Annotated in this window: 52 protein-coding genes and 2 pseudogenes; 28 read left to right on the forward strand and 26 right to left on the reverse strand. The window is 75.2% G+C overall.

The window, feature by feature from the left end:
- Window positions 1-5 precede the first annotated feature (5 nt).
- Window positions 6-1,187, forward strand: coding sequence for a pyridoxal phosphate-dependent aminotransferase (locus tag WJX68_RS23790; protein WP_479692292.1), 1,182 nt, complete (start codon window positions 6-8; stop codon window positions 1,185-1,187).
- Window positions 1,188-1,197: 10 nt separating this feature from the next.
- Here the strand turns inward: WJX68_RS23790 and WJX68_RS23795 are convergent, their stop codons facing one another.
- The 3 genes from WJX68_RS23795 to WJX68_RS23805 form a co-directional block, all read right to left on the reverse strand.
- Window positions 1,198-3,348, reverse strand: a complete 2,151-nt coding sequence (locus WJX68_RS23795; RefSeq protein WP_340294940.1) for a YhgE/Pip family protein — start codon at window positions 3,346-3,348, stop codon at window positions 1,198-1,200.
- Window positions 3,345-4,355 carry a hypothetical protein gene (locus WJX68_RS23800; RefSeq protein ID WP_340294942.1) on the reverse strand — a complete coding sequence of 337 codons (1,011 nt, stop codon included), beginning with the start codon at window positions 4,353-4,355 and terminating at the stop codon, window positions 3,345-3,347. Before WJX68_RS23800 ends, WJX68_RS23795 begins: the two co-directional genes overlap by 4 nt.
- Before the next feature lie 274 nt (window positions 4,356-4,629).
- Window positions 4,630-5,640: a threonine aldolase family protein gene (locus WJX68_RS23805; protein ID WP_422785767.1), complete on the reverse strand. Its 1,011-nt coding sequence runs from the start codon at window positions 5,638-5,640 to the stop codon at window positions 4,630-4,632.
- A 257-nt stretch (window positions 5,641-5,897) separates the two neighbouring features.
- On the opposite strand from WJX68_RS23805, the gene WJX68_RS23810 reads away from it, so the two are divergent.
- From WJX68_RS23810 to WJX68_RS23820, 3 genes are read left to right on the forward strand one after another with little or no spacing between them, the layout of a single operon-like run.
- Entirely contained in the window at window positions 5,898-6,482 is a 585-nt protein-coding gene (locus WJX68_RS23810) for a TetR/AcrR family transcriptional regulator (protein ID WP_340294944.1), read from the forward strand.
- A gap of 53 nt (window positions 6,483-6,535) precedes the next feature.
- The gene (gene purB / locus WJX68_RS23815; protein WP_340294946.1) at window positions 6,536-7,954 is read left to right on the forward strand and encodes an adenylosuccinate lyase; all 1,419 of its coding nucleotides are present in this window, start codon (window positions 6,536-6,538) and stop codon (window positions 7,952-7,954) included.
- Window positions 7,951-8,808, forward strand: a complete 858-nt coding sequence (locus WJX68_RS23820) for a phosphoribosylaminoimidazolesuccinocarboxamide synthase (RefSeq protein WP_340294948.1) — start codon at window positions 7,951-7,953, stop codon at window positions 8,806-8,808. Before purB ends, WJX68_RS23820 begins: the two co-directional genes overlap by 4 nt.
- 15 nt (window positions 8,809-8,823) lie before the next feature.
- Here WJX68_RS23820 and WJX68_RS23825 read toward each other — a convergent pair whose 3' ends face one another.
- On the reverse strand, window positions 8,824-9,774 hold the full coding sequence (locus WJX68_RS23825) for a sugar-binding transcriptional regulator (protein WP_340294950.1): 951 nt from the start codon (window positions 9,772-9,774) through the stop codon (window positions 8,824-8,826).
- 147 nt (window positions 9,775-9,921) lie between these two features.
- Here WJX68_RS23825 and WJX68_RS23830 point away from each other — a divergent pair, with 147 nt between their 5' ends.
- The 6 genes from WJX68_RS23830 (at window position 9,922) to WJX68_RS23855 (ending at window position 16,139) form a co-directional block, all read left to right on the forward strand.
- Complete coding sequence (locus WJX68_RS23830) at window positions 9,922-11,013, forward strand: alcohol dehydrogenase catalytic domain-containing protein (RefSeq protein WP_340294952.1); 1,092 nt, start codon at window positions 9,922-9,924, stop codon at window positions 11,011-11,013.
- An 11-nt stretch (window positions 11,014-11,024) separates the two neighbouring features.
- The gene (locus tag WJX68_RS23835; RefSeq protein ID WP_340294954.1) at window positions 11,025-12,347 is read left to right on the forward strand and encodes an RbtT/DalT/CsbX family MFS transporter; all 1,323 of its coding nucleotides are present in this window, start codon (window positions 11,025-11,027) and stop codon (window positions 12,345-12,347) included.
- A complete protein-coding gene (locus tag WJX68_RS23840; protein ID WP_340294956.1) occupies window positions 12,344-14,071 on the forward strand; it encodes a dihydroxyacetone kinase family protein in 1,728 nt (575 codons plus the stop codon). Before WJX68_RS23835 ends, WJX68_RS23840 begins: the two co-directional genes overlap by 4 nt.
- Entirely contained in the window at window positions 14,068-14,574 is a 507-nt protein-coding gene (locus tag WJX68_RS23845) for a ribose-5-phosphate isomerase (RefSeq protein WP_340294958.1), read from the forward strand. Before WJX68_RS23840 ends, WJX68_RS23845 begins: the two co-directional genes overlap by 4 nt.
- Entirely contained in the window at window positions 14,574-15,290 is a 717-nt protein-coding gene (locus tag WJX68_RS23850) for a GolD/DthD family dehydrogenase (protein WP_340294959.1), read from the forward strand. Before WJX68_RS23845 ends, WJX68_RS23850 begins: the two co-directional genes overlap by 1 nt.
- 63 nt (window positions 15,291-15,353) lie before the next feature.
- Window positions 15,354-16,139: a DUF2334 domain-containing protein gene (locus WJX68_RS23855; RefSeq protein WP_340294961.1), complete on the forward strand. Its 786-nt coding sequence runs from the start codon at window positions 15,354-15,356 to the stop codon at window positions 16,137-16,139.
- 83 nt (window positions 16,140-16,222) lie between these two features.
- On the opposite strand, the gene WJX68_RS23860 is transcribed toward WJX68_RS23855, so the two are convergent.
- Entirely contained in the window at window positions 16,223-16,591 is a 369-nt protein-coding gene (locus tag WJX68_RS23860; RefSeq protein WP_340294963.1) for a VOC family protein, read from the reverse strand.
- Window positions 16,591-17,223, reverse strand: coding sequence for an MBL fold metallo-hydrolase (locus tag WJX68_RS23865; RefSeq protein WP_340294965.1), 633 nt, complete (start codon window positions 17,221-17,223; stop codon window positions 16,591-16,593). Before WJX68_RS23865 ends, WJX68_RS23860 begins: the two co-directional genes overlap by 1 nt.
- A 70-nt stretch (window positions 17,224-17,293) precedes the next feature.
- Here WJX68_RS23865 and WJX68_RS23870 point away from each other — a divergent pair, with 70 nt between their 5' ends.
- From WJX68_RS23870 to purM, 7 genes are all read left to right on the forward strand, one after another.
- Window positions 17,294-18,172 carry an alpha/beta fold hydrolase gene (locus tag WJX68_RS23870; protein WP_340294967.1) on the forward strand — a complete coding sequence of 293 codons (879 nt, stop codon included), beginning with the start codon at window positions 17,294-17,296 and terminating at the stop codon, window positions 18,170-18,172.
- A gap of 68 nt (window positions 18,173-18,240) precedes the next feature.
- Complete coding sequence (gene purS / locus WJX68_RS23875; protein ID WP_340294969.1) at window positions 18,241-18,474, forward strand: phosphoribosylformylglycinamidine synthase subunit PurS; 234 nt, start codon at window positions 18,241-18,243, stop codon at window positions 18,472-18,474.
- Window positions 18,471-19,145: a phosphoribosylformylglycinamidine synthase subunit PurQ gene (purQ, locus tag WJX68_RS23880; RefSeq protein ID WP_340294971.1), complete on the forward strand. Its 675-nt coding sequence runs from the start codon at window positions 18,471-18,473 to the stop codon at window positions 19,143-19,145. The genes purS and purQ overlap by 4 nt, the downstream gene beginning before the upstream one ends.
- Window positions 19,146-19,206: 61 nt before the next feature.
- Window positions 19,207-21,513: a phosphoribosylformylglycinamidine synthase subunit PurL gene (purL, locus tag WJX68_RS23885; protein ID WP_340294973.1), complete on the forward strand. Its 2,307-nt coding sequence runs from the start codon at window positions 19,207-19,209 to the stop codon at window positions 21,511-21,513.
- Entirely contained in the window at window positions 21,513-21,851 is a 339-nt protein-coding gene (locus WJX68_RS23890; protein WP_340294975.1) for a sterol carrier family protein, read from the forward strand. Before purL ends, WJX68_RS23890 begins: the two co-directional genes overlap by 1 nt.
- Before the next feature lie 118 nt (window positions 21,852-21,969).
- Entirely contained in the window at window positions 21,970-23,556 is a 1,587-nt protein-coding gene (gene purF, locus WJX68_RS23895; RefSeq protein WP_340294977.1) for an amidophosphoribosyltransferase, read from the forward strand.
- Between the two features lie 39 nt (window positions 23,557-23,595).
- Window positions 23,596-24,693, forward strand: coding sequence for a phosphoribosylformylglycinamidine cyclo-ligase (gene purM / locus WJX68_RS23900; RefSeq protein WP_340294979.1), 1,098 nt, complete (start codon window positions 23,596-23,598; stop codon window positions 24,691-24,693).
- A 408-nt stretch (window positions 24,694-25,101) separates the two neighbouring features.
- Here the strand turns inward: purM and WJX68_RS23905 are convergent.
- The 6 genes and pseudogenes from WJX68_RS23905 to WJX68_RS23930 all read right to left on the reverse strand — a co-directional run.
- Window positions 25,102-26,697, reverse strand: a pseudogene (locus WJX68_RS23905) (solute symporter family protein); the annotation flags it as partial.
- Window positions 26,694-27,071: a DUF485 domain-containing protein gene (locus tag WJX68_RS23910; protein ID WP_340294981.1), complete on the reverse strand. Its 378-nt coding sequence runs from the start codon at window positions 27,069-27,071 to the stop codon at window positions 26,694-26,696. The gene WJX68_RS23910 and the pseudogene WJX68_RS23905, both read right to left, overlap by 4 nt.
- A 66-nt stretch (window positions 27,072-27,137) precedes the next feature.
- A complete protein-coding gene (locus tag WJX68_RS23915) occupies window positions 27,138-27,854 on the reverse strand; it encodes an NUDIX hydrolase (RefSeq protein WP_340294983.1) in 717 nt (238 codons plus the stop codon).
- 194 nt (window positions 27,855-28,048) lie between these two features.
- Window positions 28,049-28,252, reverse strand: coding sequence for a DUF3073 domain-containing protein (locus WJX68_RS23920; protein ID WP_224388670.1), 204 nt, complete (start codon window positions 28,250-28,252; stop codon window positions 28,049-28,051).
- Window positions 28,253-28,470: 218 nt separating this feature from the next.
- Window positions 28,471-29,577 (reverse strand): CAF17-like 4Fe-4S cluster assembly/insertion protein YgfZ, encoded by a 1,107-nt coding sequence (gene ygfZ / locus WJX68_RS23925; RefSeq protein WP_340294986.1) that lies wholly within the window; start codon window positions 29,575-29,577, stop codon window positions 28,471-28,473.
- Complete coding sequence (locus WJX68_RS23930) at window positions 29,574-30,068, reverse strand: Fur family transcriptional regulator (RefSeq protein ID WP_479692291.1); 495 nt, start codon at window positions 30,066-30,068, stop codon at window positions 29,574-29,576. The genes ygfZ and WJX68_RS23930 overlap by 4 nt, the downstream gene beginning before the upstream one ends.
- A gap of 245 nt (window positions 30,069-30,313) precedes the next feature.
- Between WJX68_RS23930 and WJX68_RS23935 the strand changes: the two genes are divergently transcribed.
- Complete coding sequence (locus WJX68_RS23935; protein WP_340294988.1) at window positions 30,314-32,212, forward strand: hypothetical protein; 1,899 nt, start codon at window positions 30,314-30,316, stop codon at window positions 32,210-32,212.
- Window positions 32,213-32,255: 43 nt separating this feature from the next.
- On the forward strand, window positions 32,256-33,641 hold the full coding sequence (locus WJX68_RS23940; RefSeq protein WP_340294989.1) for a hypothetical protein: 1,386 nt from the start codon (window positions 32,256-32,258) through the stop codon (window positions 33,639-33,641).
- Window positions 33,642-33,654: 13 nt separating this feature from the next.
- Here WJX68_RS23940 and WJX68_RS23945 read toward each other — a convergent pair whose 3' ends face one another.
- The 4 genes from WJX68_RS23945 to WJX68_RS23960 are packed head-to-tail and all read right to left on the reverse strand — an operon-like array spanning window position 33,655 to window position 35,938.
- Window positions 33,655-34,518: a 5-oxoprolinase subunit C family protein gene (locus WJX68_RS23945; RefSeq protein ID WP_340294991.1), complete on the reverse strand. Its 864-nt coding sequence runs from the start codon at window positions 34,516-34,518 to the stop codon at window positions 33,655-33,657.
- On the reverse strand, window positions 34,515-35,120 hold the full coding sequence (locus WJX68_RS23950; protein WP_340295035.1) for a 5-oxoprolinase subunit B family protein: 606 nt from the start codon (window positions 35,118-35,120) through the stop codon (window positions 34,515-34,517). The genes WJX68_RS23945 and WJX68_RS23950 overlap by 4 nt, the downstream gene beginning before the upstream one ends.
- A gap of 9 nt (window positions 35,121-35,129) precedes the next feature.
- Window positions 35,130-35,771: a heme-binding beta-barrel domain-containing protein gene (locus tag WJX68_RS23955; RefSeq protein ID WP_422785766.1), complete on the reverse strand. Its 642-nt coding sequence runs from the start codon at window positions 35,769-35,771 to the stop codon at window positions 35,130-35,132.
- Window positions 35,768-35,938: a hypothetical protein gene (locus WJX68_RS23960; RefSeq protein WP_340294993.1), complete on the reverse strand. Its 171-nt coding sequence runs from the start codon at window positions 35,936-35,938 to the stop codon at window positions 35,768-35,770. The genes WJX68_RS23955 and WJX68_RS23960 overlap by 4 nt, the downstream gene beginning before the upstream one ends.
- 181 nt (window positions 35,939-36,119) lie before the next feature.
- Here WJX68_RS23960 and WJX68_RS23965 point away from each other — a divergent pair, with 181 nt between their 5' ends.
- Genes WJX68_RS23965 through WJX68_RS23975 form a run of 3 tightly spaced genes read left to right on the forward strand, consistent with a single transcriptional unit; the run spans window position 36,120 to window position 39,376 of the window.
- Window positions 36,120-37,058 (forward strand): alpha/beta hydrolase, encoded by a 939-nt coding sequence (locus tag WJX68_RS23965; RefSeq protein ID WP_340294995.1) that lies wholly within the window; start codon window positions 36,120-36,122, stop codon window positions 37,056-37,058.
- A 13-nt stretch (window positions 37,059-37,071) separates the two neighbouring features.
- Window positions 37,072-38,694 (forward strand): flavin-containing monooxygenase, encoded by a 1,623-nt coding sequence (locus WJX68_RS23970; RefSeq protein ID WP_340294997.1) that lies wholly within the window; start codon window positions 37,072-37,074, stop codon window positions 38,692-38,694.
- A gap of 31 nt (window positions 38,695-38,725) precedes the next feature.
- Window positions 38,726-39,376: a GntR family transcriptional regulator gene (locus tag WJX68_RS23975; protein WP_340294999.1), complete on the forward strand. Its 651-nt coding sequence runs from the start codon at window positions 38,726-38,728 to the stop codon at window positions 39,374-39,376.
- Window positions 39,377-39,379: 3 nt separating this feature from the next.
- Here the strand turns inward: WJX68_RS23975 and WJX68_RS23980 are convergent.
- The 6 genes and pseudogenes from WJX68_RS23980 to WJX68_RS24000 all read right to left on the reverse strand — a co-directional run.
- Window positions 39,380-39,673, reverse strand: a pseudogene (locus tag WJX68_RS23980) (DUF1416 domain-containing protein); the annotation flags it as partial.
- A gap of 1 nt (window position 39,674) precedes the next feature.
- Window positions 39,675-40,511 carry a sulfurtransferase gene (locus WJX68_RS23985; RefSeq protein WP_340295001.1) on the reverse strand — a complete coding sequence of 279 codons (837 nt, stop codon included), beginning with the start codon at window positions 40,509-40,511 and terminating at the stop codon, window positions 39,675-39,677.
- A gap of 35 nt (window positions 40,512-40,546) precedes the next feature.
- Window positions 40,547-41,005 (reverse strand): DUF4395 domain-containing protein, encoded by a 459-nt coding sequence (locus tag WJX68_RS23990; RefSeq protein WP_340295003.1) that lies wholly within the window; start codon window positions 41,003-41,005, stop codon window positions 40,547-40,549.
- A 61-nt stretch (window positions 41,006-41,066) separates the two neighbouring features.
- Window positions 41,067-41,141 (reverse strand): putative leader peptide, encoded by a 75-nt coding sequence (locus tag WJX68_RS25275; RefSeq protein ID WP_350662235.1) that lies wholly within the window; start codon window positions 41,139-41,141, stop codon window positions 41,067-41,069.
- A gap of 58 nt (window positions 41,142-41,199) precedes the next feature.
- Entirely contained in the window at window positions 41,200-41,619 is a 420-nt protein-coding gene (locus WJX68_RS23995) for a thioredoxin family protein (protein ID WP_340295005.1), read from the reverse strand.
- Window positions 41,620-41,630: 11 nt separating this feature from the next.
- Entirely contained in the window at window positions 41,631-42,461 is an 831-nt protein-coding gene (locus tag WJX68_RS24000) for an LmeA family phospholipid-binding protein (RefSeq protein WP_340295007.1), read from the reverse strand.
- A gap of 191 nt (window positions 42,462-42,652) precedes the next feature.
- Between WJX68_RS24000 and WJX68_RS24005 the strand changes: the two genes are divergently transcribed.
- From WJX68_RS24005 to pstB, 6 genes are all read left to right on the forward strand, one after another.
- Window positions 42,653-43,438 carry a winged helix-turn-helix transcriptional regulator gene (locus WJX68_RS24005; RefSeq protein WP_340295009.1) on the forward strand — a complete coding sequence of 262 codons (786 nt, stop codon included), beginning with the start codon at window positions 42,653-42,655 and terminating at the stop codon, window positions 43,436-43,438.
- A gap of 16 nt (window positions 43,439-43,454) precedes the next feature.
- Window positions 43,455-44,342 carry a mycothiol synthase gene (mshD, locus tag WJX68_RS24010; RefSeq protein WP_340295011.1) on the forward strand — a complete coding sequence of 296 codons (888 nt, stop codon included), beginning with the start codon at window positions 43,455-43,457 and terminating at the stop codon, window positions 44,340-44,342.
- Window positions 44,343-44,541: 199 nt separating this feature from the next.
- Window positions 44,542-45,645: a phosphate ABC transporter substrate-binding protein PstS gene (gene pstS, locus WJX68_RS24015; RefSeq protein WP_340295013.1), complete on the forward strand. Its 1,104-nt coding sequence runs from the start codon at window positions 44,542-44,544 to the stop codon at window positions 45,643-45,645.
- A gap of 115 nt (window positions 45,646-45,760) precedes the next feature.
- Window positions 45,761-46,705, forward strand: a complete 945-nt coding sequence (pstC, locus tag WJX68_RS24020; RefSeq protein ID WP_340295015.1) for a phosphate ABC transporter permease subunit PstC — start codon at window positions 45,761-45,763, stop codon at window positions 46,703-46,705.
- 1 nt (window position 46,706) lies between these two features.
- Window positions 46,707-47,825, forward strand: a complete 1,119-nt coding sequence (gene pstA, locus WJX68_RS24025; RefSeq protein ID WP_340295017.1) for a phosphate ABC transporter permease PstA — start codon at window positions 46,707-46,709, stop codon at window positions 47,823-47,825.
- A gap of 12 nt (window positions 47,826-47,837) precedes the next feature.
- On the forward strand, window positions 47,838-48,617 hold the full coding sequence (gene pstB, locus WJX68_RS24030; RefSeq protein WP_340295019.1) for a phosphate ABC transporter ATP-binding protein PstB: 780 nt from the start codon (window positions 47,838-47,840) through the stop codon (window positions 48,615-48,617).
- A 59-nt stretch (window positions 48,618-48,676) separates the two neighbouring features.
- On the opposite strand, the gene WJX68_RS24035 is transcribed toward pstB, so the two are convergent.
- From WJX68_RS24035 to WJX68_RS24050, 4 genes are all read right to left on the reverse strand, one after another.
- Complete coding sequence (locus WJX68_RS24035) at window positions 48,677-49,333, reverse strand: phosphate signaling complex PhoU family protein (RefSeq protein ID WP_340295021.1); 657 nt, start codon at window positions 49,331-49,333, stop codon at window positions 48,677-48,679.
- Window positions 49,334-49,402: 69 nt separating this feature from the next.
- Complete coding sequence (locus tag WJX68_RS24040; RefSeq protein ID WP_340295023.1) at window positions 49,403-49,603, reverse strand: dodecin domain-containing protein; 201 nt, start codon at window positions 49,601-49,603, stop codon at window positions 49,403-49,405.
- Window positions 49,604-49,701: 98 nt separating this feature from the next.
- Window positions 49,702-50,358, reverse strand: a complete 657-nt coding sequence (gene phoU, locus WJX68_RS24045; protein WP_340295025.1) for a phosphate signaling complex protein PhoU — start codon at window positions 50,356-50,358, stop codon at window positions 49,702-49,704.
- Window positions 50,359-50,468: 110 nt separating this feature from the next.
- Window positions 50,469-51,802: LCP family protein (locus WJX68_RS24050; protein WP_340295027.1), on the reverse strand; the 1,334-nt coding region annotated here is incomplete at its 5' end.

Raw genomic sequence — 51,802 nt, forward strand, 5'->3', positions numbered from 1 at the left:
TCGGCGTGACCGGACCGACCACCCGCCTGACCGTCGCCGCCCGCGCCGCGGTCGCCCCGTTCCACGTGATGGACGTCTGGGCCGCCGCCGCGCAGCGCGCCCGCACCCACGGCGACCTGATCAACCTCTCGGCCGGGCAGCCGTCCACCCCCGCGCCGGAGCCGGTCCGGGCCGCCGCCGTGGCGGCCCTGCAGTCCGAGGTGCTCGGCTACACCGTGGCGCCGGGCATCGCCGAGCTGCGCGAGGCCGTGGCCGGGCACTACCGCCGCACCCGCGACCTGGACGTCGACCCGGGTGACGTCGTGCTCACCACCGGGTCCTCCGGCGGGTTCCTGCTCGCGTTCCTCGCCGCCTTCGACGCCGGTGACCGCGTCGCGATGGCCCGCCCCGGCTACCCCTGCTACCGCAACATCCTCGCCGCGCTCGGCTGCGAGGTCGTCGAGCTGCCCTGCGGGCCGCAGAGCCGGTTCCAGCCGACCGTGGAGATGCTCGAGGCGCTCGACGAGCCGGTGAAGGGCCTGATCGTGGCCAGCCCGGCCAACCCCACCGGCACGGTGCTCGACCCGGCGGAGCTCGCGGCGCTGGCGTCCTACTGCGAGCAGCGCGGCATCCAGCTCGTCAGCGACGAGATCTACCACGGCATCACCTTCCCGGGCAGCCCCGCGACGAGCTGCGCGTGGGAGACCTCCCGCGAGGCGCTGCTGGTGAACTCGTTCTCCAAGTACTTCTCGATGACCGGGTGGCGGCTGGGCTGGCTGGTGTGCCCGCCGCGGCTGCGCCGCACCGTCGAGGGGCTGGCCGGGAACTTCACCGTCTGCCCGCCCGCGCTGCCCCAGCACGCCGCGCTGGCCGCGTTCGAGGAGGCGAGCTACGCCGAGGCGGACTCGCACGTCGTGCGCTACGGCCACAACCGCGACCTGCTGCTGTCCGGGCTGCCCGCGCTGGGCATCACGCGGCTGGCGCCCGCCGACGGCGCGTTCTACGTCTACGCCGACGTCGGGCACCTGCTGCGCGACGGCGAGGACTCGATGGGGCTGACCTACCGGCTGCTCGACGAGACCGGCATCGCCGTCGCACCGGGCCAGGACTTCGACCCGGTCGACGGCGGCGGCTACGTGCGGTTCTCCTGCGCCGGCGCCACCGACGACGTCGCCGCGGCGCTGGAGCGGCTGCGCGCCTGGGTGTGAGCGGGGCGGGTCAGAGCACCAGCTCCGGCTTGACCGCCGACGGCGTCCAGACCCGCTTGCGGTACGCGGCAAGCGTCGCCAGCCCCAGCGCCGCGGCGAACCAGGCCAGCAGGACCGGCACCGCCGTCCCGACGACGCCGGCGAGCTCGCCGCCGTACATCAGGTGCCGCAGCGCGTCGACGGCGTAGCCCATCGGCATGACGTGGTGCACCGGCCACAGCGGACCGGGGATCGTCTGCCACGGAAAGGTGCCGCCCGCCGACACCAGCTGCAGCACCATCAGCACCAGGCCGAGGAACTGCCCGACGGCGCCGAGCAGCGCGTTGAGGGCGTGCACGATCGCGGTGAACGTCATCGAGGTCAGCCACAGCATCGCGAGCGTCGCGAACGGGTGCACCGGGGTGATCCCCAGCAGCAGCGACACGACCGCGTACATCCCGGTCACCTGCAGCACGCCGAGCAGCCCGGCCGGGATCCAGCCGCCGAGCGCGATCCGCAGCGGGCTCTGCCCGGCCGCGATCGCCCGCCGTGACAGCGGCTGGACCAGCAGGAACAGCACGTAGCCGCCGATCCAGGTGGCCAGCGCCATGAAGAACGGGGCGAGCCCGGCGCCGTAGGTGTCGGCCTGGGAGTAGGCGACGTCGCGGGTCGCGACGGGGTCGCCGATGGTCCGCGCGGTGGCCTCGCGGACGTCCGGGGCGGGGTCGGGGATGTCGTCGACCCCGGCGGACAGGCCGTCGCGCAGCTGCCCCGCGCCGGTCGCCAGCTCCGCGGTACCGGAGTCCAGCCGGCGCGCGCCGTCGGCGAGGCGGTCGGTGCCCTCGACGGCGGTGCGCTCCCCGGCGACGAGCCGGTCCGCGCCGTCGGACAGGGCGGTGGCGCCGCTGGACAGCTGCGTCGCGCCGTCGGAGAGCTTCCGGACACCGCCGGACAGCTCGGTCGCGCCGTCGCGCAGCCGCTCCGCGCCGTCGGCGGCGCTCGCGATCCCGTTCGTGAGCTGCGGCGCGGACGCCGCGAGCTGCTCCGCGCCGTCGGCGACCTGCTCCGCGCCCGACCCGAGCCGGTCGAGCTGCCCGGAGACCTCCTGGACGCGGGCGTTGCCGTCGACCAGCGGCTGCTTGGCCGTGGCCAGGGCGGCGAGGGCCTGCCGGACCTGCTCGTCGGTGAACCCCTGCCGGCGCAGCGACGCGGCGATCGTGCCGTCGGCGGCGTCGAGCCGGTCCGCGAGGCGGGCGCTCTCCTGGGCCACGCGGCTCCCGGCCGCGGCGAGCCGGGCGTCGCCGTCGGCCACCTGGCGGGCGCCGTCGGCCAGCGCGCGGGACTGCTGCGGCAGCTGCGCGGTCGCGTCGCGCAGGGTGCCCAGGCCGGTGGCGAGCTCGCCCGCACCGGCGGAGAGCCGGTCCGCGCCGGTCGCGGCGGTCCCGGCCCCGGTGGCGAGGGTCCCGGTGCCCTCGGCCAGCCGGTCCGCGCCGCCGGCGAGCTGCGTCGCGCCGTCGGCGAGCTGCCGCTGCCCGGACGCCAGCTGCCCGGCCCCGGACGCGAGCTGTCCCGCGCCGTCGTGGGCCTGCGTGGCGCCGTCGGCGAGCCGCCCGGCGCCGTCGGCGGCCTCGCGGGTCTTCGTCGCGATGGTCGAGAAGCCGGTGAGGAACCGGTCCGCGGCCTGCGTGCCGACCTCCTTCGCGACCGAGTCCCGGACGCGGGTGGTGAGGGTGTCGGCGATCGTGCGGGCCAGGTAGTTGTTCGCGTCGTTCGTGGTCAGGACCAGGATCCCCTGGCGCGGGGTGAAGTCGGCGGAGGACTGCAGTGCGGCGGTGAAGTCGCGCGGGATCGTCAGGGCGAAGGTGTAGACGTTGTCGCGCACGCCGCGGTCGGCCTCGGCGGCGGAGACGCGGTGGAAGTCGAACGAGCCCGAGTCGGTCAGCTCCCGCGCGACGTCCTCGCCCACGTCCTGCCGGTTGCCGTCGGCGTCGGTCCCGCCGGCGTCCTCGACGACGAGGGCGGCCGGGACCTGGTCGAGCCGGGAGTAGGGGTCGCCGTTGGCGTAGAGGTAGAAGCCCGCGTAGAGCATCGGGATCAGCAGCAGCGCGAGCACGGCCAGGACCGGCAGCCGGCCGGCGGTGATCCGCCGCAGCTCGCTGATCGCCATCCGGATCGCGCTCATGAGGTCCGCTCCGTGCTCTCGTCGGTGGTCCCGCTGTCCGGGGTCCGGTCGCCGTCCGTGGTGTCGGTGGTCCCGGTGGTCCCGTCGCCGGATCCGGGGAGGATCGCGGTCCCGGCGTCCGGCGGGCCGTCGGTGTCGCCGCGGTCGGTGTCCCCGCGGTCGGTGTCGCCGCTGTCGGTGTCCCCGCGGCCGGGGTCCGCGGGGCGGCGGCGCAGCAGCCGGGCGGTCCAGCCCGGCGGCAGGTCGGCCGCCCCCGCCGGCGCGACGGCCGGCAGCGGCCCCGTCGGGTCCTCCGGGCGCGCGTGCCGCCCGGCCGGCTCGGGCAGCGCGCCCGCGTGCCCGCCGCCGAGCCGCACCGCGGGCACCCCGAGCAGCGCCGCGGACCCCTCCGTGCAGGTGACGACGACGGCGAACCCGGCGCGCGCGTGCTCGGCCGCCACCTGCCACCAGGTGACGGGCGTGCCGCCGTGCCGGTCCGGCGCGGTCAGCACCAGCACCCGCACCCCCGGCCGCGACGCGGCCAGCGCGGTCATCAGCCCGATCCGTACCGGGGCGGGGACGTCCTCGAACCGCGACCGGACCCAGCTCTGCGCGCCCCGCGCGGTCAGCCACTCGGCCACCGCGCGCGGGGTGGTGCCCCGCCCGGCCATGGCCAGCTCCTCGCCGACCACCGTCCGCAGCGGCAGCACCGGCTCCGGCTCGCTGACCCCGGGGGTGTCGACCACGGCGACGGCCCGGCGCAGGGCGCGCGGGTCGTCGTCGCCGTCGAGGGTGACGCCGCCCCCGTCGGGACGCATCCGCCCGGCGAGCGCGAGCGCCAGCGCCGTGTGCCCGGACCCGGGGGCGCCCGCCACGAGCAGGACCGAGCCCGGCTCGGCGCGCAGCGAGGTCGGCGCGAGCAGCCGCCCGTGCGTGCCGTCGACGGCGACGCCGTCGGCGACGAGGGCGCCGCCCGGACCGGCGGGGGCCGGTGCGGCGGCGGGGTCGGGTGGGGCGGAGCTGGTCATCACGGTCCTGCGGTCCGTGGCGCCGCGCGCTCGCGCGCACCCCGGCGGTCCGGGTCCGCGCAGCTCGCCGGCACCGGGTGGGGGTCGGGGCCACCGGCGCGGAGCGGGCGCGCACGCCCGGTCGCGACGGCGGCGGAAGCCTAGGCCGACGCCCGCTCCGGCGTCCGGCCGTCACCCAGTGTGGACCCGATCGGGCGGACCGACTTGACTTCGGACGACAGTGACTTGACTCCGCGCGACAGTGTGACGGAGCCGACGGTGCCGTCCCGGGACCTCAGCCGAGGGCGGTGTGCGGCGCCGGCCCGCCGGGCGACCCGGTGCTCGACGGGCCGACCTCCCCGATGCGGTCCAGGGCCGCCCGGACGTGCTTCTCGGTGACGTCGCGGTGGGTCATCAGCCGCAGCTTGCCCGCGATGGCACCGGCCCGGACCCCGGCCTCGGCGAACGCGGCGATGGTGCCCCGGACGTCGGCGACGTCGACGAGCACGATGTTGGTCTGCGGCTCGCGGACCCGCCAGCCGCGCTCGCGCAGCCCCGCGGCCAGCGTGGTCGCCAGCTCGTGGTCCTCGGCGAGCCGGTCGAGGTCCTCCAGCGCGACGAGCCCCGCCGCCCCGAGCACCCCGCCCTGACGGACGCCGCCGCCGAGCATCTTGCGCAGCCGCCGGGCCTGCTCGACGAACTCCGCGGACCCCGCGACGACGGACCCGACGGGCGCGCCGAGCCCCTTGGACAGGCACACCGCAACGGTGTCCGCGCCGACGGTGAGCGCCCCGGGCGGCACCCCGAGCGCGACGGCGGCGTTCCACAGCCGGGCGCCGTCCAGGTGCACCGACAGCCGTGCCGCCCGCGCCGCCGCGGCGACGGCGGCGTGCTCCTCGGGCGCGGTGACGGTGCCGCCCGCGGAGTTGTGCGTGTTCTCCAGGCAGAGCAGCACCGGGCGCAGCGCGGCGTAGGACCCGTCTCCGGCGGCGGCCCGGCGGACGGCCGCCGCGGTCACCTTGCCCGGGCCGCCGTCGTGCGGCAGCGGGCGCGGCATCCCGCCGGCCAGCCACGCCGCGGTGCCCAGCTCGAAGTCGAGCACGTGCGCGCCCTGCGGGGCGAGGAAGGAGTCGCCGCGGCCCAGCCGGCTCATCAGCGCGATCAGGTTCGCCATCGACCCCGTCGGCGTCCACAGCGCGTCGGCGGCGCCGAGCAGCCCGGCGACCTTCTCCTCCAGCTCGCGCAGGGTGGGGTCGCCGTCGAGCACGTCGTCGCCGACCTCGGCCTCGGCCATGGCCCGGCGCATCGCCTCGGTCGGCACGGTGACGGTGTCCGACCGCAGGTCGACGGGCTCGTCGGGGGCCGGGGCGGCGGTGGCCGCACGCAGCCCACCGCGCGACGACCAGCGGCTTCGGGGTGACGGGCGCACCCACCCAGTGTGTTCCATCCGGCCGCGCCCCGGAACAGCAGGGTCACGAAACGGTCACGACGAGGCGTCCGACCTGCGAAGCACGTCCGCTATCTCACTCGTCCGGACGGGGTGTCACTTGGCAGGATGTGGCGATGGCCGCCCCCAAGCAGACCGAGAAGGGTGAGCGTCGCCGTGCCCTGCTCGTCGCGGCGGCGGCGGATCTCCTGGCGGAGAGCGGGTTCGACGCGATCCGCCACCGCGCCGTCGCCGAGCGGGCCGGGGTGCCGCTGGCCGCGACGACGTACTACTTCTCCTCGCTGGAGGACCTCGTCTGCGCCGCGCTGGACCGGCTGGCCCGCTCCGAGCTGGCCGAGGCCCACGCGTGCCTGGACCGCCGCGACGACCCGGCCGAGATCGTGCTCGACCTGCTGCTCGGCCCGCGCTCGCGCACCGACGGGCTCGACGCCGTCCTGGCCCGGTTCGAGCGGCTCATCGGGTCGGGCCGCCGCCCTTTCCTGGCCGGGCTGCTGCGCGCCCAGCGCGTCGAGTTCGACGCCCTGCTCGACGAGGCGCTCACCCGGGCGACCGGCCGCCGTCCCGGGCCGGGGGACGTCCGCCGGATCACCGCGCTGGTCGACGGCGTCGTGCTGACCGCGCTCATCGAGGCCGACCCCGATCCGCGGGGCGTCGGGCGCGACGCGCTGCGGGAGGCGCTGGACGCCACCACCCGGGTGTGAGGCCGCGCTCCCACCGCCCCCGGGGCCCCGACCAGGCATTACCATCGCGCCACGTGATTCCCAACGTGCTGGCCGCGCGCTACGCGAGCCCCGAGCTGGTCCGCCTCTGGTCCCCGGAGTACAAGATCCAGCTGGAGCGACGGCTGTGGATCGCGGTGCTGCGCGCCCAGCGCGACCTGGGCATCGAGGTGCCGTCGTCGGTGATCGCCGACTACGAGGCCGTCGTCGAGCAGGTCGACCTGGCGAGCATCGCCGCCCGCGAGCGCGTCACCCGGCACGACGTGAAGGCCCGCATCGAGGAGTTCAACGCCCTCGCCGGCCACGAGCACGTCCACAAGGGCATGACCAGCCGCGACCTCACCGAGAACGTCGAGCAGCTGCAGATCCGGCTCTCGCTGGAGCTCGTCGCGGACCGGACCGTCGCGGTGCTCGCCCGCCTCGCGCGCCGCGCCTCGGAGTACGCCGAGCTGGTCATGGCCGGGCGCAGCCACAACGTCGCGGCGCAGACCACCACCCTGGGCAAGCGCTTCGCCAGCGCCGCCGACGAGCTGCTCGTCGCGCACGCCCGGCTGGAGGACCTGCGCTCGCGCTACCCGCTGCGCGGGATCAAGGGTCCGATGGGCACCAGCCAGGACATGCTCGACCTCCTCGACGGCGACGCGGCCAAGCTCGACGAGCTGGAGCAGCGCGTCGCGACCCACCTCGGGTTCTCCGAGGCGTTCACCAGCGTCGGGCAGGTCTACCCGCGCTCGCTCGACCACGACGTCGTCACCGCACTGGTGCAGCTCGCGGCCGCGCCGTCGTCGCTGGCCACGACGGTCCGGCTGATGGCCGGCGCCGAGCTCGCCACCGAGGGCTTCGCGCCCGGCCAGGTCGGCTCGTCCGCCATGCCGCACAAGATGAACGCCCGCTCGGCCGAGCGCATCAACGGCCTCATGGTGATCCTGCGCGGCCTGTCGGTGATGACCGCCGACCTCGCCGGCTCGCAGTGGAACGAGGGCGACGTGTCCTGCTCGGTGGTGCGCCGCGTCGCGCTGCCGGACGCGTTCTTCGCCCTCGACGGCCTGTACGAGACGACCCTGACCGTGCTCGACGAGTTCGGCGCCTACCCGGCCGTGATCGCCCGCGAGCTCGACCGCTACCTGCCGTTCCTCACCACGACCGCGGTGCTGATGGCCGCCGTGCGCGCCGGGGTCGGCCGGGAGCGGGCGCACGAGGTCATCAAGGAGCACGCGGTCGCCGTCGCGCTGGCGATGCGAGAGCAGGGCCAGGCCGACAACGACCTTCTCCAGCGCCTGGCCGGCGACGAGCGCCTCGGCCTGCCCGCCGGGACGCTCGACCGGCTGCTGGAGGACCCGCTGCGCTTCACCGGCGCCGCGTCCGCGCAGGTCGCCACGGTCGCCGAGAAGATCGCGGCGATCACGGCCAAGCACCCCGACGCCGCCGCGTACACCCCCGGGGGGATCCTGTGAGGCTCGTCCACTCCGGCAAGGTCCGCGAGCTCTACCTCGACGAGTCGCGCGACCCGGCCCAGCTGCTGCTCGTCGCCTCGGACCGGCTGTCGATCTACGACGTCGTGCTCCCGACGCCCGTCCCGGACAAGGGCGCGATCCTCACCGCGCTGTCGCTGTACTGGTTCGAGCGCACCGCCGACCTGGTGCCCAACCACGTCATCGGCACCGACGACGTCCCCGCCGAGTTCGCCGGGCGCGCCGTGCGCTGCCGCCCGCTGGAGATGCTGCCGGTGGAGTGCATCGCCCGCGGCTACCTCACCGGGCTCGGGCTGAAGGAGTACCGGCGCACCGGCGCCGTCTCCGGCGTCGCGCTGCCGCCCGGCCTGGTCGAGGGCTCGACGCTGCCCGAGCCGATCTTCACGCCGACCACCAAGGCGCCGGTCGGCGAGCACGACGAGTTCATGACCTTCGACGACGTCGTGGCCCTGCTGGGCGCGGACACCGCGGCCCGGCTGCGCGAGCTGACCCTGGAGGTCTACCGGCGCGGCGCCGAGTCCGCGGCGCAGGGCGGGATCCTCGTCGCCGACACCAAGCTGGAGTTCGGCCGCGACACCTCCGGCGAGATCGTGCTGGGCGACGAGGTGCTCACCCCGGACTCGTCGCGGTTCTGGCCCGCGGACTCCTACGAGCCCGGCCGCGCGCAGTTCTCCTTCGACAAGCAGTACGTGCGCGACTGGTCCGCCGGCCTGGACTGGGACCGCACCGCGCCCGGTCCCGAGGTCCCCGACGAGGTCGTGACGGTCGTCCACGACCGCTACGCCGAGGTCTACCGCCGGATCACCGGCACCCCCTGGACCTCGCCCACCGCCTGATCCGCCACGTGGACCTCAGCCGGGGCCGAGGGCGTCGAGGAGGGCCTGGGCGGTGGGGGCGTCGGTCACCAGGCGGTTGAACAGGCCCGCCCTGGCCCCGCCGACGATGCTCGGCACCTTCGCCACCCCGGCGGCGACGGCGATCGTGCGCGGCACCCGGCGCAGCTGCTCGGGGGAGATCCGCACCATCCGGTCGCTGCCCGGGAACGCGATCGGGCGGCCGTCGGCGCGGTAGAAGTTCAGGCAGACGTCGCCCACGCCGTCCTGCAGACCCCCGTCGTCGAGCGGGACGGAGGTCGAGATCGACTCGCGGCCCGCGGGCGGCGCGCCGATCCCGACCAGGGCCGCCTGCGCACGCGTCCAGAACCCGGTGACGCGCCGGAACTCCGGGTCCTCGGCGAGCGTGCTGCGCATCGCCGGTGACGGCATGGCCTGCGCGAACAGGAAGTGCGGCCGGCCGTGCCCGCGCTCGGCGATGGCCCGGGTGATCTCGTTGGTCTGGTGCCACGCCTCGGGCTCGGCGACCCCGCCGACGGTCGGCACGATCTCGCAGCCGGACAGCGCGGGCAGCGCGGTGTGGCTCAGTTCCCACACCGTGCGCCCGGAGGAGACGAGCAGGACGTCCCCGGCGCGCAGGCCGGCCTCGCGCAGTGCCTCGCCGACCGGCTCGGTCAGCGCCGGGCCGAGGTCGGTGGCGGGCCGCGGGGCCAGCCACACCCGGTCCAGGCCGAGCGCGGCGGCGAGGCGGAGCGCGTCGTCGCCGCCGGTCCGCAGCGACTCCGGGTCGTGCACGGTGATCTGCACGATCCCGACCCGGCGGGCCTCCGCGAGCAGCCGGGACACGGTCGGGCGGGACACCGTGAGGCGCTCCGCGATCGCGGCCTGGTTGAGCTCCTCGACGTAGTAGAGCCGGGCGGCCCGGTGCATCAGCCCGAGGTCGCGCCGGGAGAAGTCGTGCGGCGCCATCACCGTCCCCCTCCGTGGATCCCTGCATCGAACCGTACTGCACGTTTGTTCAAGTCGGAACCGATGTGTTGACGGATGTTCACGCTGGAACGCATGCTCAGACCAGTCGCATGCAGCACCCCGCATGGCACCAACGGAGGTTTCGCCGTGGGAGAGAACATCCCGACCCGGATGCAGGCGGTCGTCGTGCACGGCCCCGAGGACTACCGGCTGGAGGAGGTGGACGTCCCCCGGCCCGGCCCCGGCGAGCTGCTCATGCAGGTCGAGGCCGTCGGCGTGTGTGCCAGCGACCTGAAGTGCTACCACGGCGCCGCGAAGTTCTGGGGCGACGAGAACCGCCCCGCGTGGGCCCAGACCGGCCGCACCCCGGGCCACGAGTTCGTCGGCCGCATCGTCGCCGGTGACGACGAGGGCCTGGCCGGGCACGGCGTCGCGCTCGGCGACCGCGTCGCCTGCGAGCAGATCGTGCCCTGCGAGGAGTGCCGCTACTGCCTGCGCGGCCAGTACTGGATGTGCGGGCCGCACGACATGTTCGGCTTCCGCAACTTCGACGGCGCGATGGCCCAGTACATGCTGGTCCCGACCCGCGCCCGGGTGCACCGGGTCTCGCCGGACCTGGCGCCGCAGCACGCCGCGTTCGCCGAGCCGCTGTCCTGCGCGCTGCACGCCGTGGAGCGCGCCACCATCTCCTTCGACGACGTCGTGGTCGTCGCCGGGTGCGGCCCGATCGGCCTCGGCCTGATCGCCGGCGCCCGCGCGAAGAACCCGCGGCTGCTGATCGCGCTGGACCTCGACGACGACAAGCTCGAGCTGGGCCGCCGCACCGGCGCCGACCTGACCATCAACATCTCCCGCGAGGACGCGGTCGCCCGGGTCAAGGAGCTCACCGACGGCTACGGCGCCGACGTCTACCTGGAGGGCTCGGGCGCGGTCCCGGCCGTCGGGCAGGGCCTGAACCTGCTGCGCAAGCTGGGCACCTTCGTCGAGTACTCGGTGTTCGGCTCCGAGGTCACCGTGGACTGGTCGATCATCTCCGACGACAAGGAGCTCGACGTCCGCGGCGCCCACCTCGGCCCGCACTGCTGGCCCGCCGCGATCAAGATGCTGGAGGACGGCAAGCTCCCGATCTCCGACATCTGCACCCACCAGGTGCCGCTCGCGGAGTTCCAGAAGGCCCTCGACCTCGTCGGCGACACCTCCGGTGCGTCGGTCAAGGTCTCGATCCTCCCGAACGCCTGAGGGGGCCGACGATGAGCAGCGCCGCTCCGCAGCACGAGACCTTCCTCGACCGCATCGGTATCCCGCACTCCCTGCGCTGGGGCTTCCTCGGCGTGCTGGTCTTCATGACCGGCAACGGGACCGAGTCCAACTTCATCTCCCCGCACATCGAGGCGGTGCTCGGCTCGCCCGAGGCCACCGTCGCGACGATCATCACCGGCTACAGCCTGGCCGTGCTCGTGGCCAGCTACCTGTCCGGCGCGCTGGCCGACCTCTGGGGCCCGCGCCGCGTCATGACCCTCGGCGTCGCCGTCTGGGTCGTGTTCGAGGTGCTGTTCCTGCTGAGCCTGCAGATCGGCAGCCTCCCGCTGGTCGCGGCCACCTACTTCCTGCGCGGCTTCGGCTACCCGCTGTTCGCGTTCGCGTTCCTGGTGTGGATCAACGTCGTCACGCCGTACTCGCGCAACGGCGTCGCCGTCGGCTGGTTCTACGTCATGTTCACCGGCGGCCTGCCCACCCTGGGCTCGCTGTTCGCGCTCGGCATGATCCCGGCCTTCGGCGGCAGCACCGGTGGCGAGACGGCCGCGATGATCGGCTCGACGGCGCTCGTCGTCGCCGGGTACCTGATCGCCCGCTTCGGGGTGCACGAGCCGCACGCCACCCGTCGCCTCGCGCCGGCCGGCGAGTCCACCGGGCAGGTGCTGACCGCCGGGCTGCGGCTGACCGCCGCCAACCCGAAGATCCTGATGGGCTTCCTGGTCCGCCTGATCAACACCGCGCCGCAGTACGGCATGTTCATCATCCTGCCGACGGTCATCGCGGTGGACCTCGGCTGGGGCCAGAGCCGCTGGCTCACCATGACCGTGTTCGTCTACGCGACGAACATCCTGGTCAACGCGGTGTTCGGGGCCGTCGGCGACCGCTGGGGCTGGCGCCGCACCGTGCAGTGGTTCGGGGTCTTCGGCTCCGCGGTGGGCCTGCTGCTCTGGTGGTACGTCCCGCACGCCGTCCCGGCCGGGTCGACCTGGGGCTTCTGGGTCTCGGTCGCCGCGGGCTGCGTGTTCGGCTGCCTGCTCGCCGGGTTCGTCCCGATGGGCGCGATCATGCCCGCGCTCGCACCCGACCACAAGGGCGCCGCGATGGCCATGTACACCACCGCCGCCGGTGGTGCGGCCTTCCTCGGCTCGGGCGTCGTCGCGCTGATGCTCGCGGTCGGCACCGGCAACGTCGGCGTCGTCTGGGCCTTCGTCGTCCTCTACGCCGCCGCCTTCGTCATGGTCTCGTTCCTCGACGTCCCGCAGGACGACCCGCAGCAGCGCGAGACCGCCTCCACCACGGTGAAGGAGACCTCGTGACCAGGATCTTCGACGACCCCGCCGAGTTCGCCGACGACCAGCTCGCCGGGTTCCTCGACCTCTACGCCGACCGTGTCCGAGGGGTGCACGGGGGCGTGGTCGCCCACCGCGGCGACGGCGACCCGCAGGTCGCCGTCGTCATCGGGGGCGGCTCGGGCCACTACCCGGCGTTCTGCGGGACGGTCGGCCCGGGGATGGCGCACGGCGCCGTGGTCGGCAACATCTTCACCTCGCCCTCGGCCGCCCAGGCCCACTCCGTCGGGAAGGCCGCCGACCAGGGCCGGGGCGTGATCTTCAGCTTCGGCAACTACGCCGGCGACACGATCAACTTCGGGATCGCCGCCGAGCGGCTGCGCGCCGACGGGACCGACGCCCGCGTCGTGATCGTCACCGACGACGTCGCCTCGGCCGAGCAGGAGTCGCAGCGCCGCGGGATCGCCGGCGACTTCACCGTGTTCAAGGTGATGGGCGCCGCGGCCGCCCGCGGCGCGGACATCGACGAGGTCGAGCGCCTGGGCCGCGCGGCGAACGCCGCCACCCGCAGCCTCGGCGTCGCGTTCACCGGCTGCACCATGCCCGGCGAGTCCGAGCCGCTGTTCTCCGTCCCGGACGGGCACCTGGGCCTCGGCCTGGGCATCCACGGCGAGCCCGGCATCCGCGACGTGCCGATGCTGCCCGCCCGCGAGCTGGCCGAGCTGCTGGTCGACGACGTGCTGAAGCACGCGCCCACAGCAGCGCCCGGCCGGGCCGGGGTGATCCTCAACGGGCTGGGCACCACCAAGTACGAGGAGCTGTTCCTGCTGTGGCGCCACGTCGCGCCGCGGCTGCGCGACGCCGGCATCACGATCGTCGACCCCGAGGTGGGCGAGCTCGTGACCAGCCTCGACATGGGCGGCTGCTCGCTCACCCTGATGTGGCTCGACGACGAGCTCGAGCCGCTGTGGCGGGCCGACGCCTACACCCCCGCCTACCGCAAGACCGCGGCCCCGCTGGCGGCCCTGCGCGAGCCCACCGCCGACGAGCTGGCCGAGGCCGACGCCGTCGTCACCGCGCCGGAGGCGACCGACGCCGCCCGCGGGCTGGCCGGGACCGTGCGGGCCGCGCTGGCCGCGGTCGAGACGACGCTGCGCGAGCACGAGCACGAGCTGGGTCGCATCGACGCCGTCGCGGGCGACGGCGACCACGGCCGCGGGATGCTCAAGGGCATCACCGCGGCCACCGCCCGGGTCGGCGAGCTCGGCGACGACGTCGGCGGCGGCTGGGCGCTGGCGCAGGCCGGGCAGGCCTGGGCCGAGCGCGCCGGCGGCACCTCGGGCGTGCTGTGGGGCGCCGCGCTGGAGGCGTTCGGCCGTCGGCTCGGCGACTCCGCCGACGGCTACCCGGCGGCCGAGGTCGCCGCGGGCGTCCGCGAGTTCGCGACGACGATCCAGCAGCTCGGCGGCGCGCAGGAGGGCGACAAGACCCTGCTCGACGCGCTGCTGCCGTTCGTCGCCGAGCTGGAGAGCCGCGTCGGCGACGGCGCGGCGCTGGCCGGGGCGTGGACCGCGGCCGCCGGGGTCGCGACGGCGCGGGCACAGGACACCGCCGAGCTGCGGCCGAAGGTCGGGCGGGCCCGCCCGCTGGCCGAGCGGAGCGTCGGCACCCCCGACGCGGGTGCGGTCTCGATGGGTCTGGTCGTCACGGCCGTGGCCGAGGTACTGACATCGCAGGAGGAGCAGGAGTGAGCGACACGCTGCGCATCGTGGTGGGCGCCGACGACGCCGGCTACGACTACAAGGAGAAGCTCAAGGCCGACCTGGAGGCCGACGAGCGCGTCGCCGAGGTCATCGACGTCGGCGTCGCCGCGGACGGGCACACCGCCTACCCGCACATCGGCGTGGCCGCCGCCCGCGCCGTCGCCGACGGGCGGGCCGACCGCGGCCTGCTGGTCTGCGGCACCGGGCTGGGCGTCGCGATCTCGGCGAACAAGGTGCCCGGCATCCGGGCCGTCACCGCGCACGACCCGTTCTCCGTGGAGCGCTCGGTCAAGTCGAACAACGCGCAGGTCCTGTGCATGGGGCAGCGCGTCGTCGGGATCGAGCTGGCCCGCACGCTCGTCTCCGGCTGGCTGGACCACCGGTTCGACCCGCAGAGCGCCTCGGCGGAGAAGGTCGCCGCCCTGGACTCCTACGACCGCCGCGACGGCGACCGCACCGCCGAGGCGGAGACGGTCGGGACGGACTGCTGATGTTCGACCTCACCGGATCGGTCGCGCTCGTCACCGGGGCGGCGTCGGGGATCGGGGCCGAGGTCGCCGGCGCGCTCGCCGCGCAGGGCGCCACCGTCGCCGGGGCCGACCTCGGGGAGATCGGCGGCGACGTCGCCTCCGCGCACCGGGTCGACGTGTCCGACCCGGACGCCGCGCAGGCCTGCGTCGACGAGGTCGTCGCCCGGCACGGCCGGGTCGACGTGCTCGTCAACTCGGCCGGCATCGCGCTGCTCGCCCCGGCCCTCGAGCTGGGGGTCGACGAGTGGCGCCGGACGCTCGACGTGAACCTCACCGGGTCCTGGCTGATGGCGCAGGCCGCCGGGCGGGGCATGGTCGAGCGCGGGTACGGCCGGATCGTCAACCTCGCGTCGCAGGCGGCGAGCAGCGGCCTGGAGAAGCACGCCGCGTACTGCGCGTCCAAGGCCGGGATCAACGGGCTGACCCGCACGCTGGCCGTCGAGTGGGGGCCCTACGGGGTGACCGTGAACGCGGTCTCGCCGACGGTGGTGCTCACCGACCTCGGGCGCAAGGTCTGGGACAACCCGGCCGGCGACGCGCACCGGGCCGAGATCCCGGCCCGGCGCTTCGCCGAGCCGCCGGAGATCGCCGCGGCCGTGGTGTACCTGGCCTCGGCCGAGGCCGCGATGGTCAACGGCGCCGAGCTGAAGGTCGACGGCGGGTTCACCGCCCGCTGACCGTCGTCCGCACGATCCGGCGACTCCACGCGGGGTTCACCTCGGTGGGGTCGGATGGGGACCATGAGCACGCTGCTGGTCTCGCTGTCCGGCCTCACCGACGGCGACGACGCCGACCGGGCCCGCGCCGTCGCGTTCGCCGCCGAGCTGGACCGCCGCGGCGTGCCGCTGACGCACCTCGTGCAGCCCAAGGGCCCGCACGGCCCGCTCCGCCGCGGCGACGACCTGGTCCGCTGGATCGCGGGCCGCGTCCGGGCCGGTGACGACCTGTTGCTGCACGGCTTCGACCACGCGAGCGACCCGGTCGGCGCCTGGCAGAACGGCGGCGTGCCCCGGATCGGTCGCCGCACCGAGTTCGGCGCCCTGCCCCGCCACGAGGCCGGCCTGCGGCTGACCGGGGCGCGGCGGATCCTGCTCGCGACCGGCCTGTCCACCGACGGTTTCGCCCCGCCCGGCTGGGTCGCCTCCGCCGCCACCGCCGACGCGCTCGCCGACCTCGGTTTCGGCCTGTACGCCGACGAGACGACCGTCCGCGCCGTCGGCGTGGCCGGGGCCCTCGGCGGGGACGGCCCGGTGCTCCGCTCGCGGGTGCTGACCTTCCGCGCCTCCGAGCCCTGGCTCGGCGGCGAGCGCCGCGCGGGGGACCGTCGCCGGGGCCGCGCGCTGGAGCAGCAGGCCGTCCGCACCGCCGAGCGCGGCGGCCTGGTCCGGATCGCGCTGCGGGCCAAGGACCTGCGCCGCGAGCACCGCACCGAGGCCGCGCTGGCCGCGGTCGACGCCGCCCGCGGCGCCGGGGCCGTCGGTGCGGTGCACCGGACGCTGTTCCCCGCCGCGGCGCCCGCCGCCTGACCCGCGGCACCCGACCACCGGGCGACAGGGCCCGGTTGTCCACAGTGTGTGTTCTCCTGTGGACAACCGGTGCCGCCTGTGGACTACCGCTGTTCGCCCAGCACGCAGAACTCGTTGCCCTCGGGGTCGGCGAGCACGGTCCAGGACACCTCGTCGGCCGGGGCGCGGTGCTGGCCGACGTTGACCCGGGTCGCCCCCAGCATCAGCAGCCGTGCGACCTCGGAGTCCCGCACGCCGTCCGGGCGCAGGTCGATGTGCAGCCGGTTCTTCGAGCGCTTCCCCTCCGCGACCGGCACGAAGATCAGCCCCGGGGTGACGCCCTGCGCCGGCTGGATCTCGAACTCCTGGGGCGAGGCGTTGACGACCGACCAGTCCAGCGCCTCGGCCCACCAGCGGCCCAGCCGCACGGGGTCGCGGGCGTCGACGACGATCTGCTCCCACCGCATCCCCATCAGACCGCGACCGCCGTCGCGCGGTCGGCCACGAGCAGCGTCGTCGCGTCCGGGCCGAGCTGGTCGAAGAAGCGGTAGTGCAGCGCGGGGTCGGCGAGCGTGCCCTCGTGGATCGGGACGACGGTGCGCGGTGCGACGGCCCGCAGGTAGTCGACGGCCTCGGACACCTTCAGCCACGGCGCACCGGTCGGGAGCAGCAGCGTCGCGAGCTCGTCGACGCCGGGCGGGACGTAGGCGTCGCCGGGGTGCAGCAGCGTGCCGTCGACGAGGTAGCCGTTGTTGGCGACCAGCGGGATGTCGGCGTGGATCCGCGCGTGGTCCCCGGAGCCGACGACACGGACCTCGGCGCCGCCGAGTGCGAGCACGTCGCCGGGGGCGGCGGTGCGCGCGTCGACCCCGTCGAGCCGCCCGGCGGTCTGGCCGTCGGTGACCAGGGCGGCGTCGGGGTTGGCACGCAGCAGGTCGCGGAGCCGGTCGGCGTCGACGTGGTCGGCGTGCTGGTGGGTGACCAGGATCGCGTCGAGCCCGTCGAGGCCCTCGAACCCGGTCGAGAACGTGCCGGGGTCGAACAGGAGCCGGGCCGATCCGGTGTCGACCAGGACGCAGGCGTGGCCGTAGTGCGTCAGGTGCATGGGGCCAGCATGCCCGGTCGCCGGGCCGCGGCACCGATGAGTTCCGGCGCCGCGCCCGGTCGGAGCGGGCATGGACATCAGCCCGGAGCACGACCCGGTGACCCGCTTCCTGCACCGCCCCGACGCCGACCTCGCCTACGACGTCCACGGCCCGGACCTCGCGCCGGGCGAGCGGGTCCTGCTGTGCGTCGGCCAGCCGATGGACGCCGGCGGGTTCCGCGACCTCGCCGCCGCGCTGCCGGACCGGCGCGTCGTCGCCTACGACCCGCGCGGCCTGGGCCGCAGCACGCGCAGCGACGGGCTCGACACCTCCGACCCGCACGTCCAGGCCGCCGATCTGCACGCGCTGGTCGGCGAGCTGGGCGGCCCGGTCGAGGTGTTCGCCAGCAGCGGCGGGGCGATCACCGCCCTCGCGCTCGTCCAGGCCCACCCCGGGGACGTGGCGGTCCTCGTCGCGCACGAGCCGCCGCTGATCGGTGAGCTGCCCGACGCCGACCTCGCCCGGCGGGGCTGGCAGGCGGTCCGCGCCACCTACGACGCGCACGGCTCCGGGGCGGGGATGGCCGCCTTCCTCGGCTGGACCTCCTGGTCGGGCCCGTTCACCGAGGAGCACCTCGCGGCCGGGCCGCCGGACCCGGCCGCGTTCGGCCTGCCCACCGGTGACGACGGCCGCCGCGACGACCCGCTGCTGTCCGCCCGCGCCGCGGCGATGCTCACCTTCGTCCCGGACGCCGCCGCCCTCGCCGCCGCGCCGACCCGGGTGGTCCTCGCGGTGGGGGAGGAGACGGGGGACGCCGTCACCGCCCGCACCACGCGCGCGCTGGCCGACCGGCTCGGGCTCGACGTCGCCGTGTTCCCCAGCCACCACGGCGGCTTCGCCGGCGCCGGGAACGGGTGGCCGGGCAGGCCCGCCGAGTTCGCCGCGCGGCTGCGCGAGGTGCTCGGGTGAGCGGCGGCCCCCGATGGTGAGGGCACGCACGTCGAGTTGTCCGCCCCGTTCACCGTAGGCTGACCGGCGTGGCCAGAGTGGTGGTGGACGTGATGCCCAAGCCCGAGATCCTCGACGTCCAGGGTCAGGCCGTGACCCGGGCGCTGGGGCGGATCGGCGTCTCCGGCGTGAGCGGGGTGCGTCAGGGCAAGCACTTCGAGCTCGAGGTCTCCGACGGCGTCGACGACGAGACCCTGCACCGGCTCGCCGGCACGCTGCTGGCGAACCCGGTGATCGAGGACTGGACGGTGACCCGCCTGTGAGCACCCGGGTCGGCGTGATCACCTTCCCCGGCACGCTCGACGACGGCGACGCCGCACGCGCGGTCCGCCGCGCCGGCGCCGAGGCCGTCCCGCTGTGGCACGGCGACCACGACCTGCAGGGTGTGGACGCCGTCGTCGTGCCGGGCGGGTTCTCCTACGGCGACTACCTGCGCGCCGGCGCGATCGCCGCGCTCGCGCCGATCATGACCGAGGTCGTGGCGGGCGCCGGGCGCGGCCTGCCGGTGCTCGGCATCTGCAACGGCTTCCAGATCCTGTGCGAGGCGCACCTGCTGCCGGGCGCGCTCGTCGCCAACGCCGGGATGCACTTCCTGTGCCGCGACCTCGTCCTGACCGTGGAGAACGCGCAGACCGCCTGGACCCGCGACTACGCCGCCGGCGACCAGCTGCTGATCCCGCTGAAGTCGCAGGAGGGCCGCTACGTCGCCGACGCCGCGACCCTCGACGAGCTCGACGGCGACGGCCGCGTGGTGTTCCGCTACCGCGACGGCGGCCCGAACGGCTCGACCCGCGACATCGCCGGCATCACCAACGCCGCCGGGAACGTCGTCGGGCTCATGCCGCACCCGGAGCACGCGACCAGCGCGCTCACCGGCCCGTCCGCCGACGGTCTGGGGCTGTTCACCTCGGTGCTGGCGCGCGTCACCGCCTGACCCGGTGAGACCGGTCTCGGGGGCGCCCGGGTCCGGGGCCGCGGCGACTACCCTTCACGCCGTGACGCAGTCCCAGGTGCCGGTCGATTCCGTCAAGCACGCCGAGGCCACGCCGGAGCAGCCCCAGCCGTACCGCGAGCTCGGTCTGAAGGACGACGAGTACGCCCGCATCCGGGAGATCCTCGGCCGCCGGCCCACCGACGCCGAGCTGGCCATGTACTCGGTGATGTGGAGCGAGCACTGCTCCTACAAGTCGTCCAAGGTGCACCTGCGCTACTTCGGCGAGACGACCACCGACGAGATGCGGTCGTCGATGCTGGCCGGGATCGGCGAGAACGCCGGCGTCGTGTCCATCGGCGACGGCTGGGCCGTCACCTTCAAGGTCGAGTCGCACAACCACCCGTCGTACGTGGAGCCCTACCAGGGTGCGGCGACCGGTGTCGGCGGCATCGTCCGCGACATCATGGCGATGGGCGCGCGCCCGATCGCCGTCGGCGACCCGCTGCGCTTCGGCCCGCTCGACGCCGACGACACCGGCCGGGTGCTGCCCGGGATCGTCGCCGGGGTCGGCGGCTACGGCAACTGCCTCGGCCTGCCGAACGTGGCGGGCGAGGTCGTCTTCGACCCGTCCTACGCGGGCAACCCGCTGGTCAACGCCCTGTGCGTCGGAGCGCTGAAGACCGAGGACCTGCACCTCGCGTTCGCCTCCGGCACCGGCAACAAGATCATCCTGTTCGGCGCGACGACCGGCCTCGACGGCATCGGCGGCGTGTCCGTGCTCGCGTCGGAGACCTTCGACTCCGCCACCGGCGGCACCGGGCGCAAGAAGCTGCCCAGCGTGCAGGTGGGCGACCCGTTCACCGAGAAGGTCCTCATCGAGTGCTGCCTGGAGCTGTTCGCGGCCGGGCTGGTCGTCGGCATCCAGGACCTCGGCGGGGCCGGGCTGTCCTGCGCCACCTCCGAGCTCGCCTCCGCCGGTGACGGCGGCATGCACGTCGACCTCGACGCCGTCCCGCTGCGCGCCACCGGGATGACCGCCGCGGAGATCCTCTCCTCGGAGTCGCAGGAGCGGATGTGCGCGGTCGTGACCCCGGAGAACGTCGAGGCGTTCCTCGCGGTCTGCCGCAAGTGGGACACGATCGCGACCGTCATCGGCGAGGTGACCGACGGCGACCGGCTGGTCATCACCTCGCAGGGCGAGACCGTCGTCGACGTGCCGCCCCGCACGGTCGCGCACGAGGGCCCCGTCTACTCCCGCCCGGTCGCCCGCGACGACGCGAAGCAGGACGCGCTGAACGCCGGGTCGCCGGAGTCGCTGCCGCGCCCGGAGACCCCGTCGGAGCTGCGCGCGGAGATCCTGCGGATGGCCGCCGCCCCGAACCTCGCCTCCCGCTCGTGGGTCACCGACCAGTACGACCGCTACGTGCGCGGCAACACCGTCGCCGCGCACGGCGCCGACTCCGGCGTGGTGCAGGTCGACGAGTCCACCGGGCGCGGCGTCGCCGTCGCCACCGACTGCAACGCCCGCTTCGTCGCGCTCGACCCCTACACCGGCGCGCAGCTCGCGCTGGCCGAGGCCTACCGCAACGTCGCCACCTCCGGCGCGGTGCCGCTGGCCGTCACCGACTGCCTGAACTTCGGCTCGCCCGAGGACCCGCACGTCATGTGGCAGTTCCAGCAGGCCGTGCGCGGTCTCGCCGACGGCTGCGCGGTGCTCGGCACCCCGGTCACCGGCGGCAACGTCAGCTTCTACAACCAGACCGGGACGACGGCGATCCTGCCGACCCCGGTCGTCGGCGTCCTCGGCGTGATCGACGACGTCACCACCGCCGTCCCGGCCGGGTTCGCCGGGGCCGACGGCGACGCCGTCGTCCTGCTGGGCGGCACCGCCGCCGAGTTCGGCGGGTCGGAGTGGGCGCACGAGGTGCACGGCCACCTCGGCGGCCACCCGCCGGCCGTCGACCTGGAGCACGAGCGCCGCCTCGCGCAGCTGCTCGCCGCCGCGGCCGCCGACCGGGCGCTGACCGGCAGCCACGACCTGTCCGACGGCGGCCTCGCCCAGGGCCTGGTCGAGGCCGCGCTGGGTGGCGGCCACGGCGCGCGCGTCGACCTGTCCGGCGTGCACGACGACACCTTCACCGCCCTGTTCGCCGAGTCCGCCGGGCGCGTGCTGGTCACCGTCCCCGCCGACGGGCTGGACGCGTTCCTGGCCCGCGCCGGCGCGGCGGGCGTGCCCGCGCTGCGGATCGGCGAGACCGGCGGCGACGCCCTCGACCTGGGCGAGGCCGTCGGGGTCCTGTCGCTCGACGAGCTCCGCACCTCCTGGGAGGCGACGCTGCCGGCCCGGTTCGGCGCCGTCTCGGTCTGATGGCCGACGTCCTCCTCGCCTGGGTCGACGACGGCGTCGAGCCCGAGCGGGCGGTGCGCAAGGCCGCGGTGAAGGAGTCGCTGGCCGAGCTGGCCCGCCGCGCACCCGGGCACAGCGTCGAGGTGCGGGTGCCGCCGTTCGGCGCGGTGCAGTGCGTCGAGGGCCCGCGGCACACCCGCGGCACCCCGCCCAACGTGGTGGAGACCGACCCGCGGACCTGGGTGGCCCTGGCCATCGGCCGCCTGAGCTGGGACGACGCCGTCGCCGCCGGCCGGGTGTCGGTGTCCGGCTCGCGGGCGGGCGAGATCGCGGCCCGGCTGCCGCTGCGGGAACCGTGACCGTCCCGTCGCCCCGCGCGGGCGGACGTGACGCCCGTCCCCGTACCTGGGGATGTGTGATCGCGGGGCGTACAGTCGTGCCCTGGTCCCGGTACGCCGCCAGCCGAGGAGCGCCGCGTTGAGTTCCGTCCGGAACGAGCACGTCAGCCCTGCCCGCACCCTCTCCGTCACGCCCGTCACGGGCCCCGCCACCGAGCCCGACGAGTCCGGTCCCCGCGAGGAGTGCGGGGTCTTCGGCGTCTGGGCCCCCGGCGAGGACGTCGCGAAGATGACGTACTACGGCCTCTACGCGCTGCAGCACCGCGGCCAGGAGGCCGCAGGCATCGCCGTCTCCGACGGCCGCCGCACCGTCGTGTTCAAGGACCTCGGCCTGGTCAGCCAGGTGTTCGACGAGCAGACCCTGTCCTCGCTGCGCGGGCACCTCGCCGTCGGCCACTGCCGCTACTCCACGACCGGCGCCACCACCTGGGAGAACGCCCAGCCGACGTTCCGGACCACCGCCGCGGGCTCCGGCCTGGCGCTGGGCCACAACGGCAACCTGGTCAACACCGCCGAGCTGCGCGAGCAGGTCGCGCAGCTGGAGAACCGCAAGCGCTCCGGCCTGCGCGCGACGACCGACTCCGACCTGCTCACCGAGCTGCTCGCCGCCGGTGCCGCCGACCTCGGGGTGTACGAGGCCGCGATGCGGCTGCTGCCGACGCTGCGCGGCGCGTTCTCGCTGACCTTCGCCGACGAGACCACGCTCTACGCCGCCCGCGACTCGCACGGCGTCCGCCCGCTCGTGCTGGGCCGCCTGGAGCGCGGCTGGGTCGTCGCCTCGGAGACCGCGGCGCTGGACATCGTCGGTGCCTCCTTCGTGCGCGAGGTCGAGCCGGGCGAGCTCATCGCCATCGACGCCGACGGCATCCGCAGCCAGCGCTTCGCCGCGCCGGAGCCCAAGGGCTGCGTCTTCGAGTACGTCTACCTCGCCCGCCCGGACACCCACATCGCCGGCCGCTCGGTCTACGACACCCGGGTCGAGATCGGCCGCCGCCTCGCCGAGGAGCACCCGGTGGAGGCCGACCTGGTCATCCCGGTGCCGGAGTCCGGCACCCCGGCCGCGATCGGCTACGCCCAGGGCTCCGGCATCCCCTACGGACAGGGCCTGGTCAAGAACGCCTACGTCGGGCGCACCTTCATCCAGCCCAGCCAGACGATCCGCCAGCTCGGCATCCGGCTCAAGCTCAACCCGCTGCGCAACGTCATCCGCGGCAAGCGCCTGGTCGTCGTCGACGACTCGATCGTGCGCGGCAACACCCAGCGCGCCCTGGTGCGGATGCTGCGCGAGGCGGGCGCGGTCGAGGTCCACGTGCGGATCGCGTCGCCGCCGGTGCGCTGGCCCTGCTTCTACGGCATCGACTTCGCCAGCCGCGCGGAGCTGATCGCCAACGGCGCCGACACCGAGGGCGTCCGCCGGTCCATCGGGTCGGACAGCCTCGGCTACGTCTCGGTCGACCAGATGGTCGCGGCGTCGGAGCAGCCGCGCTCGCGACTGTGCTGCGCGTGCTTCGACGGGGACTACCCGATCGCCCTCCCGGAGGAGGCGAAGCTCGGCAAGCACCTGCTGGAGGACGTGCCCGCGCCGACCGCCGGTGGAGCCGCTTCCGGGGATCCCGGCCCCCTGTCCGTCGGATACGGTGCCGGGGAAGCACTGACCCGCCCGTAGCGGCACCGCCGACCGCACCTCGTACTGGAGAGACCACGCATGCCCTCGACCGAGCCCGGCCCCGCCAGTTACGCCTCCTCGGGGGTGGACATCGACGCGGGGGAGGAGGCGGTCGAGAAGTTCCGTCCGTTCGCGGAGAAGGCCACCCGGCCCGAGGTGCGCGGCGGGATCGGCGGCTTCGCCGGGCTGTTCGCGGCGAAGTTCGGCAAGTACACCGAGCCGGTCCTGGCCGCCTCCACCGACGGCGTCGGCACCAAGGTCGCGATCGCGCAGGCCATGGACAAGCACGACACCATCGGCCAGGACCTGGTCGCGATGGTCGTGGACGACCTGGTCGTCTGCGGGGCCGAGCCGCTGTTCCTGCAGGACTACATCGCCATCGGCAAGATCGTCCCCGACCGGGTCGCGACGATCGTGCGCGGCATCGCCGAGGGCTGCCAGGTCGCGGGCTGCGCGCTGCTGGGCGGGGAGACCGCCGAGCACCCCGGGCTGATGGAGGAGGGCGCCTACGACCTCTCCGCCACCGGGGTCGGCGTCGTCGACGCGGAGAAGATGCTGCGCCCGGACGCCGTCCGCCCCGGCGACGTGCTCGTCGCGCTCGGGTCGTCCGGGCTGCACTCCAACGGCTACTCGCTGGCCCGCCACGTGCTGCTCGACATCGCGCGCCTCCCGCTGGAGGGCGAGCTCGAGGAGTTCGACCACTCGCTCGGCGAGGAGCTGCTCGTCCCCACCCGCATCTACGCCAAGGACTGCCTGGCGATCGCCGCGGAGACCGGCGTGCGGACCTTCTCCCACATCACCGGCGGCGGGCTCGCCCGCAACCTGGAGCGGGTGCTGCCCGACGGCCTCGCCGCCACCGTGGAGCGCGGCTCCTGGACGCCGTGGCCGATCTTCAAGCTGATCCAGTCCCGCGGCCGGGTGGAGCGCGCGGAGATGGAGAAGACGTTCAACATGGGCGTCGGCATGGTCGCGGTGCTGCCGCCCGAGGACGTCGACCGCGCGCTGGCCGTGCTCACCGCCCGGCACGTGCCCGCCTGGATCCTCGGCGAGGTCGGCCGGGTCGGCGACGTCGACGGGGCCGGCTCCGGCGAGCTCGGCGCCCGGGTGCAGCTGCGCGGGGAGCACCCCCGCTTCTGAGCCGTACCGGCCCGCCCGGCGGTCCGCCGGGCGGGCCGGGGCTCAGCGCCGCCCCGGTCCGGGGTGCGGCCGCGCGTCGCGCGGGCCGTAGGCGGGGCGCTCCCGCGGCTCGTCCCGCACGGCCGCGCCGACGGGCGTGGCGGGACGGAAGAACGCCCCGGTGCCCGACGCGCCCGTCGCCGCCCCCGGCACCCGCCGGGGCAGCGTGCCGCCGGCCGGGCCGGGTGCCGGGTACGCGGACGGGCGGGACGGGGCCGGGCGGTCGTCGTCGAGCCCGATGGGGCCGTCGCTGATCCGGCCCGTGTCGGTGTCGTCGGCGGGGGAGCCGACGTCGCGCCGGTCGCGGGCGGGACGCCACGGTGTGCGGCGGTGCCGTCCCTCGGGCGGCGGCAGCGACGGGTCGCCCGGCACCGGCCGGGCCACCCCGGCCCCGCTGAAGGCGCGCACCGAGATCCGCGCGAACGCGGCCGCGTCGGGCCGCTCGCCGCCGAGCTTCGAGCCGAGCCAGCCCAGCAGGAACCCCGCAGGCACCGACACCAGGCCCGGGTTGGTCAGCGGGAAGACGGCGATGTCGATCCCGGGCAGCATCGACTCCGGGGTGCCGGACACCGCGGGGGACACGGTGATGAGCCCGACGGTGACGGCCAGGCCGCCGTACATGCTCCACAGCGCCCCGGTGGAGGTGAACCCGCGCCAGAACAGCGAGTACAGCAGCGTCGGCAGGTTCGCCGAGGCCGCCGCGGTGAACGTCAGCGACACCAGGAAGGCGATGTTCTGGCCGTTCGCCAGCACCCCGCCCGCGGTGCCGAGGACGCCGATCACCAGGGTGGCGCGGCGCGCCACCCGGATCTCCTCCGCCGCGGTCGCCCGCCCGCGCCGGATCAGGTTCGCGTAGACGTCGTGGGCGAACGCGGCCGCCGCGGTGATCGTCAGCCCGGCGACGACGGCCAGGATCGTCGCGAACGCGATCGCCGACACCAGCGCCAGGCCGACCTCGCCGCCGATCTCCAGCGCCAGCAGCGGCGCCGCGGAGTTCACCCCGCCCGGCGCGGCCAGGATCCGCTCCGGCCCGACCAGGGCCGCCGCGCCGTAGCCGAGGACCAGGGTGAGCAGGAAGAAGCCGCCGATCAGCCAGATCGCCCAGGTCACCGAGGACCGGGCCTGCCGCGCGGTGGGGACGGTGTAGAAGCGCATCAGGATGTGCGGCAGCCCGGCGACGCCGAGCACCCCGCCGATCGCCAGCGAGAGCAGGTCGGCCTGGGCGAGCAGGCCGCCGCCGTAGAGCAGCCCCGGGCGCAGGACGGCGTCGCCGGCGGGGTGGCGCGCCGCGGCGGCGTCGAGCAGCCGGGTGAGGCTCAGCCCGTGCGTCCCCAGCACGTAGGCGGTCATCACCGCGCCCGTCGCGAGCAGCAGCGTGGCCTTCGCGATCTGCAGCCAGGTCGTGCCGGTCATGCCGCCGATCAGCACGTACACGATCATCAGGCCGCCGACGCAGGCGATCACCACGGCCTGCCCGGCCGGGTCGGTCACGTCGAGCAGCAGCGCGACGAGCCCGCCCGCGCCGGCCAGCTGCGCGAGCAGGTACATGATCGAGATGACGACGGTCGAGGTCGCCGCGGCGGCCCGCACCGGGCGCTCGCGCAGCCGTACGGTCAGCACGTCGGCCAGGGTGTAGCGGCCGGTGTTGCGGATCAGCTCGGCGACGAAGAACAGCGCGAGCAGCCAGGCGACGAACGCCGCGACCGCGTAGCCGAAGCCGTCCGGGCCGGACACCGCGACGGCGCCGACGATGCCCAGGAAGGTGGCCGCGGACAGGAAGTCCCCGGACAGCGCGAGCCCGTTCTCCGGCCCGGTGAACCCGTGCCCGCCCGCGTAGTACGACGAGCGGGTCGCCCCGGACCGCGACACCCGCAGCACCACGACCAGCACGACCAGCAGGAAGACGGCGAACACCGCGACGTTGAGCACCGGGTCGCCCACCGCGGGCGGCAGCACCGGCGTCACGGGGCACGCTCCTCGAGCCGGTCCCGGACGACGGCCGCCAGCGGGTCGAGGCGACGCGTGGCGTAGCGGTTGTAGGCGGCGGTCAGCGCGAACGTCGAGGCGAACTGGCCGAGGGCCAGCAGCAGCACCACCGGGAGCCCGCCGACCCGCACGGACAGGACGTCCTTGGTCCAGGCGTTGAGACCGAGGTAGAGGCAGAACCACAGCAGGAACAGCACCGTGGCGGGGACGACGAACCGCAGGAGCCGGCGGCGCAACGCCACGAACTCGGGCGTCGCGGCGGCCTCGCACCAGACGTCGCCCCGGGGCCGGCGGACCGGCGCCGTGACCCGGTCAGGTGGATACGTCGTCGGAGAACCCCCACGTCCCGTCACGTGTTGTCCAACGCAATGGGGCAGGGCGGGTGACCGGGCATCACCTGATCGAGTGATGCCTACGACTCAGTGTGACGTGGCGTGACGCGGGGTGGAGCGGTGGGACTCACGCAGCATGGGCGGGTGCAGGGCGGTCGCCCCGCCGCGCCGGAACAGCCGCGGCGGCCGCCCGCGCCCGCCGGTGACCAGCGTCGTGGTCGGGACGAGGAACCCCTCGGTGGAGGTCACCTTGCGCTGGAAGTTCCGCGGGTCCAGGGAGGTCTCCCAGACGGCCTCGTAGACCCGGCGCAGGTCGGTCACGGTGAACTCGTCGGGGCAGAACGACGCGGCCAGCGTCGTGTACTCGAGCTTGGACTTCGCCCGCTCCACGCCCTCGGCGAGGATCCGGTCGTGGTCGAACGCGAGGGGCGGCACGTCGTCGACCGCCCACCAGGCCGACGCGGCGGCGCCACCGCCCGGCGTCGGCTCCGGCATGTCGGGCACGAACGCGAGGTAGCCGACCGAGAGCACGCGCCCGCGCGGGTCGCGGTCCGGCGCGGCGTAGCTCGCGAGCTGCTCCAGGTGCCCGCAGACCGCGCTGCCGGTGTCGGCGCCCGTCTCCTCGCCCAGCCGGCGGCTGGCCGTGTGCACCAGGTCCTCCTCGGGGCGCACGAAGCCGCCGGGCAGGGCCCAGTGGCCGAGGAAGGGGGGCTCGCCGCGCTCGATGAGCAGGACGTGCAGACGGTCGGACCGGACCGTCAGGACGACGAGGTTGACGGCGACCGCGAAGAGGTTGCCGCGCATCTGATGAACACCTCGGACGGGTACGGAATCGGTGACCGGGCCTCCGGGGGGAGACCGGACATGATCTTGCCCTATCCGATCGGCCGGGGGAACCGTCCGGTGCGGACCGCAGGTCGTGCCTGCTCACGGGGCCCGGACGTACCGCGGCGCCCGGGCCGCCGGGTCGATCCGGGGGCCGGGCGCCGGGGTGGCCGTCAACGGCGAGGGTCGTCGTCCTCGTCGTTGTACTTGGCGGCGAGGTCGTCGTACTCGCCGTAGTCGTCCTCGCGGCTGTCGGTAGTCACCGCCGTCCCGCTACCGATCTCCCGCTGCAAGGCGTCGAGATCCATAGAAGGGGAGCTGTACTTGAGCTCTCGGGCCACCTTCGTCTGCTTGGCCTTGGCTCGTCCACGCCCCATGGCAGGTCCCCCTTACAACAGGGAAGGGGCGGCCGGTCATTGCGCACGACCCGGCGGCCCCTCTCGTCTCATCAATGTCGTGATGGCAACCGTACCCTGCTCACCCCGGAACATGCGACGCGGCACCGCCGTCGTCACAGGCGGACCCGGGCACGGACCGGGGCGGACGCCCCGGGTGTTCACCCGGTGGTCGCCCGCCCGTACGACGACCGGGTGCCTCAGCCCCGGCGGCCGGCACCGCCCGTGCGTTCGCGGGCCGCCCGGCCGGGCGGCGGGGTGTCCGGGTCCGGCTCGTAGGAGTCGGGGTCGACCGCGGCCGGGGACAGCCGGTCCTCGGCGCCCGCGGTCAGCTCGGCGTCGACCGGGACCGACCGCTTGAGCAGCGCCAGCGCCACCGGGCCCAGCTCGTGGTGCTGCACGACGGTCCCCACCCGGCCGACCGCGCGGCCGTCGCGCAGCACGGGGTCGCCGGTGCGGGGCAGCTCCTCGTCGCCCGCGTCGAGGTGCAGCAGCACCGTGCGCCGCGGCGGGCGCCCGAGGTTGGCGACCCGCGCCACGGTCTCCTGCCCGCGGTAGCAGCCCTTGGTGAGGTGCACGGCGGGCCCGATCCAGCCCACCTCGTGCGGGATCGTGCGGTCGTCGGTGTCCAGGTGCAGCCGCGGCGCGCGCGACTCCACCCGCAGCGCCTCGAACGCGATCGTCCCGGCCGCCCGGGCGCCGGCGGCGGTGAGCGCGGCCCACCGGTCGCCGCGCTCGCCGCGCGGCACGACGACGTCGGCCGCGTCCCGGCCCGGCCACGGGGTCCGGCGCACGAAGCCGCCGCCGTCCAGCGGCGCGACGCCGTGCGGGGCGTCGGGGACCGGCAGGCCCGCTGCGGCGAGCACCGCCGGGGTGTCGGGCCCGACCACGGACAGCACCGCCAGCTCGCCGGTGACGTCGCGCGGCTCCACCTTCGACCAGAACACCATCTTCGCGAGGTAGTCCAGCAGGGGGGCTCCCTCGCCGGGCTCGGTGTCGAGCCAGACCGTGCCGGCCGCCGCCGCGACGGCCATGTGGTGCAGCACCCGGCCCTGGGCGTCGAGCACCAGCGCCTCGGTGCCGGTGCTCTCGGGCAGCTCGCTGACGTGCTGGGTGAGCAGCAGGTGCAGCCAGGACAGCCGTTCCTCGCCGGTCACCGCGAGCACGTCGCGGTGGCCCCGGTCGACGACGGCCGCCGCGCGCGCCATCGCGCGCTGCTCGGCGGGCGGGTCGCCGTGGTGGGCCGCGACGGCCGCGTCCGGGTCGGGGGTGTGCTCGTCGGTCTGCTCGGATCCGGGGACGGTCACCGGTCTCCCTCCGCGCCCTCCCGGGGCGCCGTGTCGTTCTGGTCGTCCTGGTCGGTCGGGGGCTGCCCGGCGGCGTCCTCGTCGTGGGCGCAGTCCGCGCAGGTGCCGGACAGCGCCACGTGCGTGGCGTCGAGGTGGAAGCCCAGGTCGGCGAGCGTGCGACTCGCCACATCGGACAGCAGCTCGGTGGGCGCCTCGTCCACCCGCCCGCAGTGGTGGCACACGAGGTGCACGTGGCGGTGCTGGTGCTCGGAGTAGGTCGGCGCGCCGTGCCCCAGATGGGCGTGCCGGACGACGCCGAGCTCCTCGAGCAGGTCCAGCGTCCGGTAGACGGTCGTGATGTTCACCGCCGGCGCCGTGGCCTGCACACGGGTGCACACCTGCTCGGGCGTCGCGTGCCCGAGCTCCCGGATGGCGTCCAGCACGAGCTGGCGTTGGGGGGTCATCCGGAGGCCGCGCCGGTGCAGCGTCCCCTTCAGTGAGCTGTCCACGCCGCCGATGGTATTCGGTACGGCCCGGTAAGCTCGGGCCGCGAGGACGGTGACCGCACATCGTGTCACGGATCCGCCCGTCGCGGGGCCCGCCACGCCGACGGACGGCGCCTGCACGCTGCGTGGTTCGCCGCGACCGCGTCGGCGTGGCTACCCTGACCGGCGAGGTCGGGAACCGGACCATCCGGTGCACCGGCCTCGTCCGTGCCCGCCGGGCACACAGCTGGACGACCTGAGGAGAGGCGATGACGGCAGACGGGGCGGACCGCCCGGGCGGTTCCCCGCGGTTCGACGTCGTTCTCCGCGGCTACGACCGCAGGCAGGTGGACGAGCACATCGTCCAGATGCAGCGGGTGATGGGCCGGATGCGCGCGGACATCGACGCGCTGCGGAGCCGGCCGATGCCGCCGCCGATGCCCGTGCCGCCGCCCGGCGGTTTCGCTGGCCAGGCCGGTGCGCCGCCCGCCGCCCCGCCGCGGCCGGGGCCGCGTCCCGGCCCGCGTCCGGGTCCGCCGGACGCCGAGCGCCCGGGTGCCGTCGACAACTTCTCCGACCGCATGCAGGCCATCCTGCAAAAGGCGGAGGAGGAGGCCGAGGAGATCCGTTCCAAGGCCCGCGCCGACGCCGAGCGCGTCGTCACCGAGGCCCGCAAGCAGGTCGACCGGGCCCGTGCCGACGCCGACCGCGCCCGCGAGCAGGGCGACAAGCTCCGTGCCGAGGTGGGCGAGCTGACCCGCCGCCGCGACGAGCTGCGCGCCGAGACCGGCGCGGGTGCCGGCGGGCCGGAGAAGGGCCGCCACGAGGTCCGTCCCGCCGCCGGTGCGTCCGCCGGGCCGTCCGGCGCCGCCGCGACACCGTCCGCCGACCCGGCGAAGCCCGGCGCGGCGCCCGCGGGTGCCGGTCAGAAGCCCGCGCCGGCCGGTCCGGGGCAGAAGCCCGGCTCCGGCGCGGGGCACAAGCCCGCCGCCGCGTCCGGGCCGTCCGGCCAGAAGCCCGGTGCGGGGCAGCCGAAGCCGTCCGGTCCGGGTGCGCAGCCCGCGGCCGCCCAGAAGCCCGAGGGCCCCGGCGCGACGCCGGCAGGCCCGTCGGACCCGGGCCGCTCGGGGGACCGTCCCGCCGCCTCGCCCGCCGCGGCGTCGGCGGGTGCCGCCGCGTCGCGTCCGGGCCAGGGCGAGCGCCGTCCCGGTGGAGCCGAGGCGCAGCGCCCGGAGGCGCCCCGTCCCGACCGTGCGGGACAGGACCGCCCGGGCCAGAAGGACTCCGGCTCCGCCGCCCGCCCGCAGAACGCGCCCGGCGCACGTCCGCAGCCCGTGTCGGGTGGCAACGGTGCCGGTGTCAACGGTGCGCGCCCGGCCGGGTCGCCGCCCGCGGCGGCCTCCGGCGAGCCGTCGCCGTCGCCGCGACCCGGTCCCCGTCCGCAGCCGGGCCCCACGCCCGCCGCGGCGCGTCAGGACTCCGGGTCCGCACCGCGCCCCGGATCGCGACCGGCCGCCGAGCAGGCCCCCGCCGACGGCCGCACCGACCGTTCCCCGGGACCGCAGCCGGGCCGTCCGGGCCCGCGGCCCGCACCGGCCCCGCGCCCGTCGCCCGCCCCGGGCGGGCCGCAGGGCGGCGCCGAGCGGACGACCGCCGTCCGGCCGGGCGACGAGCCCGAGCCGGCCGAGCTGTTCCGCCCGGCGTCGGACTCGCGGCAGGCCGAGCCGGAGCCCGAGACGTCCGCCGTGCCCCGCCAGGACCCGCGTCCGGCCGCCGGTGGCGACACCGCGTCCGGGGCGGAGCGGACCGTCGCGGTCGGCGCCGTCCGCCGATCCGGTGACACCCCGAAGGATGGTTCGCAGAAGCCGTCCGACGGGGGCAAGGGCGCCACGTCCGGTGGGTCCGGCGCGGCTGCCGAGCCGCCGACGACCGCGAACCCGGCCACCGGCCGTCCGCCGGCCCGCAGCGGCCCGGACGGGACCCGCAACGGCTCCGGCCAGGCCGGGCACGGTCAGAACGGTCGCAACGGCGCGTCGGCGGGCCCGGAGCCCTCGCCGTCGGGCGGGGAGAAGACCAACGGCGGCGGTCGCAACGGCTCCGGCGCGCCCGCCGCGGACCAGGGCCGGACCGGCGCGGCACAGCCGTCGTCGGGGACGCGCAGCAGCTGAGGGTCCCCGCGCGCGGGGCGCGTCGGCAATAGGGTCCGGGCCCATGCAGCTCGGCTCGTTCACGCTCCCGCCCCTGCCCGCCGTGGCGGTGCTGGGTGCGGGCGTGCTCGTGGTCCTCGTGCTGTGGGGCGTGTGGCGCGTGCGCCGCACCCCGGCGCCCGCGCCGTTGCCGCTGGAGCCGCCGCGCTCCGTGGCCGACCCGCAGCCCTCCCACGCGGACTGGACCGGTGAGGCCGCGGGCGGACCCGCGGACCCGCCGCCGCCCGCACGGGCCCGGACGGTCGCCGACGCCGTCGCCGAGCGCGGCGCCGACACCGGACCGCTGCCCCGGGTGCCGGCCGTCGTCGGCGCGTCCGCCGCGTCCGCCGCGGGCCGGCACGCCGCGCCCGAGCCCGACGCACCGGAGCAGCCCGACGCCCTGTCCGCCCCCGCCGACGAGCGCCCCGACGCCGCGACGCTGGCCCGCGCCGCCGCCGCACCGCTCCCGGCCCCGCGCCCGACGCCGCGGCCGCGTCCCCGCGGTGCGGAGCGGCCCGACGCCGGCGCGGAGCGGTCCGCGGCCGACACGGACGACCGGGCACCCGCCGCGGCGGCGCCGTCCACCACCGGAGCGACGGCCACCACCGGGACCGCGGCGGACGCGACCGACACCGACGGGGACCGGCCGGAGCCGGCGTGGCCCCCCGCACCCCCGGCCGACACCCCCGACGCGACCGGCGACGCGACCGGCGACGCCGACCGGCCGTCGCCGGACCGGCCCGTGGCCCGGCTGCGGATCGTCGACGACCTCGCGGCCCCCGCGGATCCGTCCGCCCAGGCCCCGGCGGAGCCCGGCGACACGACGCAGGCCGAGCCGACGCCCGGCCCGCTCCCGCCGTGGTCCGCGGAGCGGGCCGAGCCCGCGGCGGAGGACCAGCCCGCGTCCGCCGGGACCGGCGCGGCCGACCCCGGGCCCGAGGCGCCGTCGCCCGAGCCGGCCACCCCGCCGTCGGGTTCGCCGCCCGCCCGGGTCACCCCCGAGCCCGTCTCCCGGGCCGTGCAGCAGGCCCTCGCCGCGCGTGCCGTGCAGCGGGCGCGGCTGCGCCAGACCGAGCCCGAGGTCGACCCGACCGGCGAGCAGCAGGAGCGGCCGCCGGCCGTCGTGCCGACCGCGGCCGCCCCGGTCACCGGCGGCGACGCGCGGGACCGGCTGCTCGGCGTGCTGCTCGCCGACCCGGCCCGGGCCGTCGACGCCACCGAGCGGCTCGACGACTCCCGCGACCGCATCGCCGAGCTCGGCGAGGTGCTGCGCCGCCGTCGCGACGACCTCGCCGGCGCGGTCCGGCACCTGCACGAGTGCGGGCTGGACCCGGGCCAGATCGGGCGCCTGTCGGGGATGGCGGCCGCCGACGTCCGCACGATCCTCGACGGCGAGGACGCCGGACGCTGACCCGCGCCCGGCGTCAGCGCAGGACGGTGATGCGCACGACCGTCCCCGGCGCCGCCTGCGCCAGCAGCGGCAGGTCCTCCGGCTCGACCACCGCGATCACCGGGTAGCCGCCGGTCGTCGGGTGGTCGGCCAGGAACACCACCGGCGGCCCGTCCGGCGGGGCCTGCACCGCGCCGGTCACCATGCCCTCGCTCGGCAGCTCGCGGCCGCGGTACTCCTCCCGCCGGCCCGGGGGCGGCCCGTCGAGACGCACCCCGATCCGGTTGCCGTCCGCGGACACCGTCCACCGCGGGCCGGTCAGCGCCGCGTGCGGGTCGCTGAACCAGTCGTCGCGCGGCCCGGGACGCACCCGCAGCACGACCTCGGTGCCGGGCACCGACACCGGGACCGGGCCGGACTCGGGCGCCGGGCCCGTCCAGGCCCCGACCGGGAGCTCGTCGCCGTCGGCGACCGGGGCCGGTCCGAGCCCGGACAGCAGGTCCGTGCTGCGGCTGCCCAGTGCGGGCGCGACGTCCAGCCCGCCCGCGACGGCGAGGTACACCCGCAGCCCGCCGACCGGTGTGCCGACCGACAGCTCGGCGCCGTCGGGCAGGTGCAGCGCCGCGTGCGACGCGACCGGCCGCCCGTCCACGTGCACCGGGGCGGGGGCGCCGGTGACCGCGACGACGCGGCCGCCGCGGGCGCGCACCCGCAGCCCGCCGCCGAGGACCTCGAGCCCGGCGGCGCCGTCGTCGTTGCCGACCAGGCGGTTGCCCAGCTCGTGGGCGGGCCCGTCCAGCGCACCGGACGGCGGCACCCCCAGGTGCGCGTGCCCGGGCCGCCCGCGGTCGGTGACCAGCGCCTGCGGGCCCGTCCGCACCACCACCAGCGCGCTCACCGGGGCTCGAACCGCACCCGGTCGCCCGGGGTGAACAGCGCCGGCCGCTCGGCCGACGGGTCGAACAGGACGGTGTCGGTGCGCCCGATCAGCCGCCAGCCGCCGGGGGAGCGGCGCGGGTAGACGCAGCTGTAGACGTCGGCGATGCCGACGGACCCGGCGGGCACCGCCGTGCGGGAGCTCTCCAGGCGCGGCTGGCGCAGCGGCTCCGGCAGCCCGGACAGGTAGCCGAAGCCCGGGGCGAACCCGCAGAAGTCGACGCGGTACTCCGCGCCGGAGTGCAGGGCCACCACCTCGTCGGTGCCGATCCCCGCGGTCTCGGCGACGAGCGCGAGGTCCGCGCCGTCGTAGACCACCGGGATGGTGTGGACGGTGCCGGTGCCCGCCTCGCCGGCGTCGGCGCCGGCGTCGCGGGCGACCTGCGTCGCGCGGTCCGGGGTGGCGCCCGGCGCGACCTCGACCAGCACGGTGCGGGCGGCGGGCACGAGCTCACGGACCTCGGGCAGCGCGGCCGCCCGCAGCGCGGCGACGACGGCGGCCACCGCGGCGGAGCCGTCGACCTCGAGCAGGACGGCGTGCCCGCCGCAGGGACGGGCGTGCAGCGCGACCAACTAGCCGACCACCCGGTGCAGGACGGCCGAGATGTGCGGTTGCATCTCCTGGCCGACCATGGCGCGCTCGTCGACGTAGGCGAGGTCGCCCTGGTTCACCAGGCCGTAGAGCCGCTTGGCCGCGGTGACCTCCTTGGCCGACGGCGTCCGCGCGACGGCGTCGGTCTCGATCTGCCAGGACCGCATGTCGCCCTTCGGCCCGAAGTACAGCTCGACGACCCCGGTGTTGTGCGCGATCAGGACCTCGATCGACCCGTCCTGCTGCGGACGCCAGAACCCGGTCTCGCGGGCGGCCTGGCGGATGATCCCCCCGTCGGGGTCGAGCAGCCAGGAGCGCGCCTCGTAGGAGAGGAACGGGCGCCCGTCGTGGGCCCAGGTGATCTGCTGGCCGAAGTGGAACGGTCCGTCGATCGTCGGGTAGACGACCTCGCCGGTGCCGCGCCAGGTGCCGACCAGCGGCAGCAGCCCGAGGCACGCCTCGTGCAGGTCCGGGCCCTGGCGGAGGTTCGCGGTGTCGTCGTCGACGGGCAGGTCGGGCCACTGCGGCCGGTTGCGCTGCGGCGAGTCCGGCGCGGCGTTCTCCGGCCCGGTGATGGTGGTCTGCAGCTCCTCGCCGCCGGCGGCGGACTCGGGGTCGGTCACGGGGTGCGCTCCTCGGTGTGGTGGTCGTCGGGGTCCCGCTCGGGATCGGGGTCCGGCCCGGGCACGGCGGCGGGCTCGACGACGAACAGGCGACGGAGCAGCCACCCGGCCCAGGCGGCGGTTCCCGCGGACAGGGCGATCAGCAGCCCGGTGGAGAACCAGTGCACGGCGCGCGAGCTTACCCGCCGCGGCACGGCCGGTCGGGGCGTGGGTTCACGGTGCCCGTCCGGCGCCCGGTGCAGCATGCAGGATGCATTCATCACCCGTTCGGGTGTGACACGCATCGCGTCCGGCTTCGTACCGTCGGCCCGGGACGGTCCGACACGCGAGCTCACGACGAGGTGGACGATGGCGCTGGACGACGCGACGACGCAGTTCCTGACGGCGATGGCCGAGGCGGGCGGCACACCCCTCCACGAGATGACGCCGGGCGAGGCCCGCGAGCTCGGGGCGGCGCTGCGCGAGATGTACGGCCCCGGTCCGGAGGTCGCCCACCGCAGCGACGCGACGGTCCCCGTGGCCGACGGCACGATCGGGGTCCGGATCCTCGCCCCCGAGAACCCCCGCAGCGTGATCGTCTACTACCACGGCGGCGGCTGGGTCATCGGCACGATCGACGAGTTCGAGACCCTCGCCCGCCACCTCGTCGCCCGCACCGGCGCGACGGTCGTGCTGGTCGACTACCGGCTCGCCCCCGAGCACCGGTACCCGGTCGCGGTCGAGGACTCCTGGGCCGCGCTCCGCTGGACCGTCGCGCACCTCGCCGGGGCGGGACCGGACCTGCCGCTGGTCGTCGCCGGTGACAGCGCCGGCGGCAACATCGCCGCGATCATGGCGCAGCGGGCGAAGGCGGAGGGCGGCCCGCGGATCGACCTGCAGGTGCTCGTCTACCCGGTGACCGACGCCGACCTCGACAACGCCAGCTACACCGACCCGGCGAACCAGCTCATGCTCAGCCGTGACTCGATGGTCTGGTTCTGGGACCACTACGCACCCGACGTGGCGTCGCGCGCCCGCCCGGACGCCTCGCCGCTGCGCGCCGGGGACCTGTCCGGGCTGCCGCCCGCGGTCGTGCTGACCGCCGAGCACGACGTCCTGCGCGACGAGGGCGAGGCCTACGCCGAGAAGCTGCGGGCCGCCGGGGTGCCGGTGCGGAGCCGCCGCTTCGCCGGCCAGATGCACGGGTTCTTCACCTTCGTCGGTGTCCTGCCCGGCGCCGCCGAGGGACTCGGCTACGTGGCCGACGAGCTCGACCGCCACCTCGCCGACCACACCCAGCCGGCCTGAGGGAGGAGCCGCCATGACCGCCACCGACCACGCGAGCAGCGTCGACGCCGTGATCGTCGGCGCCGGCATCGCCGGCCTCTACCAGCTGCACCGCCTGCGCGGGCTGGGCATGAGCACCCGGGTGTTCGAGACCGGCGACGACGTCGGCGGCACCTGGTACTGGAACCGCTACCCCGGCGCCCGCTGCGACGTCGAGAGCATGTCCTACTCCTACTCGTTCTCCCCGGAGCTCGAGCAGGAGTGGGAGTGGACCGAGCGCTACCCGGCCCAGCCGGAGATCCTGCGCTACGTCTCGCACGTCGCCGACCGGTTCGACCTGCGCCGGGACGTCACCTTCCGGACGCGCGTCGTCTCGGCCGCCTTCGACGAGCCGGCCGGGCGGTGGCGCGTCGTCACCGACACCGGCGAGACGGTCGACGCCCGGTTCCTGATCATGGCCACCGGCTGCCTGTCCCGCGCCAAGGACATCGACATCGACGGCATCGCGACCTTCGGCGGGACCACCCTGCACACCTCGCGCTGGCCGCACGACGGCGTCGACCTCACCGGACAGCGCGTCGCGGTCATCGGGACGGGCTCCTCGGCGGTGCAGTCGATCCCGATCATCGCGGAGCAGGCGGCCGAGCTGACGGTCTTCCAGCGGACGCCGGCGTACTCGCTCGCGGCCCGCAACCGCCCCCTGGAGCCGGACGAGGTCGCCGACATGAAGGCCGGCTACCGCGCCTGGCGGGAGGCCCAGCGGACCTCGGGATTCGGCGTGCCCGTCGAACCGGCGACGCAGTCGGCCCTGGAGGTCGGCGCGGAGGAGCGGACCGCGAGGTACGAGGCGGGCTGGCGCCGCGGCACGCTGGTGTCCATCCTCGGCGGCTACACCGACACCCTCACCGACGCCGCCGCCAACGAGACGGCCGCGGAGTTCGTCCGGCAGAAGATCCGGGACCGGGTGGACGACCCCGGCACCGCCGAACTGCTGTGTCCGCGCAGCTACCCGTTCGGCACCAAGCGGCCGTGCCTGGACACCGGCTACTACGAGACGTTCAACCTGCCGCACGTCTCGCTGGTGGACCTGCGCCGCACACCGCTCGTCGAGCTCACCGCGACCGGCGTCCGCACCTCCGAGCGCACCCACGACGTCGACGTCGTCGTGTTCGCCACCGGCTTCGACGCGATGACCGGGGCGCTCGAGGCCGTCGACATCCGCGGCCGCGACGGGGTGCTGCTGCGCGAGAAGTGGGCGGAGGGGCCGCGGTCCTACCTCGGCCTGGCCGTCGCCGGGTTCCCGAACCTGTTCACCGTCACCGGGCCCTCCAGCCCGTCGGTGCTGTCGAACATGATCGTGTCCATCGAGCAGCACGTCGACTGGATCACCGACTGCCTGGCCTCGCTGCGCGACCGGGGCGTGGGCACCATCGAGGCCTCCACCGCGGCCGAGGACGAGTGGGTCGCGCACGTGGCCGAGGTCGGCGGCGCGACCCTCTACCCGACCGCGGACTCCTGGTACATGGGGTCGAACGTGCCGGGCAAGCCGCGGGTGTTCATGGCCTACATCGGCGGCGTCGGCGCCTACCGCGAGCTCTGCGACGCGGTCGCCGCCGACGGGTACCGCGGCTTCCGGCTGGACGAGGTCCCGGGGTGACCCGTGCGCCCGTGCGGAGGATGATCGGCCGGTGTCGTTCGCCGTCCCGCCCACCCGCCGTGAGGCGATCACCCGCCGGCTGCGGGAGGAGATCGTCTCCGGGGCGCTGGCCCCGGGCACGGTCGTCAAGGACGCCGAGCTCGCCGGACGCCTGGGCGTCAGCATCACGCCGGTCCGCGAGGCGATCGCCCAGCTCGTCGCCGAGGGCCTGGTGGACGTCGCGCCGAACCGCACGCGCCGGGTCGCCGACCTGGACGTGCAGGGCACCGTCGACCTGTTCGACGTGATGGGGCTGCTCGCCTGCGCCGGGGTCGAGTGGGGCATCGACAACGTCACCGACGAGCACCTGTCCCGGCTGCGCACCCGGCTCGCGGAGTTCGAGGACGCGCTCGCCCGCCACGACGTCACCGTCGCCAACGCCGCCGGCGCCGACTTCAGCACGATCCTGGTCCTGGCCAGCGGCAACCGGGAGCTGCAGACCCACGTCGACCAGGTCGTCACCCGGGCCCAGCGCATGATGGCGCTGACCTGGGACAGCGCGATGTGGACGCCGTGGACCGAGGGGTACCGCGCCGTGCTGGAGCTGCTGGAACGGGGCGAGCGGGCCGCGGCCGTCGAGCGCTACCGCGAGATCTTCCGGCAGTGCCGGGCGATGCTCGGCGCCGCGGAGGACGGGGGCTGAGACGACGGCGATCTCCGCCCGGTGCAGCCCCGGCCCGTCGGCGACGAGCTCGGACTGCCCGTTGCCCGAGCGCGACAGCGCCCGGACGGTCCAGGTGCCCGGCGCGGCGAAGAACCGGAAGTCGCCCGAGGCCGAGGACACGACCTCCGCGGTGAACTCCCCGGTCCCGTCGAGCAGGCGGACGAAGGCCCCGGCGACGGGGTCGCCGCCGGCCACGACGCGGCCGGTCAGCACGGTCTCCCTGGAGAGGTCCGTGTTCGGCGGCAGGGTCAGGTTCTGGTCAGGTGCGGCACACATGTCACTTCGCTCCCAGCTCGATCGGCACGCCGATCAGCGAGCCGTACTCGGTCCAGCTGCCGTCGTAGTTCTTCACGTCGGAGTGGCCCAGCAGCTCGTGCAGCACCACCCAGGTGTGGCTCGAGCGCTCGCCGATGCGGCAGTACGCGATGGTGGCGCGGCCCTCGTCGTAGCCGGCCTCCTTGTAGAGGGCGGCCAGCTCGTCGTTCGACTTGAACGTGCCGTCCTCGTTGGCCGCCTTCGACCACGGGATGTTGATCGCGCTCGGCACGTGGCCCGGGCGCTGGCTCTGCTCCTGCGGGAGGTGCGCCGGAGCGAGGATCTTGCCCGAGAACTCGTCGGGCGACCGGACGTCGACCAGGTTCTTGGTGTTGATCGCGTCGACGACCTCGTCGCGGAAGGCGCGGATCGAGGTGTCGGCGTCCTTCGCGGTGTAGGTGGTCGCGGGGCGGTCCTTGACCTCGGTGGTCAGGGTCCGGCCGTCGAGCTCCCACTTCTTGCGGCCGCCGTCGAGCAGCACGACCTTGTCGTGGCCGTAGAGCTTGAACTCCCAGTAGGCGTAGGCGGCGAACCAGTTGTTGTTGCCGCCGTAGAGCACGACCGTGTCGTCGTCGCCGACGCCCTTGCTCGACAGCAGCTGCTCGAACTGCTCCTTGGTGACGACGTCGCGCCGGACCGGGTCCTGCAGCTCGTCGGTCCAGTTGACGCGGACCGCGCCGGGGAGGTGGCCCCCGTCGTAGGCGGTGGTGTCCTCGTCGACCTCGAGGAACACCACCCCGTCGGTCTCCAGGTTCTCTTCCGCCCAGTCGGCGGTGACGAGGACGTCCTCGCGGCTCATGTCGATCTCTCCCGAATCGTGGTGTCGTGGGACGGTCAGGACTGCGCGGCCGGGCCGCGCAGGCGGGCGAGGAGCCCGTACATCTCGCAGCCCAGGCAGAAGCCGAAGGCCGCGTTGAGGAAGGCCGCCGCGAGCGCCGCCGCGGTGGCGACGACGCCGAGCACCGGCAGCCCGGCCAGGTAGCCGGCCGCGGCGACGGCGGTGAACACCAGCCCGACGGTCTGCGAGAAGCGGACCGGGGTGGCGTCCTCCCGCTCGGCGGGTGGCCCGAGCCGCAGCGCGACGAGGTGCCGGAACACCACGCCGTAGGGGGCGAAGCGCATCCCGGCGACGGCGCCGACGGCGAAGACCACGGCCTGCGCGAGCACGAGCAGGCCGCTGCCGGACAGCAGCACCAGCGCCAGCACGACGGTGGTGAGTGCGGCGGAGAAGCGGACCCCGCGCGGGTCGAGCCGGGGCTCGGCGCGCACGGGTCCGCGGTCCGTGACGGACATGGGACTCCAGGGACCGGGGTGGACCGCGCCGTCGGACGACGCGCGGTTCAGAGCACGCGGGTCAGGAGTCCAGACACAGGCAGCCGGCGAGACGGCACAGATCCACCGTGCGACGTCGGGTCAGCGGCCAGTTCACGGAACCGAGCCTAGCCGACGATCGGCGCCGCGCCCAGCCGTCGCGGCGGCCGGTCGGCTCACACGCCGGGCAGGGCGGCCGTCAGCTCCGCGACCCGCGGGACGCCGGACACCCGCAGCACCTCCGCGCCCGCGGCGTCGAAGACGACCGTGGTCGGGGTCCGCAGCACCCCCAGGGCCCGCGCGACGTCGACCCGCTCGGACACGTCGATCTCCACGTGCGCGAGCCCCGGGTCGGCCGCGGTCAGCCCGCCCAGCACCCGTGCGGTCTGCCGGCAGGGCGCGCAGACCGGGGAGGAGAGCTGCAGCAGCAGCGCGCGCCGGCCGTCCGGGGCCACCCCGGCCAGCTCCCAGCCGGGGCCGGCCGGCGCCGGGCCGGTGGCGGCGCGCACGCGTCCGGAGCGGGCGCGCAGGAGCAGGCCCGCCGCCGTCGCCCCGAGCAGGACGACGACCAGGACGACCGCACCGGTGACGCTCACGGGCACCCCTCTCAGCCGGCGGAGCGGGAGCTGCTCGGCCCCTCGCCGACGCTGAGGTCGCGCATCGCCCCGGAGATCTCCAGGACGTTGAACTCCGGGACCGACGCCGTCGTCGCCGTGACGCCGAGCGGCAGCCGGCCGGGGTCCAGCTCGACGGCCAGCGCCCGCAGCAGCGAGGTGCGCACCGCGTCCGGCACCGGCTCCTGGGTGTCGGCGACGCGGACGTCGAGCGGGACGACCCGCAGCTTCCCGCCGGTCACCACCAGCGAGGTGAGCACCCCGACCCGGGCGGGGGCGCCGTCGACCGGCATCTCGGCGACGAAGCGGGCGGCGGTGCGCGGGTCCAGCCCGCGCAGGGTGGGGTCGGCCCCGGCCAGGACGTCGGTGTCGATCGCGTTCGCGTCGACGCTCTCGACGGTCAGCCGGGTCACCCCGGCGGCGGGGCCGCCGTGCTCGACGACCATCCGGCGCACGTCGTTCGGACCGATCCGCACGACGCCCTCGGCGGCCGCCGCCCGGAAGCGGGCCGGGCCCGCCCCGGCGAGGTCGGTGAGGTCGGCGCGCACGCCGTACATCTGCACCCGCAGCTCGGGGGTGCGCAGCGGGCCGATCGGGACGCGCTGCAGGGTCATCTCGACGTGGTCGTAGCGGCCGGTCGCGGCCTGGGCGAGCACCGAGAAGCCGTGGACCCGCACCCGCGGGTCCTCCGGCAGGTCCAGCCGGTCGCGCAGCTGCCGGGAGACGCCCGACTCCACGGCCGCGCCGGTGGCGAGGTCGGCCACGACGAGCACGGCGGCCACGGCCAGTACGACGGCGAGCACACGGCGGACGGGGCCTCTCACGACCGGGCCTCCTCCGGATCGGAACACGTCGGTGACCACGGTAGAGAGGCCCGGGGACGGCCCGGTCGGCGGCCCCGGAGCGCCCCCACGCGACCGAATCGGTCCAGAAGTCCGCGTGAGACCCGTCGCTCTCCGGCTGACCAGCGGATGACGCCCCGGTATCGTCCGCGTATCGCGAGAAGGGGGAGTCCGTGGAACTGCTCCTGCTGACCACCGCTCCGGACGCGTCCGCCGTGCTGCCCGCCCTGTCGCTGCTGCCGCACAACGTGCGGACCGCGGCGCCGGAGGTGGCGGCGCTGCTCGACGCGGGCCCGCACGACGCCGTCCTGGTGGACGCCCGGTCGGACCTGGTCGCCGCCCGCAGCCTGTGCCGGCTGCTCGGCAGCACCGGGACCGACGCGCCGGTGATCGCCGTGCTGAACGAGGGCGGCCTGGTCGCCGTGTCCGGCGAGTGGGTGGTCGACGAGATCCTGCTCCCCGACACCGGCCCGGCCGAGGTCGACGCCCGGCTGCGGCTGCTGCGCTCGCGTCCCGGCGGCGAGGCGGCCGCCGGCGGCGGCGCGCTCGTCCTGGGCGAGCTGGTGATCGACGAGGCCACCTACTCGGCCCGGCTCAAGGGCCGCCTGCTCGAGCTCACCTACAAGGAGTTCGAGCTGCTCAAGTACCTCGCGCAGCACGCAGGCCGGGTGTTCACCCGGGCCCAGCTGCTGCAGGAGGTCTGGGGCTACGACTTCTTCGGCGGCACCCGCACCGTGGACGTCCACGTGCGGCGGCTGCGCGCCAAGCTCGGCGGCGAGCACGAGCAGATGATCGGCACCGTGCGCAACGTCGGCTACAAGTTCGTCCGGCCCTCGCGCGGGGGCATCTCGGCCCCGCCGGACCCGGACGACGGGGATCCCGAACCGGTCCCGGAGCGCCGCCTGCCCGGCGCGCGGCCCGCCACCGGTCCGGGGCGCGGGGCCTGGTCCGCCCGGTGACCTAGGGTCGGCGTCCGTGGACCCGCAGCAGCACGACCGTCTCGACGCCGCCACCGTCTCCGCGGTGCAGGACCTGCTCGCGGCGGCGACCGCCGCGGACGGGACCGCACCGCTGTCCGAGCAGTTCCTGCTGCACCTGCGCCCGGACGCGCCCGCCGAGGGCGTGACCCACGTCGTCGTCCCCGGCCGGGACGGCGGTGTCGCCGGGTACGCCCAGGTCGACGGGGAGTACGCCGAGCTCGTCGTGCACCCGGACGGGCGCCGCCGCGGGGCCGGCACCGCGCTCGTCGCCGCGGTGGAGGGGGCCACCGGCGACCCGCACGTCTGGGCGCACGGCGACCTGCCCGCCGCCCGCGCCCTCGCCGAGCGCCGCGGCTACCGCCGCGACCGCGAGCTGTGGCAGATGCGCCGCACCCCCGCCGCCGGCCCGCTGCCCGCGACGGCCGTGCCCGACGGCGTCACGGTCCGCGCCTTCGAGCCCGGCCGCGACGACGCCGAGTTCCTCCGCGTCAACAACGCCGCCTTCGACTGGCACCCCGAGCAGGGCGGCTGGACGGGCGCCGAGCTCGCCGCCCGCGAGGCCGAGGACTGGTTCGACCCGGCCGGTTTCCTGCTCGCCGTCCGCACCGGCGACGAGGGCACCGTGCTCGGCTACCACTGGACCAAGGTCCACCCGGCCGCCGACGAGTCCGCGATGGGCGAGGTCTACGTCCTCGGCGTCGACCCGGCCGCGCACGGCGGGGGGCTCGGACGGGCGCTGACCCTCGCCGGGCTGCACCACCTGCACGGTCGCGGGCTCGACACCGTGCTGCTCTACGTCGAGGCGGACAACGCCCCGGCGGTGCGGGTCTACGAGCGCCTCGGGTTCACCGTCCACGCCGCGGACGTCAACTACGCGCGGTGAGACCCCGTCGCGCACCGCTCTCCTCCCGGCGGCACCCAACGATCGTGTGACGCAGGTCCACCCGTACGGCGTCCCTGTTCATCCCACGTTCATCTTCCGTGGGGGTGGCGTCCAAGCGCGGCTCCTAGCGTCTGCGGCCGGGTGGTCACCCTGACCGCCGTCCCGCACACCGGCTCCCGCCGACACGGAGGAAACTGCAGTGAAGACCAAGCGGCGCGCGCCCCGGGCGCGCCTGGCTGCCGTCGGTATCGCCACCACCTGCGCGTTGTTCGTCGCCGGTTGCGGTGCCGCGAACGAGGGTGGCGGCGGTGCCGCCCAGGGCTCCGGCGTCACGGGGTCGATCAGCGGTGCGGGCGCGAGCTCGCAGCAGGCGGCCATGCAGGCGTGGAACGCCGGGTTCGTCGAGGCCAACCCGGGTGCCACCGTCAACTACCAGCCGGTCGGTTCCGGCGGCGGCCGTACGCAGTTCGTCCAGGGTGCCGTCCAGTTCGCCGGCTCGGACGCCTACCTCAAGGACGACCAGCTGGACCAGGCGCGCCAGCGCTGCGGCGGCTCGGTCGTCGAGGTCCCGGCCTACGTCTCGCCGATCGCGATCGTGTACAAGCTCGACGGCGTCGCGGACCTGACCCTGTCCCCGGCCACGGTCGCGGGCATCTTCAAGGGCGAGATCACGACCTGGAACGACCCGAAGATCGCCGCCGACAACCCGGGCGCGCAGCTGCCGGCCACCGCGATCACCGCGGTGCACCGTTCCGACGAGTCGGGTACCACCGAGAACTTCACCGACTTCCTCAACAAGGCCGCGCCGCAGGTGTGGACCGAGAAGGCCGACGGCGAGTGGCCGATCCAGGGCGGCGAGGCCGCCCAGGGCACCTCGGGTGTGGTCGGGGCGGTCGGGGCCGGCAACGGCACCATCGGCTACGCCGACGCCTCGCAGGCCGGTGAGCTGGGCAAGGCCAAGCTGAAGCTGGGCGACCAGGCCGTCGAGCCGACCGCCGACGCCGCGGCGAAGATCCTCGAGGAGTCGAAGCGCGTCGAGGGCCAGGGCGACACCTCGTTCGCCTACGAGCTCAACCGGACCGCCACCGGCGGCGCCTACCCGGTCGTGCTGGTGTCCTACCTGATCGCCTGCCCGCAGTACCCGGACGCCGCCCAGGCCGACACGGTCAAGGCGTTCCTGAACTACGTGGTCAGCGAGCAGGGGCAGCAGACCGCCGCGCAGAACGCCGGCTCCGCGCCGCTGTCGGCGACCCTGCGCGACCAGATCACCCCGGTCATCGACCAGATCAAGGCCGCGGGCTGATCCTGAGTCGGATGTCATCTAGCCAGGGGTCCCGGTCGGTGTTCATCATGGAGCCCGACCGGGACTCCCGGCGTCCTCCCCTGCCCAGCGCCCGTCCGCACCCTCAGGGATCACTGTGACCACCACGGAACCGAAGCCCGGGACCCGGGCGCCCAGACCCGTCAGCCAGCTCGGCGACCGCCTGTTCGCGGGTTCGGCGAAGGGGGCCGGGATCCTGATCCTGGTCATCCTCGCCGGTGTCGCCGCCTTCCTGCTCATCGAGGCGTTCCCCGCGTTGACGGCGTCGGAGGAGGAGCTGCCGAACGGGCTGCTCGCCTACGTCGCCCCGCTGGCCTTCGGCACGTTCCTCGGCGCGGTCATCGCGCTGGTCGTGGCGACCCCGCTGGCCGTCGCGGTGGCCCTGTTCATCAGCCACTACGCGCCGCGCCGGCTCGCCCAGGGCCTCAGCTACGTCGTCGACCTGCTCGCCGCCGTGCCCTCGATCGTCTTCGGTCTCTGGGGCTTCTACACCCTGGCCCCGCTGTCGGTGGGTCTGTCGACCTGGCTCAACACCTACCTGGGCTGGATCCCGCTGTTCGCCGGGCCGCCGTCGACGACCGGCCGGACGATGCTGGTGGTCGGCCTGGTGCTCGCGGTGATGATCCTCCCGATCATCACCGCGGTGTCCCGCGAGGTGTTCCTGCAGGCGCCGAAGCTGCACGAGGAGGCCGCCCTCGCCCTCGGCGCGACCCGCTGGGAGATGATCCGGCTCGCGGTGCTGCCCTTCGGCCGCTCGGGCGTCATCTCCGGCGCGATGCTGGGCCTGGGCCGCGCGCTCGGCGAGACGATGGCCGTCGCCATCATCCTGTCGGCGAGCGGCGCGGTCACGTTCAACCTGATCAGCAACGAGAACCCGTCGACGATCGCGGCCAACATCGCGCTGCAGTTCCCCGAGGCCACCGGCATCGGCGTCAGCGTCCTCATCGCGTCGGGCCTCGTGCTGTTCGTCATGACCCTGCTGGTCAACATGCTCGCCCGCTACATCGTCGAGCGCCGCCGCGACTTCTCCGGAGCGAACTGAGATGTCCACCGGAACCGAACGCAACCGAACGGACACCGAGGCCCCCGTGACCGGAACCGGACTCGAGGTCCCCGCCGTTACGCCGACCGTGCTGCACCGGCAGGCGTCGCTGCCGTCCTGGGCGCCGTGGGGCGTCCTCGTCGCCGCCGTCGCGGTGGGCGCCGGGCTCACGGCGCTGGCCGGCGGGTTCAGCGTGGGGCTCTGGGTGTTCCTCTCGGTCGTGCTGTACGCGGTCGTCACCTACGCCGCGTCCCGCGTCGTCGAGGGCCGCCGCCGCGCCACCGACCGGCTGGTCACGGTGCTGGTCACCAGCGCCTTCCTGGTCGCGATGCTGCCCCTGCTCTCGGTGCTCTACACCGTGGTCTCGCAGGGCTGGGCCCGCCTGGACGCGACGTTCTTCACGAACTCGATGCGCGGTGTCGTCGGGGTCGGGGGCGGCGCGCTGCACGCCATCCAGGGCACCCTGGTCATCACGGCGCTGGCCGCGGTCATGTCGATCCCGATCGGTCTGCTCACCGCCATCTACCTGGTGGAGTACGCCAACAACTCGCGGCTGGCCCGCGCGATCACCTTCTTCGTCGACGTCATGACAGGCATCCCGTCGATCGTCGCCGGTCTGTTCGCCTACGCGCTGTTCGCTCTGCTGCTCGGTCCGGGCGTCCGGTTCGGGTTCGTCGGTGCCGTCGCGCTGATGGTGCTGATGGTGCCGATCGTGGTGCGGTCCACCGAGGAGATGCTCAAGATCGTCCCGAATGAGCTCCGGGAGGCCTCCTACGCGCTGGGCGTCCCGAAGTGGCGGACGATCCTGAAGATCGTGATCCCGACGACGGCCGGCGGCATCGCGACCGGTATCACCCTCGCGATCGCCCGCGTCATCGGCGAGACGGCGCCGCTGCTCATCACCACGGGGTACGCCCTGGGCGTCAACCTCAACCCGTTCTCCGGGCCGATGACGACGCTTCCGGTGTTCTCGTACTACTCGTACGCGGTGCCGGGCATCCCGCGCGAGGCGTTCATCGACCGCGCCTGGACCGCCGCGCTCATGCTCATGGTGATCGTCATGGTGCTGAACGTCGTCGCCCGCCTCATCTCCCGCATTTTCGCCCCGAAGACCCGATAAGGAATCCGCGACATGGGCAAGAGTGTCGAAGCCAAGGACCTGAACATCTACTACGGGTCGTTCCTCGCCGTCGAGGGCGTCAACATGAGCATCAAGCCGAAGACGGTCACCGCGCTGATCGGGCCGTCGGGCTGCGGCAAGTCGACCTTCCTGCGGTCGATCAACCGGATGCACGAGAACATCCCCGGCGCCCGCGTCGAGGGGAAGCTCGAGCTCGACGGCCAGGACCTCTACGGGGCGAACGTCGACCCGGTCGGTGTCCGCCGGCAGATCGGCATGGTCTTCCAGCGCCCGAACCCGTTCCCGACGATGTCGATCTACGACAACGTCATCGCGGGGATGAAGCTCAACAACAAGAAGGCCTCGAAGGCGGAGTTCGACGACACCGTCGAGCGCTCCCTGCGGGGCGCGAACCTCTGGAACGAGGTCAAGGACCGGCTCGACAAGCCGGGCTCGGGCCTGTCCGGTGGCCAGCAGCAGCGCCTGTGCATCGCCCGCGCGATCGCGGTGCGCCCGGACGTGCTGCTCATGGACGAGCCCTGCTCGGCGCTGGACCCGATCTCCACCCTGGCGATCGAGGACCTGATCAACGAGCTGAAGAACGACTACACGATCGTCATCGTGACCCACAACATGCAGCAGGCCGCGCGGGTCAGCGACTTCACCGGCTTCTTCAACATCGAGGGCACCGGCAAGCCCGGCAAGCTGGTCGAGATCGACGAGACCAAGACGATCTTCTCCCAGCCGAAGCAGAAGGCGACCGAGGACTACGTCTCCGGCCGGTTCGGCTGAGCCGTCCGCACGCACGCCACGGCCCCGGTACCCGCGCGGTACCGGGGCCGTGGTGCGTCCTAGAGGGCGACCTGGTCGGGGGTGCCGCCGGTGACCGCGTAGACGACGTGGTCGGCCAGGTGCACGCAGTGGTCGGCGTAGCGCTCGTGGAAACGGGCCAGCAGCGCGACGTCCACCGCCGCCGGCACCCCGGCCGTCCAGGACGCGCCGAACATCAGCTCGAAGACCTCGCGGTGCAGGGCGTCGACCGCGTCGTCGTCGGCCCGCAGCTCGCAGGCCAGTACGACGTTGCGGGTGCGCAGCACCTCGACCGCCTTGTCGCCCATGGCCGCGACCCGGGCGCCGTACTCGGTGAACAGGGGGCGGGCCTGCTCCGCGAGCCCGCGGCGCTCGTCGCGGGCGACGGTCTCGGCGACGTGGCGGGCCAGGTCACCCATGCGCTCCAGCTGCTGGGCGCAGCGCAGCGCGGTGACGACCGAGCGCAGCGGCGACACCATCGGCTGGTGGATGTTCATGGTCTCGACGGCGAGCAGCTCGACCGCGGCGCGGTGGCCGTCGATGATCGGGTCGCGCGCGACGACCTGCTCGGCGAGCCGCCTGCGGTCGTGCAGCAGGGCCTGTGAGGCGTCGTGGAAGGCGCCGGAGACCAGCGGGCCCATCTCGTCGAGCATGGCCTGGAGCTGCGTCAGGTTGTCGTCGAGCGTCTCCCTGCGCATGTGACGACCTTAGTTCGGCGGGCGTGGACGTCTCGGCCCGGGACCGGTGAACGGTCGGTGAACGCGCGGTCAGGCGGCGCGGGCGCGGACGCCCAGGCGCAGGCCGACCTGGAAGCGTTCGGTGGAGCCGAGCACGGTCGACCGGACGCCGGTGACCTCGAACCACTCGAGAGCCTGTCCGGCGCGGCCCATGCCGTCCCGGATGGCCGCCTCGACGCTCTCGTCGGAGGTCCCGACGACCTCGGTGACGACGCAGTCCGCGTGTTCCATGACGCAGAGGTGCCCCCGCCGTCCGATCGCCAAACTCGAACGGCCGACCGTTCGCCGAGCGGGGGATCCCGACCGGCCCGGACGGAGCAGCCGCGGTCTCAGACGGCGAGCGGTCCGGGCATCTGTCCGGTGACGACGTACACGATCCGGCGAGCGACGGCGACGGCGTGGTCGGCGTAGCGCTCGTAGAACCGGGCGAGCAGCGCGGCGTCCACCGCCGCGGAGACGCCGTGGTGCCAGTTACGGTCCATGAGCACGGTGAACATGTGCTGGTGGATGTCGTCGACGGCGTCGTCGTCGGCCTCGAGCTCACCGGCGGCCTGCAGGTCGCGCGTGCGGATGACCCGGCCGGCCTTCTCCGCCAGCTGCACGCCGACCCGGCCCATCTCGGCGAAGTAGGACTTCACCTCGTCCGGCAGCACCGACTGGGGGTGCCGGCGGCGCGCGGCCTGCGCCACGTGCAGCGCGAGGTCGCCCATGCGCTCGATGTCGCCCGCACCGTGGATGGCGGCGACGACGACCCGCAGGTCGGTCGCGACCGGTGCCTGCAGGGCGAGCAGCCCGAACGCGCGGTGCTCGGCGGCGGCGCGGACGTCGTCGATCTTGATGTCCTCGGAGATGACCTGCTCGGCGAGCTGCAGGTCGGCCTCGAGCAGGGCCCGCGTCGCGCGCTCCATGGCGCGCGCGACGTCGTCGCACATGTCCGCCAGGCCGGAGGCCAGCTCGTCCAGCTGCTCCTGATAGGTGTCGCGCATGGTCCCGAGCCTAGGCCCCCGGCGACGGTCGTTGCGCCGAAGCGGGTGAACCCGGCGTGAACGGTGGGCGACATGGCCCGTTCGGGGGTACCGGCGACCGGCCGCGTGGCTCAGGAACAGTCGGTGCCGTCGGTCGCCACGGCCTGGACGGGCCCGGCGTCCCCGGCCCCGACGACGAGCGCCAGCGTGCCCGTCCCGGTGGGGTCCGGGGCGGGCCGGACACCGGGCAGGGCGTCGACGAGCGTGCCCGCGGCGTCCGTGCGGTCGGGGGAGTAGCGGACCTGGGCGCCGGTGGCGACCGGGCCGGGCGTGACCGTGCCGATCTCGTAGCCGCGTTCGCGCAGGTCCGCGGCGAAGCGGTCCACCGCGCCGGGCCGTCCGGTCGCGTCGACGAGGTCGACGACCGTCCCCGGCGCGGGCGTCGCGGCCGAGCGGGCGGCCGGCGCGGTCGCCGACGCCGGGAGCGGCTCGTGCTCGCGCAGGGCGCCGAACAGCTCGCGGGCCTCGGAGCGCCGCAGCTCCAGGTGCCCACGGGTGTTCGGCGCGTCCGCGACGGGCACCGGCAGGAACACCGGGGTGCTGCCGTCGCCCGCGGTGCCGGCGCGGCCGAGCCCGCGGGCCAGGGTGAGGATCTCGCCGGCGTCGACGCCGTCCGCGGCCAGTGCCGCGGACACGCCGTCGGCGGCGCGTCCGGGGGCGCCCGGGGTCAGCAGGCCGCCGGTCGACAGGGCGTCGCCGAGCGCGGCGGCGAGCACGCGCTGCTGGCGCTGGATGCGGTTCGCGGGGGAGCTGTCCGCGGTGCCGGACGCGGAGGCGAACCGGACGGCGGTCGGCCCGTCGAGCGCGACCGCCCCGGCGCCCTCGACGACCGGGCCGAGCACCGGGTCGACGACCGGGCGCTCCGTGCACACCTCGATCCCGCCGACCGCGCCGACCAGCTCGGGGGCGCGGGCCAGGTCGAGCGCGACGAACCCGGTCACCGGGATGCCGGTCAGCTGCTGGGCGACGCCGACGCTGCAGGCGGGCCCGCCGACGTCGTAGGCGGTCGCGAAGGCGATGCGGGACTCGGCCGGGACGGTCGGGCCATACCCGCCGGTGGCCGCGTCCCAGCTGCGGCACGGCGGGCGGGAGACCTCGAGGGTCGCCGGGATCGACAGGGTCACCGCCGGTCCGCCGCCCGCCGGCTGGTGCACGAGGACGGCGGTGTCGGTGCGCGCCGACTCCGCCGCGCCGGTGCGGTCGGCCTGCAGTCCCAGGACCAGCACGTTGCGGTCGCCGGCCTGGGAGTCGGCGTCGAGGATCGCGTCCGCGTCGGGGGACAGGGCGGCCACGTCGCGGACGCCGTCGTAGACCTGGCTGCGCCCGGCGAACCCGAACGCGCTGGTGAGCAGGACGAGCACGGCCGCCGCGGCGGCTCCGAGGCGCAGCGCGCGCCGCCGACGCC

The organism is Pseudonocardia spirodelae, assembly GCF_037727765.1.
Lineage (GTDB): Bacteria > Actinomycetota > Actinomycetes > Mycobacteriales > Pseudonocardiaceae > Pseudonocardia > Pseudonocardia spirodelae.

Coding starts and splice junctions, on each gene's coding strand:
- WJX68_RS23865 (WP_340294965.1), bottom strand. CDS start 17,223: ATGCACCTGACGCACTACGGCCACGCCTGCGTCCTGGTCGACACCGGA.
- WJX68_RS23935 (WP_340294988.1), top strand. CDS start 30,314: ATGACGGCAGACGGGGCGGACCGCCCGGGCGGTTCCCCGCGGTTCGAC.
- WJX68_RS23805 (WP_422785767.1), bottom strand. CDS start 5,640: ATGCGCCGGGCCATGGCCGAGGCCGAGGTCGGCGACGACGTGCTCGAC.
- WJX68_RS24035 (WP_340295021.1), bottom strand. CDS start 49,333: ATGCGCAGGGAGACGCTCGACGACAACCTGACGCAGCTCCAGGCCATG.
- purM (WP_340294979.1), top strand. CDS start 23,596: ATGCCCTCGACCGAGCCCGGCCCCGCCAGTTACGCCTCCTCGGGGGTG.
- pstA (WP_340295017.1), top strand. CDS start 46,707: ATGTCCACCGGAACCGAACGCAACCGAACGGACACCGAGGCCCCCGTG.
- WJX68_RS23915 (WP_340294983.1), bottom strand. CDS start 27,854: ATGCGCGGCAACCTCTTCGCGGTCGCCGTCAACCTCGTCGTCCTGACG.
- WJX68_RS24040 (WP_340295023.1), bottom strand. CDS start 49,603: ATGGAACACGCGGACTGCGTCGTCACCGAGGTCGTCGGGACCTCCGAC.
- WJX68_RS23825 (WP_340294950.1), bottom strand. CDS start 9,774: ATGGCGCCGCACGACTTCTCCCGGCGCGACCTCGGGCTGATGCACCGG.
- WJX68_RS23920 (WP_224388670.1), bottom strand. CDS start 28,252: ATGGGGCGTGGACGAGCCAAGGCCAAGCAGACGAAGGTGGCCCGAGAG.
- WJX68_RS23940 (WP_340294989.1), top strand. CDS start 32,256: ATGCAGCTCGGCTCGTTCACGCTCCCGCCCCTGCCCGCCGTGGCGGTG.
- WJX68_RS23835 (WP_340294954.1), top strand. CDS start 11,025: ATGAGCAGCGCCGCTCCGCAGCACGAGACCTTCCTCGACCGCATCGGT.
- phoU (WP_340295025.1), bottom strand. CDS start 50,358: ATGCGCGACACCTATCAGGAGCAGCTGGACGAGCTGGCCTCCGGCCTG.
- WJX68_RS23855 (WP_340294961.1), top strand. CDS start 15,354: ATGAGCACGCTGCTGGTCTCGCTGTCCGGCCTCACCGACGGCGACGAC.
- pstB (WP_340295019.1), top strand. CDS start 47,838: ATGGGCAAGAGTGTCGAAGCCAAGGACCTGAACATCTACTACGGGTCG.
- WJX68_RS23965 (WP_340294995.1), top strand. CDS start 36,120: ATGGCGCTGGACGACGCGACGACGCAGTTCCTGACGGCGATGGCCGAG.
- WJX68_RS23985 (WP_340295001.1), bottom strand. CDS start 40,511: ATGAGCCGCGAGGACGTCCTCGTCACCGCCGACTGGGCGGAAGAGAAC.
- WJX68_RS23810 (WP_340294944.1), top strand. CDS start 5,898: ATGGCCGCCCCCAAGCAGACCGAGAAGGGTGAGCGTCGCCGTGCCCTG.
- WJX68_RS23870 (WP_340294967.1), top strand. CDS start 17,294: ATGGACATCAGCCCGGAGCACGACCCGGTGACCCGCTTCCTGCACCGC.
- WJX68_RS23850 (WP_340294959.1), top strand. CDS start 14,574: ATGTTCGACCTCACCGGATCGGTCGCGCTCGTCACCGGGGCGGCGTCG.
- WJX68_RS23990 (WP_340295003.1), bottom strand. CDS start 41,005: ATGTCCGTCACGGACCGCGGACCCGTGCGCGCCGAGCCCCGGCTCGAC.
- WJX68_RS23795 (WP_340294940.1), bottom strand. CDS start 3,348: ATGAGCGCGATCCGGATGGCGATCAGCGAGCTGCGGCGGATCACCGCC.
- WJX68_RS23800 (WP_340294942.1), bottom strand. CDS start 4,355: ATGACCAGCTCCGCCCCACCCGACCCCGCCGCCGCACCGGCCCCCGCC.
- WJX68_RS23860 (WP_340294963.1), bottom strand. CDS start 16,591: ATGGGGATGCGGTGGGAGCAGATCGTCGTCGACGCCCGCGACCCCGTG.
- WJX68_RS23970 (WP_340294997.1), top strand. CDS start 37,072: ATGACCGCCACCGACCACGCGAGCAGCGTCGACGCCGTGATCGTCGGC.
- WJX68_RS23890 (WP_340294975.1), top strand. CDS start 21,513: ATGGCCGACGTCCTCCTCGCCTGGGTCGACGACGGCGTCGAGCCCGAG.